Genomic DNA, 57,671 nt, shown 5'->3' with positions numbered 1-57,671 from the left:
CACGAGGGCCCAGAACACCGGCGCCGGCCGATTCGATTGGTGTTGGGACATGCGCAGCCCGTCTTTCAGGTCGTAAAACAAGGCGGGCGGCACGACATGGGCATCGTGCCGCCCGGCTCGGCAAACACGCGCGCGTTTACTGCTTGATCCCGCCCTGGGTGAGCTCGGCCGGATCGAGCAGCCGGTCGAGTTCGGCTTCGGACAGATCGGTCTGTTCCATGGCCAGCTCCTTGACCGGGCGCCCTTCCTTGTATGCCTGCTTGGCGATGGCCGCGCCCTTGTCGTAACCGATCACCGAGTTCAGCGCGGTCACCAGAATCGGGTTTTTCGACAACGCATCGTCGAGGTTGTCCTGGTTGACCGTGAAACCGGCGATCGCCTTGTCGGCCAGCACGCGTGCGGTGTTGGTCAGCAACTCGATGGACTGCAGCAGGTTGTAGGCGACGACCGGCAGCATGACGTTGAGCTGGAAATTACCGGCCTGGCCGGACACCGTGATGGTGGTGTGGTTGCCCATGACCTGGGCGGCGACCATGGTGGCGGCCTCGGGAATCACCGGGTTCACCTTGCCCGGCATGATCGACGAGCCGGGCTGGAGCGCCGGCAGCTGGATCTCGCCGAGGCCGGCCAGCGGGCCGGAGTTCATCCAGCGCAGGTCGTTGGCGATCTTCATGATCGACACGGCGATGGTGTTGAGCTGGCCGGAGAGCTCGACCGCACTGTCCTGCGAGGACAGGCATTCGAAGTAATTCTCACTGGTGGAGAACGGGCAGCGCGCGACCTCGCCGATCGCCTTGGCGATCCGCTCGCCGAACTCCGGATGCGCGTTGATACCGGTGCCCACGGCGGTGCCGCCCTGGGCCAGGCGCCGCATGCGCGTAAGCGCCGATTCCACGCGGGCGATGTTGGAATCGATCTGGGCGGCCCAGCCGCCGAGTTCCTGGTCGAAACGCACCGGCATCGCATCCATCAGGTGCGTACGCCCCGTCTTGACCACCGTGGACAGCTCCTCGCCCTTGGTGTGCAGCGTATCGCGCAGATGACGCAGCGCCGGCAGCAGATGCCGTTCGCACTCGATAACCGAGGCGACCTGGATCGATGTCGGGATGGTGTCGTTGGACGACTGGCCCATGTTGACGTGATCGTTCGGGTGCACCGTCTGGCCTGCCGTCTCGCTGGCAACATGCGCGATCACCTCGTTGGTGTTCATGTTGGTCGAGGTGCCCGAGCCGGTCTGAAAGATATCGACCGGAAAATGGTCGTCATAGTCGCCGGCGGCCACCTTCTTGCCGGCGTCGATGATCGCTTCCGCGATATCGCCGTCGAGCAGGCCGAGATCGCGGTTGACCTGCGCCGCACTGGCCTTGATCAGGCCGAGCGCGTTGATCATGGCACGCGGTGCGCGCAGATCGGAGATCGGAAAATTCTCGATCGCGCGCTGGGACTGGGCGCCCCACAACGCGTCCCGCGGCACACGCAGTTCGCCCATGCTGTCTTTTTCGATGCGGTAGTTCTGATCGGCCATCGCGGACTCCTTCTCGACGCGGTATTCCGGCCCCGGGGCCGGCGACAAACGCAATGCCGGCGACCGCTGGCGACGCCGACACCTGGTATTCGGTAGAATCAGCGATTCTATCACCGCCTTCGTTCAGGGATGTTCCCCATATGCCGACGCGACTGACCGCACTGACCGCGATTTCGCCGATCGACGGCCGCTACGGCGGCAAGACCGCCGACCTGCGCCCCATGTGCAGCGAATACGGGTTGATTCGTTACCGGCTGATCGTCGAGATCCGCTGGTTCCAGGCGCTGGCCGCCGAGCCGGCGATCCCGGAGATCGGCGAAATGTCGCAAGCCGCCAATGACTATCTCGAGTCACTGATCGATGACTTCGATGAAGGCGAGGCCGATGCGGTCAAGACCATCGAGCGCACCACCAATCACGACGTGAAGGCCGTCGAGTACTACCTGCGCGACAAAATCGAGCACTTCGACGAAATCGCCCACGTCAGCCAGTTCATTCACTTCGCCTGTACGTCCGAAGACATCAACAATCTGGCCTACGCCCAGATGCTGCGCGACGCCCGCAGCGACGTGCTGCTGCCGCGGCTGGATCAGGTCATCGAGGCCATCGCCACGATGGCGGATATCTATGCCGATTTCGCCATGCTGTCGCGAACGCACGGCCAGTCGGCGTCGCCGACCACGCTGGGCAAGGAAATGGCCGTTTTCGTCCAGCGTCTGCGCCGTCAACGCGCGGCCCTGGCCGATATCGAGATCCTCGGCAAGATGAACGGGGCCGTGGGCAACTACAACGCGCATCTGGCGGCTTATCCGGAGGCCGACTGGCCAGGTATTGCCGAACGCTTCATCACCGGCATGGGGCTCGCGATCAGCCCGGCGACCACCCAGATCGAGCCGCACGACTACGTGGCCGAATTCTTCCATGCCGTCATGCGCTTGAACACGGTCCTGCTGGATTTCTCGCGCGATATCTGGAGCTATATTTCGCTGGGCTACTTCCGGCAGGCGACGGTCGAAGGCGAGGTCGGCTCGTCGACCATGCCGCACAAGGTCAACCCGATCGATTTCGAGAACGCCGAGGGCAATCTGGGCCTGGCCAACGCGATCATGGATCATCTGGCGGCCAAGCTCCCGATCTCGCGCTGGCAACGCGACCTGACCGATTCCACCGTATTGCGCAATCTCGGCGTTGGTCTGGCGCATTCCACCCTATCCTACGACGCGCTGCTGCGCGGCCTGGGCAAGCTCGAGGCCGACGCCAGACGCCTGGATGCCGACCTCGACGACAACTGGATCGTGCTCGGCGAAGCCATCCAGACCGTGATGCGCGTCCGCGGTATCTCCGGCGCGTACGAAAAGCTCAAGGCGCTCACGCGTGGCAAGAAGCTCGATGCCGAGGCCATGCATGCCTTCATCGACAGCCTCGAGATCACCGCCGAGGACAAGCGTCGGCTCAAGGCCATGCGCCCGCAGGACTACATCGGTAATGCCGTGAGCCAGGCCCAGCGTGCCGCCGACGGCGTTCAGGAATAGTGTCCTGTCCTGGGTATTTTGTCGTATTCAGCGAGGCGGCGCGCGTTCGTGGCAAGGCGCGACGCGCCGGCCAGGGCATCCCCCTGGCCAAGCGGCGCAACGCCGTCCACGGGGGCGCGCCGCCTCGCCCCACACCCGATATTCCGAAGGGAACGCCTGTGCTGGGCCCGCACAGGCATTCTGAATACGGCAAAATACCCAGGACAGGACACTAGCATTGGACGTACTCGAAGCGATCCGCCGGCGGCGCTCGGTGCGCAAGTTCGATCCCGCGCATCGGATGAGCGAGGCCGAAATCCGCCAACTGATGGATCATGTGATCCTCTCGCCCACCGCCTTCAACATCCAGAACTGGCGGTTCGTCGCCGTGCGCGACCGTGCGCTGCGCACCGAGATCCGCAAGGCCGCTTGGGACCAGTTGCAGGTAACCGACGCCTCGCTGCTGCTCGTGTTCTGCATGGATCTAAAAAGCTGGGACAAATCACCCGAGCGCTACTGGGTGAACGCGCCGGCGCATGTCTCGGAGTCGATGGTGCGCGAGATCCGGCACTTCTATCGCGACGACGATACGCTGCAGCGCGACGAAGGCATGCGCTCCTGCGGCATGGCCGCGCAGACGGCGATGCTCGCGGCCAAGGCGATGGGCTACGAGTCGTGCCCGATGGACGGCTTCGACTTCAAGCGCGTCGGGCACTTGATCAACCTACCGCCGGACCATCGCATCTGCATGATGCTGTGTATCGGCAAACCATTGGCCGACGCTCACCCGCGCGCCGGCCAGCTCGACCTGGACGCCGTGTTCATGGACGACGGTTTTCCCGAGCGCGAGACCTGATCCCCCGCCGGGATGGCCGCGCTGGCGCGGCTCATTCCTCCGGCGCGACCTGCTCCAGCCGCCGGATGCGCTCGCGGATCGTCTCGGGAATGCGCATGCTGGTCTGGGCGCCGTAGTCGAACCAGACGATGACGTTGGTGTACACCGCGATCGGCTCGTCGGAATCGACCCCGAACAGGCATTGCTCCAGTTCCAGGCTGGAGCGGCCGAGGCGCCGTACGCGTGTTCCGATCTCGACGTCCGCCGGGAAACGCAGCTGACGCCGGAAACTGCATTGCAGGTCCGCCAGGATCGGCCCGTCGCTGGTCTGGGTATCGCCGCCCTCGGTGATCCGGTGGATGTAATCGATGCGCCCGTCTTCCGAATATCGAAAAAAGACCGTGTTGTTCACATGGCCAAGGCTGTCCATTTCGCCCCATTTCACCTTGATCGGGGTGATGTGGGCATAGTCTGAGCGGTTTGGTTCGCGCATGGCCTCCCTCGCACTGCATCCGTTATTCCATACGCCGCCGTATTGACAGAGCACGGCGACTGCGCAAGATTATACGGAAGTCTTAACGGTGCGAACCCCGAATGCCCAAGAGCCAGAAAAATGCCCTCTCTGCCCAGGACTGGGCCGAAGCCGCGCTTGAAGCCATTGGGCGCCGTGGTGTGGAAGGCGTGGCGGTGGAACCGCTGGCGCGCGAGCTGGGCGTGACCAAGGGCAGTTTCTACTGGCATTTCGCCAATCGCGATGCCCTGCTCACGGCCGCTCTGGCGCGCTGGGAGGCGCGCGAAACCGACGAAGTGCTGGCACGCGTGCAGCAGGAAACCGACCCGCGCGCCCGGATCAAGCGCCTGGTGACGGAAGTGAACACCTCGCGTCGCGCCAGCCGCATCTATACCGCGCTGTCGAGTGCAACCAAACCGTCGTTCGTGCGCGAATACGTCGAACGCGTCTCACACCGGCGCCTGCAATTTCTCATCGACTGCTATGCCGCGCTGGGCCTGGGTCCCGATCGCGCACGGCAATGGGCATTGCAGACCTACTCGGTCTTTCTCGGTTCGCTACAGATTCGGCGCGATCTGCCCGGCGAATGGCCGGCCGCCGACGATCCCGCGTTCGCCGACTACGTCCGCTTTTTGATGGTCAGCCTGCTGCCCCCGGAAGCGCAGGCCGAAGACAACGACGATAACGGCGGCCGGACCGCCGACACGCCGGCGGCAGCTTCGCCGGCCGTGGCCCAGTCACGCTAGATATTTACGGAGGAACCCACCATGAGCATTCTTGTTGCCCTTGTCATCGCCATCGCGGCGGTCTGGGCGCTGGCCTATACCGGCGCCGCGCTGGCCGTCTGGAGCGCGGCTGTGGTCGTGTATTTCGTCGGTCTCGCCGTCACCGGCGTGATCGGTTGGCTCGGCCTGCTGATCGCTGCGATCGTCTTGGTTCCGCCGCTGGTGCTGTTCAACACTCCCGGCCTACGCAAGCGCTACGCGACCAAGCCCATATTCGCCAAGTTCAAATCGGTTCTGCCGCCAATGTCGGACACCGAGCGCGAGGCGCTCGAAGCCGGCAGCACCTGGTGGGAAACGGAAATGTTCCGTGGCAAGCCGGACTGGCAGTATCTGCTGGATTTCCGTCGCACCCAGCTCAGCGAAGACGAACGCTCGTTTCTCGATAACGAGACCGAAACGCTGTGCTCGATGCTTGACGAATGGGAAATCCTCAATGAGCGCCACGATATCCCGCCCGAAGGCTGGGATTACATCCGCAGGAACAAATTCTTTGCCATGCTCATCCCCAAGGAGCACGGCGGGCTGGGTTTCTCGGCCCTGGCCCAGTCGACGGTGGTGGCCAAGATCGCCTCCCGTTCGCTGACCACGGCGGTGACCGTGATGGTGCCGAACTCGCTCGGGCCGGGCGAATTGCTGATTCACTACGGCACCAAGGAGCAGCAGGCCAAATGGCTGCCCGGTCTGGCCGATGGCAGCGAGATCCCCTGCTTCGGCCTGACCGGCCCGGAAGTCGGCTCGGACGCCGGCGCCCTGCCCGACTACGGCATCGTCTGCAAGGGCGAATACCAGGGCGAGGAAGTGCTCGGCATGAAGCTGACCTTCTCCAAGCGCTGGATCACGCTGGCGCCGGTGGCCACGGTCATCGGCCTGGCGTTTCGCCTGCACGATCCCGAGGGGCTGCTGGGCGATCCGGACAAGACCGACTACGGCATCACCTGTGCCCTGATTTCGGCCGATGAGCCGGGCGTGGAGATCGGCAAACGGCATTACCCCGGCGCGTTCATGAACGGCCCGATTTACGGCAAGGACATATTCGTGCCGCTGGACGCCATCATCGGCGGCCCCGAGAAGGCTGGCGGCGGCTGGCGCATGCTGGTCGAGTGCCTGTCCGCCGGGCGCGGCATTTCCCTGCCGGCGCTGTCGTCGGCCGCGGCCAAGATGTCGTATCGCATGACCGGCGCCTGGACGCGCATTCGCCGCCAGTTCAAGTTGCCGGTGGGCAAGTTCGAGGGCGTGCAGGAAGCCACCGCGCGCATCTCGGGCCTGAACTACAAGATGGAAGCCGCGCGCGTGATGACGGCCTCCGGCGTGGACAAGTGCACGCCGTCGGTGGTCACGGCCATGGCCAAATACCACATGACCGAGTGGATGCGCGTGATCGTCAACGACGCGATGGACGTTCACGGCGGTCGCGGCATTCAGCAGGGCCCGCGCAACTATCTGGCCAGTTCCTACCAATCCATCCCGATCGCGATCACGGTCGAGGGCGCCAACATCCTCACCCGCAGCCTGATGATCTTCGGCCAGGGCGCGATCCGTTGTCACCCGTATATCTTCCCGGAGATGGAAGCCGCGCGCGAGGACAACCTCGACGACTTCGACGATCTGCTGTGGTCGCATGTGGGTTACTCGGTCAACCGGGCTGCCCGCGCCTTCACCTTCGGGCTGACCGGCGCGATCACCGCCAAGGCGCCGGTATCCGGCGTGGCCGCGCCCTATTACCGGCAGCTCGAACGCTTCTCCTCCGCCCTGGCCATCAGCTCCGACATCACCATGGGCCTGCTCGGCGGTGAGCTCAAGCGCAAGGAGCTGCTCTCGGCGCGGCTCGGTGATGTGTTGTCCGAGCTGTACTTCGCCTCGGCCACCCTCAAGTACTTCTACGACGAGGGCGAGAAGGAAGAAGACGTCGATCATCTGCATTACGTGATGGCCGAGTCGCTGGCCAAGATCGAAAAGGCCTTCGACGGTTTCTTCCGCAACTTCCCGAACGGCCTCGTCGGCAGCGCCATGCGCTTTCTCGTATTCCCGACCGGCATGGCACACAAGGGTCCAAGCGATCGCCTGATCAACGCGCTCGGCGACGCCATCATGGAGCCCTCGGCGTTCCGCGATCGTCTTTCCGCCGATATCTATGTCGGCCGCGACCCGGAGTCGGCCACCGGCCGCATTGAGGCGACTTTCAACAAACTGATCGAGGTCGAGCCGATCTACGACACCTTCTTCAAGGCGGTTGCCAAGGGCGAGGTGGATGGCCTCGACACCGAAGCACGCCTGCGGTCCGCGGTTGAAAAGCAGATCCTCACCCAGGAACAGGCGGACCACGTCGCAGAATACGATCGCATGCGCTACGACGCCATCCTGACCGACGCCTTTACGAAGGACTATCTGGCCGACATGGCGCACAAACGCCACGAAGACCATCGCAACGAATCGCGCGTGGCATAACGCGACGCCGTACCGCATCATGGCCCGGGTCAATCCCGGGCCTTTTTTTGCGATGCGCCAACGTAGCGAACTGAGCAACGCGTTCCAAAGCACCGACTACTGCGTCGAGTATCGAGGCGAAAACATCGTCCTGAATCTGTATCAGGCAACCCCCGCCACGCTCGCCGACTGGGTGAGCGCCCGCAACGGGGCCGCCGCGGCGTGGCTGATCACCGCCTACAACCCCGGCGCTGAAGCGGCCACCGCGGCCGACAACCGCGCGCGACACCAGGTGCTCGACACCCTGCTCGAGCGTCGCGGTTTCGACCGGCTGGCCGCGGTCAACCGCGATACCGCTGGCGACTGGCCGAACGAACCCGGCTGGCTCGTGGCCGGCATGGAAGAAGGCATGGCACGCAACCTCGCGCGACGCTTCGGCCAGGTCGCGATCGTCGCGGTCGATCGGGCGCGCGTCGATCTGGTCTGGAGCTAAGGGCCCATCCCAACAACGCGTGGGCGGCGGGCGACCCCGTACAACCCCGGATGACACCCAGGCCATCGACGGGCCGCCACCCGACGGGCAAGCGATCTACCCTTCAGAATGCCCGAGGTCGCGACCCGGGTCGATGCGGTCGCGGATCATCTGTTTGATCGGTTTCGTCTCGGGAAACCCGCCAGCCGCGGCGCGATCGTGCAAGCATTCGCCATCGAGCCAGACCTGAAACACCCCGCGCCCGGCCGGCACCAGCGCCACTTCGCCGAGCGCGCTCCCGAACGTGGTGAGGATTTCCTGGCTCATCCAGGCCGCGCGCGCGACCCAACGGCAGGCCGGACAATACAGAATGGCCACCCGCGGCGACCGCGGCACCTCAGACCCGGTCGACTGGCGCATAGGCCTTGGCGAACGAGGGCGGCATACGGCACGGCCGTCCGTTCGACAGACAAATCGTCACGTACTGGGTCCGCGCGCGGAAGATGGTGCGACCGTCGCCGACCCGGCGCATCTGGAAGTAACGCCACATCGAGATCCGACCGTCGTTCTCGCCGATCCAGGTGGCCACCTGCAGTTGATCACCCAGCTTCGCGGCGATCAGGTAATCGAGATTATGGTGCCGCACCACGCACGCGGCATCCAGCGCAACATAGGTATCCCAGTCCAGCCCCAGCGCGAGCGTATGCGCCCAGGCGGCCCGTTCCATATATTGCAGGTACACCGAATTGTTGACGTGATCGAGCCGATCGATGTCACCCGCGCCGACCGCGATCTCGATGTAGAACGGGACATCGATATCCCACCGCCTGTCAAACCCCATATCCGGCTTTCCGTTGTACGCGAACCGCAATCGAAAGAAGCCGGCGGCATGCGCCGGCTTGTCAACGTCAGGGCGCGCGGTGGATCAGCTCGCGGCCAGGGTGTCGCCCGCGTTTGCCGCAGTCATGTCCGGCGGCGTCCCCACCACCTTGTAAAGGCGCGAGAGGAACGCATCGGCACTGGGCTTGCCCGAGAACAATTGGCTATAGTGTGCCTGCACCCGGGATTCGAACGCCGACTTGTTGCGGGCCTGCATCATGTAAGCCAGTGCGTCGAGATCCTCGCCCGAGCCTCGCGCCGCCTCGCTCTTGAGCATGGCATACTGTGAGCGCACGAATTTCTCGCGTGCCTTGTGCGTCTGGGCGAAGCTGTTGCGTGTCGAGTGGGTCGTGGCTTGGCTGGTTTCCCTGACGGCCTCGGTCGTCGCGTCGGCGATGCGCGCGGTCCCGTTGAGCAGCGTGTTGGAAGTCACCGCGACCTGCGAACAACCGGCCGCCAGGAGACCGAAGCCGGTCATCGCACCCAAGCTTACAATCCTGCGCATCACGCTCTCCCTGGACGTATTCATGGCAAACTTCATTAGAGCGCGTCGGGCTCGGGCGACGCAAGCCCGTGTCCGGGCAATGCCTTGAAGGTGTTTAATAGGGCCCCACTATCATCAGTATGGGCACGCGGCGATATTAGCCGGGGCTCATCCGCGTTATACTTTCAGGTCGATAACTGACCTTTCTACCAAGATTCGAGTTGCTATGGCCGCACATGAGGACGACGTCGAAGAACTGGTCGCCACGCGCGAATATGAAGCTGGATTCGTCACGGATCTGGAGTCCGATACGGTAGCGCCGGGTCTGAACGAGGACGTCATTCGGTTCATTTCCAACAAGAAGAACGAACCGGAATGGATGCTGGAATGGCGTCTCGAAGCCTATCGGCAGTGGCAGCAGATGAAGATGCCCCGCTGGCCGCATCTGCACTACCCGCCGATCGATTTTCAGAAGATCTCCTACTACTCGGCGCCCAAGTCCGCCAAGGACAAGCCGAAAAGCCTGGACGACGTCGATCCGAAGCTGCTCGAAACCTACGAAAAGCTCGGCATCCCGCTACGCGAGCAGGAAATGCTGGCCGGTGTGGAGGGGGCCCAGTACCCGACCTCCGGCAGCAACGTCGCGGTGGATGCGGTCTTCGACAGCGTTTCCGTCGCCACGACCTTCAAGCAGAAACTGCATGATGCCGGCGTCATCTTCTGCTCGATTTCCGAAGCCATCCAGGAATATCCGGAACTGGTTCGCCAGCATCTCGGAAGCGTAGTGCCGCGCGGCGACAATTTCTTCGCCGGCCTGAACTCGGCCGTGTTCACCGACGGCTCCTTCGTCTACATCCCCAAGGGGGTGAAATGCCCGATGGAGCTGTCGACGTATTTCCGTATCAACGCCGAAAACACCGGCCAGTTCGAGCGGACGCTGATCGTGGCCGAGGCGGGCAGCGAAGTGTCGTACCTGGAAGGCTGCACGGCGCCCCAGCGCGACGAGAACCAGTTGCATGCGGCAGTGGTCGAGCTGGTGGCGGAGGAAGATGCCCAGATCAAGTACTCGACTGTCCAGAACTGGTACCCGGGTGACGAGAACGGCAAGGGCGGCATCTACAATTTCGTGACCAAGCGCGGCGAATGCCGCGGCGACCGCTCCAAGATCTCCTGGACTCAGGTCGAGACGGGCTCGGCGATTACCTGGAAATATCCGAGTTGCGTACTCACTGGCAACGACTCGGTCGGCGAGTTCTATTCGGTGGCGGTGACACGCGGCATGCAGCAGGCCGATACCGGCACGAAGATGATTCACATCGGCAAGAACACCAAGTCGACCATCATCGCCAAGGGTATTTCGGCGGTGCGCGGCGAGCAGGCCTATCGCGGCCTGGTGAAGGTCCTGCCGAGTGCAACCAATGCGCGCAACTTCACGCAGTGCGACTCGCTGCTCATCGGCGACAAGTGCGGCGCGCATACCTTCCCTTACGTCGAATCCCGGAACAGCACGGCCAAGCTTGAACACGAGGCCACGACCTCGAAGATCGGCGAAGACCAGATGTTCTACTGTCAGCAGCGCGGTCTGTCCGAAGAGGACGCCGTCAATCTGATTGTCAACGGCTTCTGCAAGGATGTGTTCAAGGAGCTGCCGATGGAATTCGCCGTCGAGGCCCAGAAGCTTCTCAACGTCACGCTGGAGAACGCGGTCGGCTAGGACCGCGGCTCGAAGCGCAGTCGTTTTCCGGGCCCGGGCGCCAGTGGTGCCGGGCCTGTCCAGTTTCCATTGTTCGAATAACGCATATGATCTCAATCAAGAACCTGCATGCCGAGGTCGAAGGCAAGCCTATCCTCCGCGGCATCGATCTCGAAGTCCCGGACGGTGAAGTCCATGCCATCATGGGCCCGAACGGTTCCGGCAAGTCCACGCTGGCCAGTATTCTCGCCGGGCGCGAGGAATACGAGGTCACCGAGGGCAGCGTGACGTTCAAGGGCCGGGAACTGCTCGAGCTCGCCCCCGACGAACGCGCCTGCGAAGGCGTGTTCCTCGGCTTCCAGTACCCGGTCGAGATCCCCGGTGTATCCAACCTGTACCTGCTGCGTGCCGCGATCAACGCGCGCCGCAAGTATCACGGCGAGCCCGAGATCGACGCCGTGGAATTCATGCAGATGGTTCAGGAGAAGATCAGCCATGTCGGCATGAGCATGGACATGGTCAAACGCGGTGTGAACGAGGATTTCTCCGGCGGCGAGAAGAAACGTAACGAAATCTTCCAGATGCTGATGCTGGAACCCGCCCTGGCGGTCCTGGATGAAACCGACTCCGGGCTCGATATTGACGCGCTCAAGATCGTCGCGAGTGGAATCAACCGCCTGCGCTCGCCGGAACGCTCCGTCATCCTCGTGACCCACTACAAGCGCCTGCTGGAGCATGTCGTACCCGATCGGGTGCACGTGTTGTACCAGGGCCGGATCGTGCGTTCGGGCGGGCCCGAACTGGCCGATACGCTCGAGGAAGAAGGCTACGCCAACCTGGAAACCGACGAGGCCGCTGCGACGTCATGAGCGCGACGCAACAGATCGAACCCAGCATCGACCACTATCTGGCCGAATACGCCCGGGTCGAGCGCGACCTGCCCGGCAGCGACGACTCCAAGCGCGAGCGCTCAGCCGAGCTGACCCGCTTCTCCGAAGCCGGGTTTCCCTCCACGCGCGAGGAGGACTGGAAGTACACCAGTCTTCAGCCGGTCGAGAAGCGTCGTTTCGAGATCAGCGACGAAGCCGAGCCGGTGGCACTGGACGAACTGCGCGCGTTCATCCCCGCGGACCTGGACGCCCACCGCATCATCTTCGTCGACGGCCGCTTCAACGCAGCACTGTCGGATGTCGACGATCTGCCCGCCGGCGTGACCGTGCGTTCCTTTGCGGACTATCTGTCCGAGAACGCGGGCGCCACCGTCAAGGCACGCGAGATCGAAGAAGAGCCGGGCAGCCTGACCGCCATGAACGCGGCGTTTTTCACCGACGGCGCTTATGTCGAAACCGCGGCCAACGCCGTGCTGGAGAAACCGCTGCACGTGATCAGCGTGACCTCCGGCGTACGCGACGAGCGCATGACCCAGGTCCGCCATCGCTACGTCTTCGGCGAGAACAGCCAGGCCGTCGTCATCGAGCATTCGGTCGGCCTCGGCAGCAAGGCCTACTTCGCCAACCAGGTGACCGAGGCCGTAATGGGGCGCAATGCGCAACTCACCCGGGTGCGCATTCAGCAGGAATCCGAGCGTGGCTACCACGTATCGAGCTTCTTCGCCCAACAGCGCCGCGATAGCCGCGTGTTCAATCACGGCTTTGATCTGGGCGGGCGCCTGGCGCGTATTGATACCAATGCACGACTTGTCGACCACAATGCGGAAGTCCACTTCAACGGTGTCTACACGGCGACCGGGCGCCAGCATGTGGACAATCACACCCGGATCGACCACGCCACCGAGCACAGTCTTTCCCGGGAACGATACAAGGGTGTGCTCGCCGGTCACGCCCGCGGCGTATTCAATGGCAAGATCGTGATTCAAAAGGACGCGCAGAAGACCGACTCGGATCTATCCTCCGATGCCCTGCTACTGTCCGACAACGCCGAAGTCGACGCCAAGCCCGAACTCGAGATCTATGCCGACGATGTGACCGCCGGCCACGGCTCGACCATCGGCCAGCTCGACGAAGACGCGGTGTTCTATCTCAACAGCCGGGGCGTGAGCGAGGAAGGCGCGCGCGCCATCCTGACCTACAGTTTTGCCAACGCACTGGTGCAGAAGATCGGCATCGAGCCGATCGAGCGTTATGTCGAGGCCGCCATCCTGGCCAAGCTGCCGGGCGGTCGCGCATACGTGGATCTGGCCTGAGTTGGCGGGAGAAGCCGTCATGTCCGAAGTGAAGCAGCAGACCGCAACCGTGCCCCCGGCGTTCGACGCCGAGCACGCGCGCGCCGACTTCCCCATCCTGCTCGAGGCCCTGCCCTCGGGACGACGGCTGGTGTATCTCGACAACGCGGCGACCACCCAGAAACCGGTGCGCGTCATTCAGGCCAGCGACGACTACTATCGCCACGCCAACGCCAACGTACACCGCGCGATCCACACGCTGTCGCAACGGGCCACGCAGCAATACGAAGCCTGCCGCGACAAGCTGGCCGAATTCATCGGCGCGCGCTCGCGCGACGAGATCGTCTATACCCGCGGCACCACAGACGGCATCAATCTGGTCGCCCAGTGCTATGCCCGGCCGCGGCTGAAGCCGGGGGACGAGATCCTGCTCACCGAGCTGGAACACCACTCCAACATCGTGCCCTGGCAGATGGTGGCCGAAGCCACCGGCGCACAAATCGTGGTAGCACCGATCGGCGACGACGGCAGTGTATCGATCGAGGACTTCCGCGCGAAGCTGTCGGAACGTACGGTCATTGCCGCGTTCGCGCATATCTCCAATGCCCTGGGCACGGTGCTGCCGGTGGCCGAGATGATCGCCGCGGCGCATGACGCCGGCGCGGTGACCCTGATCGACGGCGCCCAGGCCGTGGCCCACATGCCGGTCGACGTCAGCGCTCTCGACGCCGATTTCTACACGATGTCGGCGCACAAACTGTTCGGCCCCACCGGCTTCGGCGCCCTGTACGCCAAGCGCGAACTGCTGGAAGCCATGCCGCCCTATCAGGGCGGCGGCGACATGATCGAGACGGTGTCGTTCTCGGGTACGACGTACAACGACGTGCCCTACAAGTTCGAGGCTGGCACCCCCAACATCGCCGGCGCGGCCGCCCTCGGGGCCGCCATCGACTACGTCAACGACCTGGATCTGGCCACCGTGTTCGACTACGAGCACGAACTGCTGGCGCGCGCGACGCGCGAGATGGAAACCATCGACGGCCTGCGCATCATTGGCACCGCGCCGGGCAAGGCCGGGATCATCTCCTTCGTGATGGACGGCGTGCACGCGCACGACATCGGCACCCTGCTCGATGAATCGGGCGTCGCGATCCGTACCGGCCATCATTGTGCGATGCCGCTGATGCAGCGCTTCGGTGTACCGGCAACCGCGCGCGTCTCCTTCGCGCTCTACAATACGCAGGCGGATGTCGATGCGTTGATCGGCGGCCTGGAAAGCATTCAACGTATCTTCGGATAAAAGGATTGTCGCGATGACCGATTGGGTGGATGTCTGCAAGGACGGCGAACTCGACGAAGGCCAGTGCCGCATCGTCGACGTGGACGACACGATGATCGCGGTTTTTTGTTACGACAAGGACTACTACGCGATCCACGACATGTGCACGCACGATGGCGGCGAACTGGCCAGCGGCGATGTCGAAGGCTGCGAAGTGATCTGCCCACGCCACGGTGCGCGTTTCTGCATCAAGAACGGCAAGGCGCTCAGCGCGCCCGCCTACGAGGATGTTGCCACCTTTCCGACCCGCGTCGAGAACGGCGTGGTCCAGGTCCGGGACGATCGTTTCGACTGACGCCTGCCCGCAGCGCTATGCAACGCCGCGATCGGCGTACGCCTCGAAAGCCGCGATGCGTCAATGCATCGCGGCTTTTTTTTTTGGTTTGCCCAGGTTTGCGGGACTGAGTTAAGAAGAGTACTCGGCGCCGCCGGGCTGCAGAATGGCCCGGTTTGACGTTCACGCTCTAACGACAAGCGCGGGTCCGACCGCCGCGCCGGCGCGTATGGGCTGCCATGCCCACTCGCAGGCGCCGCCTTCGCCACCCGTCGACCACCTGGATACAGCGCAAACAGTCCGGGCGTCCGTCCAACCCTGAGACGCCGTGTGTGTATTTCGGTGCCGTTTGTACGGCGACACCACGTCTTGCCGTGAACCGGCGAAGCCGTCGCCGTGCGGGGTGCTCTTCTCTTGGTTACTTCTCTTGAGCAAGCAAGAGGAGTGACTCGCGCCGCAGCGCCAAACCGAAGGTCGGCGAAGGCGGAGGGCGTGCGACTTTCACCCGTCCTGGTTCGGCGTTTCCCACCCAGTGCGCCGTGGATCGCGCCCCCTGTCCTGAACCGCCAGGATTCGCAGGGCGTGATTGCGCCGCAAATCCGCGAAGAACCCGTTTCATCGTCCGCTGTGTTCGGCCCGATCGCCGCCGGCAGATGGCCGCCGCCCGATCGAGAAAAGACGCGAGTTCAACCGTCGATGCCAACAGCCGCAGCACTGCCCCGATGCAACACGCGCAATGCCAGCTGCCACCAACGATTGATGGCGTCCCGGCACCAGAACATATATAAAAAGAACTCTTTTCTTTTTGTAATCATTTTATGCCTGACCGGCCGCCGATTCTGTCGTACGGGCATCAGCTGCACACCAAGCCCGGCGGTCGCTGGCTGTTCGCGCGCGATCTGCCGGCGTGCGCCGTATTTCGCGACCATCACGCCGCGCGTGAACCGTGTCGAGCCGAGCTTCTGCGCCGCGGCCCTGGGCAAACGGCGGTGACTGCACAACCATATCGGCACGGTGCACACGATCGCCATGTGTAATCTCACCGAACTGGCCGCCGGCCTCACGGCCGAAGCCACCGTCAAACCGGCGTGGCGCTGGATTCCCCAAGGAATGACCGTCGCCTATCGGGCCAAGGCCGAAACCGACCTGATTGCCCGGGCCCGTCCGGCCGCCACCGCGACACTCGATGACCGCGCGGACTACGACGTGGAGATGTCCATCCGCGATACCGCCGAGGTCGAGGTCATGCACGCCACGATCACCCTATGGATCACCCGCGCCGTCCATCCCGCCTATTCGTGCCCTGCCCCGGCCAAGGATTGCCTTATTTATGACCGCCGCCACCGCGCCCTATCCGCATCTGCTCGCACCGCTCGATCTCGGCTTCACGACCCTGCGCAACCGCGTGCTGATGGGGTCCATGCATACCGGCATGGAGGACTTCTTCTGGCACTACGACAAGCTCGCCGCGTACTTCGCCGAACGCGCGGCCGGCGGCGCGGGGCTGATCGTCACCGGCGGCATCGCCCCCAACATCGCCGGCTGGGTCTCGCCGCTGGCCGGACGCATGAGCCATCGCGGCCATGTGATCCCGCATCGCAAGATCACACGCGCCGTGCACGGCGAAGGCGGCCATATCTGCATGCAGATCCTGCATTCCGGACGCTACGGCTACCACCCGTTCATCGTCGGGGCTTCGCGCCGCAAGTCGCCCATCACCCCGTTCAAGCCGCGCGCGCTGAGTGAACGTGGGGTGCGGCGTACGATCCGGGATTATGTCCGCGCCGCCGAACTCGCACGCGATGCGGGTTACGACGGCGTCGAGGTGATGGGCTCGGAGGGCTATCTCATCAACCAGTTCCTGGTCGAGCACACCAATGACCGGCGCGACAGCTATGGCGGCTCGCTGGCCAACCGACAACGCATGCCGATCGAGATCGTACAAGGCATTCGTGCCGCGCTCGGCCCGGATTTCATCCTCATCTATCGGCTGTCCATGCTCGATCTGGTCGAAAACGGCCAGCGCTGGGACGAAATCGTATCGCTCGCGCGCGCCATCGAAGCCGCCGGGGCGACGCTCATCAACACCGGCATCGGCTGGCACGAATCGCGCGTGCCTACCATCGTCACCCGCGTGCCCCGCGCCGCGTTCGCCTGGGTCACCGCCAAGCTCAAGCGCGAAGTCGGCCTGCCACTGGTCACCACCAATCGGGTGAACACGCCCGAGGTCGCCGAGTCGCTACTGGCCGACGGCGGCGCCGACATGGTGTCCATGGCACGCCCGTTCCTGGCCGACCCCGAGTTCGTGAACAAGGCGCGGGCCCATCTGGCCGCCGATATCAACAGCTGTATCGCGTGCAACCAGGCCTGTCTCGATCACGCTTTCCAGGGCAAGCGCGCCAGTTGTCTGGTCAATCCGCGCGCCGGGCGCGAAACCGAGCTGAATTTCCCTCCGGTCCAACAGCCGCGCCGCATCGCGGTCATCGGCGCCGGGCCGGCCGGGCTCGAGGCGGCCACCCGGTTGGCCGCGCGCGGCCACCGGGTCAGCCTGTATGACGAAGCCGACGAGATCGGCGGGCAGTTCAACATGGCCAAACAGATTCCCGGCAAGGAGGAATTCTTCGAAACGCTGCGCTACTTCCGTCGCCGCGTGGAACAGACCGGGATCGCACTGCATCTGAACACCCGCGCCACCGCTGAGGCGCTGGCCAACAAAGGCTTCGATGAAATCGTGATCGCCACCGGCGTGCGCCCGCGCCGGCCGGCGATCGACGGCATCGACCACCCCTCGGTCGCTTCCTACATCGATATCCTGCGCGGCCATCGCGTGGCCGGACCGCGGGTTGCGGTGATCGGCGCCGGCGGCATCGGCTTCGATGTCAGCGAGTTCCTGACCCATGGCCGGCCGGCCCCCTCGCAGGATCGCGAACTGTTCTTCGCCGAATGGGGCGTGGACCCCACCGCGGCGGCCGCCGGCGGGCTGATCGAAGCCCATCCCTCACCCTCGCCGCGCCAAGTGACTCTGCTTCAGCGCAGCCGCGACAAACCCGGGCGCGGCCTGGGCAAGACCAGCGGCTGGGCGCATCGTGCCTCGCTCAAGCACAAGGGCGTGCAGATGCTGGGCGGCGTGGCCTACGAACGCATCGACGAGGCCGGCCTGCACCTGCGCGTCGACGACAAGGCCCGCGTGCTGGCCGTCGATACCGTCGTGATCTGCGCCGGCCAGGAAACCCGGCGCGATCTCGCCGATGATCTGGAAGCGCGCGGGCTGGCTTGTCACATCATCGGCGGCGCGAAGCTGGCGGCCGAGCTCGATGCCAAGCGCGCGATCCGCGAAGCCGCCGAGCTGGCCGCGTCATTGGATTGATGCGCTTGCAGCGTTCTTTCTTCCCCGGACTATGTATCCGCAGATCTTGATTATGTACGACACGCAGAAGAGAGCTGGCTGAATAAGCCGGGTATTTTGTCCGCCAATGCACGCGAATAAGCGCAAATGAGAAGTACGATCAAGGCACTGCGGCTTCAGCTACACAAGCGATGGCGTCGTTCAAGCCTTCGACTGAGCTTTGTTCATAATGAAGCGAGTGAACGCAGATCGACGCCGGTAACGGGGCATGCCGAGCATCTGCGTGAATCGGCGTTGATCTGCGGAACAATGCCTTGGAAAACAGAAAACGTGCGGGCTCGTGTCCGGTAACGTTGGCGTTACTGAACACCCGCTTCGGCGCGCCGGACCAGCCCGGGCGTGTCCACACAGCAGTACTCGACGATCAGGTTCGCGCTTTGGCGCCCGCGGAACTCGTTGACCTGCAGGCGAAAGACCAGCCGATGCAGCTGGGCGGCATCCAGCGGCACGTCGCGGTTGAAGATCATGGCCTCGATCGGCCCGCCGCCGCGGCTCGACTGTACGGTGAGCTTGAGATGGCCGCTACCGACCACACGCTGGCCGAGCACGTGATAGACACCGTGGAACAGCGGCGCGTCGAAGCCGGCACCCCAGGGCCCGGCCTGCCGCAGCGCGATCGCCGTTTCGAGGCTGTGCTCGGGCCCGTCCAGTTCGCCGTCGGTAACGTACTCGCGCCGGGTCATGGCCGGAGTCAGCCGGGCCGCGACCGCGGCACGCAAGCGCTGCGCGAAGTCGTCCAGCCGTCCGGGCTTCAGCGATAGACCGGCCGCCTGGGCATGGCCGCCGAAGCGCGTGATCAGGCCGGGCGCGTCCGCATCCACGGCGGCCAGGGCATCGCGGATATGCAGCCCGGGAATCGAGCGGGCCGAGCCTTTCAACTCGCCGTGTTCACCGGGCGCAAACGCCACCACCGGGCGATGAATACGCTCGCGCAGGCGCGAGGCGATCAAACCGACAATGCCTTCGTGCCAGTCGCTTTCATGCACCACCAGCGCGGGCATATCCTGGTCCAGCGCCGCCAGGTGCTCCAGCGCGGCCTCGGCCTGGCCCTGCATGCGCTGCTGCACGCGGCGCCGCTGGTGATTGATCGACGACAGCGTCTCGGCCGCCCGGCGGGCCGCGTCGGCGGTGCCCGCACGCAGGCAGGCCACCCCCAGGCGCATGTCCTCCAGCCGCCCGGCGGCGTTGATGCGCGGCCCGATCGCGAAGCCGATATCGTCGGTATCCAGGCGGGCCGGATCGCGGCCGGCGATTTCGGCCAGGGCGACGATCCCCGGCCGGCCGCGCCCGGCCCGGATGCGGCGCAGGCCCTGGCTGACCAGCGTGCGATTGACGTGATCCAGCGGCACCACATCGGCCACGGTGCCCACGGCGACCAGATCCAGAAGATCGCCCAGCCGCGGCAACGCCGTGACGCCACGCTCGGCCATGCGCGAGCGCAGCGCGGCCATGACGTAGAACACCACCCCGACACCGGCCAGATACTTGCAGGCAAAGTCGCAGCCCGGCTGGTTCGGATTCACGATCGCCGCGGCCGCCGGCAGGCGCTTACCGGGCAGGTGATGATCGGTGACCACCACCCGCCAGCCCGCCGCGCTGGCCGCTTCCACGCCGGACAGTGAGGCGATCCCGTTGTCCACGGTAACAATCAGCCCGCCGTCGGCGCCCGCCGGGCCGATCGCCTCGACCACGGACGGGGATAGACCATAGCCGTGCGTCGCCCGCTGCGGCATAAAGAAATCCACATGGGCGCCGAACGCCGCCAGCACCTCAAGCGCCAGCGTGGTGCTGGTGGCGCCATCGGCGTCGAAATCGCCCACGATCCAGATCGGCCGTTTCGAAACGATCGCCGCCTCCAGTTCGTCCACCGCCGCGTCGATACCCTTGAGCGCCGAGAAATCAGGCAATCCGGCCAGGCGATAGTCCAGTTCGGCGGCATGCTGCACGCCGCGCCCGGCGTAGATCCGCTGCAACAGCGGCGAGGCCAGCCCGTCCAAACCCGACGCCCCGGGCACAGACCGCTCGACGATGCGCGGCGCGTCATCGAAACCGTTGCGGGCCGATTGCTGCTCCGCCACCGCGCCCGTCACTGCTTAGCGGCGCTTGGCGGCGACGTAGGCCTGGACCTCGGCCAGTTCGGCGGGAAGTATGTCGAAGCGCTCCTCGATCGACATCAAGTCGGCCATCGCCTCGGGCAGCGGCGCGCCCGGGAAACCGGCCCGGACGATGGCCGCCTCGAACTTGGCCGGATGGGCGGTGGCCAGGGTGATCATGGGCGTGGTGGCATCGGCGCGGCAGCGATTGGCCGCCCGGTAGCCGGTGGCGGTATGCGGATCGAGCAATTCCCCGGTATGCGCATAGGCCTCGCGAATCACCTCGATGATGGTGTCGTCGTCGACGCTGTCGCTCGAGAACAGCCGGCGCAACGCGGCGAGCGGCGCGTCGTCGATCACGGCCCGGCCGTCGGCGAAGCGATCCAGCAGATCGCGCACCGCCGCGCTGTCGCGTCCGTAGGCTTCGAACAACAGGCGTTCGAAATTCGACGATACGACGATGTCCATCGACGGCGCGAGCGTGGCCTGCAGCGCCCGGCGCGAGAAATCGTTATCGGCGATCGTGCGGTGCAGGATGTCGTTGGCATTGGTCGCGATCACGAACTGCTTGACCGGCAACCCCATGCGATAGGCGATGTAGCCGGCAAACAGATTGCCGAAATTCGCCGACGGCACGGTGAACGCCACCGCGCGCTGCGGCGCGCCGAGTGCGACCGCCGAGGCCACGTAATAGACGATCTGGGCCATGATGCGCGCCCAGTTGATGGAATTGACGGCGATCAGGCGCCGACCTTTCAGGAAACCCTGGTCGGCGAAACTGGCCTTGACCATGGCCTGGGCGTCGTCGAAATCGCCCTCGATGGCGATGTTATGCACATTGGACGCATGCACGGTGGTCATCTGCCGGCGCTGGACCGCGGAAACGCGCTCATGCGGGTGCAGGATGAAAATATCGAGCTGATCACAGGCCCGGCAGCCCTCGATAGCGGCCGAGCCGGTATCGCCCGAGGTCGCGCCCATGATCACGCCGCGTTCGCCTCGCTTGGCGAGAAAGTGATCGAGCAGGCGCCCCAGCAGCTGGAGGGCGACATCCTTGAAGGCCAGCGTCGGCCCGTGGAACAACTCCAGCAGATGATGGTTGTGCGACAGCTGCTTGAGCGGCACCACCGCATCATGATTGAAGGTGGCGTAGGTGTCCTGGATGATGCGCCTGAAGTCGGCGTCGGCAATGGCATCGCCCACGAATGGCTTCATCACCCGGAACGCGATCTCGGTGTAGGGTAGCCCCGCCATCGCGGCCAGTTCGTCGCGCGAGAACTGCGGCAAGGTTCCCGGCACGTACAAGCCGCCGTCCGGCGCCAGACCGGTCAGCACCACATCTTCGAAATTCAGCGCCGGCGCTTCGCCGCGCGTGCTGATGTAACGTATCTCGGCCTGTTGGCTCGACATTGTCAGTCCTCGAATTCGGCCACGCGATAATGCACCACGCCGTCACGCGTGGTCGGCAGCGCGCGGATATGATCCAGCGCCTCGGTTAGCGTGCCCTCGCGGGCCGGCTTGGTGATGATGATCACGCGTGCGTCATCCTCGGCGGTCGGCGGATCCTTCTGCAGAATGGCCTCGATGCCGATTTCGAGCTCGGCCAGCAGGCGGGTGATCTCCGCCATCACGCCGGTCCGGTCGGCCACCTGCACACGGAAATAATGCCCGCAGATGAAATCGGGCGACTCCAGGATCGGCTCTTCGGTAATCTGGTCCGGCTGGAAGGCCAGATGCGGCACGCGTCCGCTCGGGTCGACACTCATCATGCGCGCGGTATCGATCAGGTCGGCCACCACCGACGAAGCCGTCGGCCCGGCGCCGGCGCCGGCGCCGTAGTAGGCGGTCGGGCCCACGGCGTCGCCGTAAACCATGATCGCGTTCTTCTCGCCCTCGACATTGGCCAGCAGCGCACGCTCGGGCACGAGTGTCGGATGCACGCGCATCGCCACCCCGGTCGCCTGGCGCTGGGCGATGCCCAGGTGCTTGACCCGGTAGCCCAGTTCCTCGGCGTACTCGATATCGTCGGCGCCGATGCCGCGGATGCCGTCGGTGACGATGCGGTCGAACGACAACGGGATGCCGAAGGCGATGCTGCCGAGAATAGCGAGCTTGTGCGCGGCGTCGATGCCATCGACGTCGAAGGTCGGATCGGCCTCGGCGAAGCCGAGCTTCTGCGCCTCGGCCAGCGCCTGCTCGAAGCTCATGCCTTCGAACTTCATCTGGCTGAGGATGAAGTTGCCGGTGCCGTTGATGATCCCGGCCAACCATTCGATGCGGTTGGCGGCCAGCGATTCGCGGATTGCCTTGATGATCGGAATGCCGCCGGCCACCGCCGCTTCGAACGACACCACCACGCCGGCCGCGTCGGCCGCGGCGAAGATCTCGTTGCCGTGCAGCGCGATCAGGTGCTTGTTGGCGGTGACCACGTGCTTGCCGTTGGCGATCGCGGCCATGACCAGATCGTAGGCCAGACTGTCGCCGCCGATCAGCTCCAGCACCACGTCGATATTCGGATCCTCGACGATGGCGCGGGCCTCGGTGCCCATATCGATGCCTGCGGTATCGCATTCACGCGCGCGCTCGAGGTTCTGCACCGCCGCCCGGGTCACACGAATCTCTCGACCGGCACGCCGCGTGATCTCGTCGCCGTTGCGCGCGAGCAGATTGACCACACCGGCACCCACGGTGCCGAGGCCGAGTACGCCGACCTTGACCGGTTCCATCATCGTGACTGTTCCTCGTTTGCGAGCCGCGCCCGACGCCGGGTGCGGTCATCCTGGTTGATGCACTAAAAACGGGCCTGAAAGCCCTGCGCGCCGCGCACGTGTTCTGGTCAGGCGCGCGGCGGCGCCCGCATTACGCAGATTCGACGCCGTCGCGCCGGAACATGCGCTTGATATTGCGCAGCGCCTGTCGCGTGCGCTGGTCGTTCTCGATCAGGCCGAAACGCACGTGCGTGTCGCCGTATTCACCGAAACCGACCCCCGGGGACACCGCCACATGGGCCTCGGCCAGCAGCTTCTTGGTGAAATCCAGCGACCCCATGTGCTGGTACGCCTCCGGAATGCGCGCCCAGACGAACATGGTCGCCTTGGGGCGCTCGACCGGCCAGCCGATCTCGTTGAGCCCGTCGCAGAGGATATTGCGGCGCTTTTCGTACAGATCCCGGATCTCGGTAACACAATCCTGCGGCCCGTTGAGTGCCGCGATGGCCGCCACCTGCACCGGCGTGAACATGCCGTAGTCCAGGTACGACTTCATGCGCGCGAGCGCGGCGATGAGTTCCTGATTGCCGCACATGAAGCCTACACGCCAGCCCGGCATGTTGTAACTCTTGGACAGCGTGAAGCATTCCACGGCGACGTCCTTCGCCCCCGGCACCTGCAGGATCGACGGCGCTTCGTAACCGTCGAACGTCAGATCGGCATAGGCCAGATCCTGCACGATCCACAGATCGTATTCACGCGCCATGGCGACCATGCGTTCGAAGAATTCCAGCTCGACGCACTGCGTGGTCGGATTGCTGGGAAAGTTCAGCAGCATCATCTTCGGCCGCGGCCAGGATTCCTTGATCGCTCTTTCCAGTTCGGCGAAGAAATCCGTGTCCGGCATCATGCGCACGTGGCGCACATCGGCGCCCGCGATCACCGCGCCATAGGGGTGAATCGGATAGGCCGGATTGGGCACCAGCACCTGATCGCCGTGTTCCAGGATGGCGAGCATCAGATGGGCCAGCCCTTCCTTCGAGCCCATGGTGACGATGGCTTCGCTCTCCGGATCGATGTCGACGTCATAGCGCCGCTTGTACCACGCCGAGATCGCCTGTCTGAGGCGCAGCACGCCGCGCGAGACCGAATAGCGATGCGTATCCGGGCGCTGCACGGCTTCGGTGAGTTTCTCCACGATATGCGGCGGCGTGGGCCGATCGGGATTGCCCATGCCGAAGTCGATGATGTCCTCGCCGCGCGCTCGGGCGGCCTGCTTCAGTTCGTTGATAATCGCGAACACGTACGGCGGTAGGCGATTGATGCGTACGAAGTTGGATTTCGATGAAGCGTCGGACATTTTGGTTCAAGCGGTTGGGTCGCCCGCACGACGGGCGGCGGAGGTATGCCTGGCCGATGCCGGTGGCAATCGGTCAAACGACGGAGTCTGCCAGATTCGCTGGCCCGGCACTACCAGAGTGCGCGGGCCTGTTCAGCGATCGGGCAAGACCTTCTGCGGATCGATCGGATCGCCATCCTTGCGAACCTCGAAGTGCAACATCGGCTTGTTGCCGGGGCCCAGCCCCATGTTCGCGATATGCGCCCCCGCGGCGACGGTCTGGCCCTGCTTGACGAAGCTCTTGTCGACGAAGCCATAGGCCGACAGATAATGCTTGTCGTGCTTGATGATGATCAGTTTGCCGTAGCCCTTCAATCCCGAGCCGTTGTAGACCACGGTGCCACTGGAGGCGGCATGGATCGGCGCCCCGACCTTGCCGCCGATTTCGATGCCGCGTCGCCGCGCCGACGGGTCGTAGGCCCGCAACAACGGGCCGCTGGCCGGCCATTGCCAGCCGTCTGCACTCGGGCCCCCGGCCTTGACCTTCGTATGCCGGGTCGCGGCCGATGAGCTCGCGCTGTCGATCGAGCGCTGTTCCGGCGATTGCGTATGCGACTGCCGGGACGCGCCGTGCGCAGCGCCGCCGGCATTCGACTGCGCCCGCTTGCTCGCGCCGGACGAATGATTCGACGCAGTGGACACCGAATTGCGGGTAACCGTGGGCGCGCCGGGCGTTTTAAGCGGCTGGACGTGGCCATTGGACTGGCTCGACGGCGCCGCAGACGATCGATTCGACGGCGTATTGCGCACACTCGACATATGCGCGTAGTCGAGCCGCGGATAGGGCTTGAGCGTCAGATGCTGCCCCACGTCGAGGCGATACGGCGGCCCGATATGATTCCAGCGCGCCAGCTTGTGCCAGTCGATGTGGTAACGCTGTCCGATCTCGGACAACGTATCGCCGCGCTGCACGGTGTAACTGTCGGGGCGCATCGCCCGGCTGATCGAACAGCCGGCCATCACTATCGAGCCCGCCATCACAACGATGGCCACCGCCGCTAGACGAAGCGATAAGCCAGGTAGGCGGTCACGACCAAGACGACGAATATCCATCCGATCCAGTCCAGATACTTGAGTAGTCGGTCCTCGAACACTGGCCCGAGACAGCGCACGAGCCCGGCGACCAGAAAAAACCGTGCGCCGCGCCCCGCGATCGATGCAAGCACAAAGGCCAGCAGCGGCATGTCGAGCGCACCCGCCGCGATGGTAAAAAGTTTATAGGGCAGCGGGGAAAAGCCGGCAAACAAAACCGTCCAGAAGCCGTACTCGGCGAACCCGCGCCGGACCGTGTCGTAACCCTGTCCATAGCCGACACTATCCAGCCAGGGAAGTATCTGTTCGATGAACAGCGCGCCGATCAGATAGCCGAACACGCCGCCAGCAGCGGAACCGAGCGTGGCGAGCACGGCATAGCGGACAAAGCGTTCGCGCCGGGCCAGCGTCATCGGCATGAGCATGACGTCCGGCGGAATGGGAAAGAACGAACTCTCGGCGAAGGCCAGGGCCACCAGCCCGCCCTGCGCATGCCGGTGCCCCGCGGCGCGGACCACGGCCGCGTAGAGCCGGCGCCACATCAGTCGTGGCCTTCGATCAGGGGCACGAAGCTCACCGGGTCGAGATCCTCGCGCTGGAACGACTGGCCCTGACGGCGCACCACCACCAGGCGCTGGCCGGCGCCGCTGGTATCGCCCACCGGCACGATCATGCGGCCCTGCTCGGCCATCTGCGCACAGAGTGAGGTTGGCAACGCCTCGGCGCCGGCGGTCACCAGGATCACGTCGAAGGGGCCGTACGAGGGCAGCCCGAGCACATCCTCGCGCGCTTCCCGCGCCCGGATATTGCGATAACCGAGCTCGGCAAACCGGCGCCGCGCCTGGTCGTAGAGCGGCTTGATGCGCTCGACGGTATAAACCGTGTCGACCAGTTCGGCCAGCACGGCCGCCTGGTAGCCGCTGCCGGTGCCGATCTCCAACACATGGTCGGGCACCCCGTCGGCCAGCAGCAGACTCGTCATCTGGGCCACGATATAGGGCTGTGAAATCGTCTGGCCATAGCCGATCGGCAGCGCCGTATCGTCATAGGCCCGGCTGGTCATGGCCTCGTCGACGAACATGTGCCGCGGCACGCGATTCATCGCCGCCAGAACGCGTTCGTCGCGGATGCCGAGCTGCTCGAGACGCGCGATCAGGCGCGCCCGGCTGCGCGCCGAGGCCATGCCGAAACCGCGCACGTGGGGATGCTTGTCCGGATCGATCATCACAGCCGATCCAGCCAGTCGGCCAACGGGGCCAGACTGGAATGACGCGTCAAATCGATCTGCAGTGGCGTGATCGATACGAAGCCATCGTTAACGGCCTGGAAATCCGTGCCGGGCCCGGCATCGGCCTGCCCGCCCGCCGGCCCGATCCAGTACACTTTTCGTCCACGCGGATCGCGGTCGGCGATCAGCTTCTCGGCACGATGACGATAACCCAGCCGCGTGGCGCGATAACCGAGTAGCTCGTCGTATGCCACATCCGGGACGTTGACGTTGAGAATGGTGTCGGCCGGCAGCGGATGGGCCAGCAACAGGCGCACCATCGACACCGCGACCCGCGCCGCCGTATCGTAGTGAACGCAGGCGTCGCCCACCAGGGACACCGCTATCGCGGGCAGCCCCAGCGACCGGCCTTCGGTCGCGGCCGCCACGGTGCCGGAATACAGCACATCGTCGCCGAGGTTCGCGCCCGTATTGATGCCCGAGACGACCATATCGGCGTCTTCATCAAACAGCCCCGTGGTCGCCAGATGCACGCAATCGGTCGGCGTCCCGTCGACGGCGAAGACATTGTCGTCGACCTCGCGCACCCGTAGTGGCCGCTCCAGCGTGAGCGAATTGCTTGCGCCGCTGCGATTGCGGTCCGGCGCCACGGTGACGATATCGTCGCAGACCGCGGCCATGGCCGCGCGCAGCGCGCTCAGGCCGGGGGCGTGACATCCATCGTCGTTGCTTAGTAGTAAACGCATGTACTCACAGACTCGAATTGATCCGGGCGCGCGTGCGCGTGCAAGCACGCGCTCAGCCCGATAGCATAGCTCATACAGGCCCGGCTTGACTTTGTGCCGCCGCCCGCGCGGCAGGGATACGCGATCATGAGCGCTTCGCATCGCGACGACGACAAAATCAGTGAGGACGAAGCCGCGCTGTTCCGCAGCGCGGTCGGGCCGGTCACGTATATCCGCCATAACCGGCGCGCCCCGCAGCGCCCCCTGCCCTCGGCTCGCCCGCGCATGCGCGAGGCGGACGAGGCCGCCGTAATGACGGAACTTCTCGTCGACGCCCCGCCCGATCCGGACATCGAAACCGGCGATGATCTGGTGCATCGCCGCGAAGGTGTCCAGCATGCCGTCATCCGGCGCCTGCGCCGCGGGCATTATCGCTGCCAGGCGGAAATCGATCTGCATGGCATGGTGGTCGACGTGGCCCGCCACTGCCTGAGCGAATTCCTGCGTGAGGCGCTGGATCGCGGCTATCGCTGCGTGCGCATCGTCCATGGCAAGGGCTTGCGTTCCGGCAACCGCGGGCCGGTACTCAAGGGCAAGGTGGCCGGTTGGCTGCGGCAACGGGATGAAGTGCTGGCCTATGCCTCAGCCCGGCCGGTCGACGGCGGCACCGGCGCGCTCTATGTCCTGCTGCGCAAGACATGAGCCCCGGTCATGGGCCTCAACCGCGACCGGCCATGTCCTCGGCCCGGACCAGCTCGCGGATCACACTGGTGGCGAAGGCCCCGGCAGACAGCGTGAATGAAAGCCGGATGTCGTCGCCTTCCACCGCGGCCTCGAGCCCTTTCACGGGCAGTCGAAGGGCGCGCCGTTCGGCGTCCACGCCGAATTGCGCCAGACCGTCGCAGAAACCCGGGAAATCGGCCAGAACGGAATTTTCCATCTCGGCCGCGGCCCCGGAAGGCAACACCGCGCCATCCCGCCGACGTCCCGGCATGGGCCCGGTGGGCTCGATATCGCCATGTGCCGCGCGGGCGATGAGTGAATCCCAGGATTCCTCGGTGTCGGCGGCGGCGAACACACTGCGTGATCCGGCCAGCATGAAGACATCCCCGGTCAGCGGGCCGGGCCACACGCCGGCTCGAAGGCGCGCATCCAGCACCGCATTGAAGATCAGCGAACGGGCCGCCGACAGGGCGAAACTGCGCCGCCCGCGCGACAAGCGACGGCCGGAAAACAACGCCTGCGACAGCGCGATGTTGCGGCCGCCGTGGCCGAACCGCTGCGGCCCGAAATAGTTGGGCACACCGTCGCGCCGCACCCGCGCCACACGGGCCGCGAACGCTGTCGCGTCGAGGCCGTCGACCTGGCGCACGACGATATCGAAGCGATTGGCGCGGTGCGTACCGCGCCGAAGCTTGCGCCCGTGGCGGCGCGCCTCGAGTACGCGCAAGTCGTCGTCCGCGGGCCAGGCCGGCAGCGCCTGCTTGATCGGCCAAGTCAGCGACAACCATTGCCGGGTCACGGCATGGCGATCCTTGAGGCCGCTGTAGCCGATGTTGCGCGCCGGCACACCGATGGCAGCCGCCAGTCGTTCGACCGCCTGCGGGGTGGTCAGCCCGGTCTTCTCCACCCAAAGCCAGACATGCTCGCCCTCGCCGGACAGCTCGACATCACAGATTTCCTCGACCCGGAAATCGGCCGGAGACCCGCGCAGCCAACCGCTTGCGCTCGGTCCGGATTCGACATGCGCGAAGGCGGCGACGTCGACCGCGTCGCCGTTGAGATAATCCATCCCGCGATCAGCCGGCGCTGGCGGTCTTGCCGGACGCGGCGTGCGACGCCTTCGTCGGGGCGGATTCGTCGGGCACGGTCAAAAAGAATGTCTCGCCCGGCTTGACCATGCCCATTTCGACCCGCGCCCGGCCCTCGGTCGCGCCCACGCCGGACTTGAGGTCATTGATCCGGGCCTGCATGGCATTGTTGCGCTCGCGGTCGTTCTTGTTCTCCCGGACGATCTTCTGGTGCATCGTTTGCAGATGGTGCACCTGCGCCAGACTGCCGTCACCGATCCATAGCCGGTATTGCAGACCCGCGAGAACGACGACCAGCGCAATGACGGCAACGCGATACATGGCTCGATTGTAGCGCGTCGCCGCCGGCTGTCCAGCGTAGGTTTCGTGGTCGGGAACGTCGTCGCGCAATCGTCAGATTTCGCAGTTGAAGGCTTTCTTGCCCGGATACACTGCACGGCCGCCGAGCTCAGCCTCGATCATCAGCAGGCGGTTGTACTTGGCAATGCGGTCCGAGCGCGACAGCGACCCGGTCTTGATCTGCGTGGCCGCGGTCGCCACGGCCAGATCGGCGATGGTCGAATCCTCGGTTTCGCCGGAACGATGCGACACCACGGCGGTATAGTCGGCGCGGGTCGCCACATCGATCGCGCGCAACGTTTCGGTGAGCGTGCCGATCTGGTTGGGCTTGATCAGAATCGAGTTGGCAATGCCTTCCTCGATGCCCCGCTGCAGAATACGCGTGTTGGTCACGAACAGATCGTCGCCGACGAGCTGGATCTTGTCGCCCAGACGCTCGGTGAGCAATGCCCAGCCGTCCCAGTCGTCCTCGGCCATGCCGTCCTCGATCGTGATGATCGGATAGCGTTCGACCAGGCCGGCCAGGTAATCGACGAAACCCTTGGCGTCGTAGTCCTTGCCTTCGCCGGCCAGCTTGTAGGTGCCGTCCTCGTAGAACTCGGTGCTGGCGGCGTCGACGCCCAGGTAGACCTGTTCGCCCGGCTTGTACCCCGCGCGCTCGATGGCCTCGACCAGCGTCTCCAGCGCGGCTTCATTGGACGGCAGATCCGGCGCGAAGCCGCCCTCGTCGCCGACCGACGTCGACATGCCGCGCTCACCCAGCAGCTGCTTCAGGTTCTGGAAGATTTCCGCACCACAGCGCAGGGCATCGGAAAAGCTCGAAAAGCCGGCCGGGACGATCATGAATTCCTGAATGTCGACATTGTTCGAGGCATGCTCGCCACCGTTGATGACATTCATCATCGGCACCGGCAGCTGGGTGGCCTCATCGTGTCCCAGGAACGCATACAGGCCCTGACCCGCATCGTTGGCGGCGGCGTGGGCCGCGGCCAGGGACACGCCCAGCAGCGCGTTCGCGCCCAGACGGCCCTTGTTGTCGGTGCCGTCAAGTTCGATCAGCACCTTGTCGAGACCGGCCTGGTCGTTGACGTCGAAGCCCTTGATTTTCTTGGCGATCTCGCCGTTGACATTGGCCACGGCGCGGGTCACGCCCTTGCCGAGGAAGCGACTCTTGTCGTTATCGCGCAATTCGACGGCCTCGAGACTGCCGGTCGACGCGCCCGAGGGCACCATGGCCGTGCCGGTCACCCCGGATTCCAACTCGATGCGAACCGCGACCGTAGGATTGCCGCGCGAATCGATGACCTGATAGCCGCGCGTATTGGAAATCTTCGACATAAGCTTTGAATATCGCGTTGGTGTGGAATGAGCCCGAGCCACCGCGTTCAAACCGCGGTCGACCAAGATTACCCGCTGTGCGACGACGGCGCCATGGCGCCGCGACGCTTGGCCACCCCATCGAGCTCGACCAGCGTTTCCAGAAGCTCGCGCATCTGTGCCAGCGGTAACGAGTTCGGCCCGTCGCACAGGGCGTTGTCGGGATCGGGATGGGTTTCCATGAACAGCCCCGACACACCCGCGCCGACCGCGGCCCGTGCCAGCACCGGAATATGCTCGCGTGCGCCGCCCGAAGCATGACCCAGACCGCCCGGCAGCTGTACCGAGTGCGTCGCATCGAACACCACCGGGCAACCGGTATCGCGCATCATGGCCAGGCCGCGCATATCGACCACGAGATTATTGTAGCCGAACGAGAACCCGCGCTCGCAGACCATGAGATCCTGGCCGCCCGCTTCACGGGCCTTGGCGACCACGCCGTTCATCTCCGCCGGCGACAGGAACTGGCCCTTCTTGATGTTCACCGGCTTGCCGGAGGCGGCGACGGCCTGGATGAAATCGGTCTGGCGACACAGAAAGGCCGGCGTCTGCAACATGTCGACCACGACCGACACCGGTTCCACCTGGGCCTCGACATGCACATCGGTCGTCACCGGCACGCCAATCTCGCGCTTGACCGCCGCCAGCGTTTCCAGTCCCTGGTCCAGACCGGGCCCGCGGTAACTGGCATGCGAGCTGCGGTTGGCCTTGTCGAAGGAGCCCTTGAAGACATAACCAATGCCGAGATCGGTGCAGATTTCGGCCACATGGCCGGCGATGTCGATCGACAGCTGCACCGATTCCAGACTGTCCGGCCCGGCGATCAGGAACAGCGGCGCGTCGCCGCCGACTTGGAAGCCGGCCAGATTCATTTTAGACACCGCGCGCGAGCCGCCGAAATGAAGCCCATGAACAACGGGTGGCCGGCCCGCGGCGTCGACGTAAATTCGGGATGGAACTGGCAACCCAGATACCAGGGGTGATCGGGCAATTCGATGATCTCGACCAGATCGTCCTGCACCGAGAAGCCCGAGAACACCAGTCCGTTGTCGGCCAGCGTCTCGCGGTAACGGTTGTTGAATTCGTAGCGATGCCGGTGGCGCTCGAAGATTTCGTCGGCCTCGTAGCACCGATGGGCCAGCGTGTCCGGCACCAGACGACAGCGTTGTTCGCCCAGCCGCATGGTGCCGCCGAGATCGACGTTGGCGTCGCGAGTCTGGCGCGCGCCGCCGGCGTCGGTCCATTCGGTGACCAGCGCGATCACCGGATGCGCCGGATGTGGCTCGAACTCGGTGCTGTGCGCGCCGGCCAGCCCGGCCACATCACGCGCGAATTCGATACAGGCAACCTGCATGCCGAGACAGATGCCGAGGTAGGGCACCTTGTTCAAGCGCGCATGACGCGCGGCCGCAATCTTGCCCTCGATGCCGCGTTCGCCAAAGCCCCCGGGCACCAGGATGGCGTCGCAGTCGGCCAGGGCCTCGGCCGGATCCCTCGCCACCGTTTCCGAATCGACATAGTGGATATCGACACGCGTGGCCGTATGCAGTCCCGCATGCGACAGCGCTTCGTTGACCGACTTGTAGGCGTCGGCCAAATCGACGTACTTGCCGACCATCGCCACCCGCACCGACACATCCTGGGTGGTGCGCGCATCGACCAGCGCGGCCCAGTTCGACAGGTCCGCCTTGGGCGCGGTCATCGAGAAATGATCAATGACCAGATCGTCGAGATGCTGGCTTTGCAGCAGACTCGGCATCTTGTAGATGTCGTCCACGTCCATCGCGGCGATCACCGCACGATCAGAGACGTTGGTGAACAAGCCGATCTTGCGGCGCTCGTTTTCCGGCAGCGGCCGGTCCGTGCGGCAGACCAGGATATCCGGCTGAATGCCGATCGAGCGCAGCTCCTTGACCGAATGCTGCGTCGGCTTGGTCTTGAGCTCGCCGGAGGACGGGATAAAGGGCACGAGCGTCAGATGCATGAACATGACGCGATCGTGGCCGAGCTCCACGCCGAACTGGCGGATCGCCTCGAGGAACGGCAGTGACTCGATGTCGCCGACGGTGCCGCCGATCTCGACCAGGCAGATGTCCGCGCCCTCGCCGCCTTCCAGAATGCAGCGCTTGATCTCGTCGGTGATGTGCGGAATCACCTGCACCGTGCCGCCGAGATAATCGCCGCGCCGTTCCTTGTTGATGACGTTGTTGTAGATCTGGCCGGTGGTGAAGTTCGACAGGCGCGAGGTCCGCGTCTTGAGGAACCGCTCGTAGTGGCCCAGATCCAGGTCGGTCTCCGCGCCGTCGCGCGTGACATACACCTCGCCATGCTGAAAGGGGCTCATGGTCCCCGCATCCACATTCAGATACGGGTCGAGCTTGATCACCGAGACCGACAGGCCCCGGGCTTCAAGCAGCGCGCCGAGCGAGGCCGCGGCGATGCCCTTGCCGAGCGAGGAGACAACCCCGCCCGTGACGAAAATATAACGAGTACCGGTCGCGTGCCCAGCCATGCGCGCTCTTGTAGGGTCGAGGGAAGGTGCGTGCCGCGCATGCTAGCCCAAAGCCGATGCGCGGACAACGCGCGCCCGGTCGCGACATCGTCCGACCGGCGGTATCACACGGCCTGACGTGATATGCCGCGCCGGCTGATCCGCACCGGCGAGCGCTACCTGCTCGTCGTTGCGCAATTCGTGCCGTTCGCCGGCTCCCCGCGCTCAGTCCCGGACGGGGTCGCCGACCAGCTCATGATGCCAGACGAACGCCGGCGCGTATCCGCCGAAACAATCCGCGATCGCGGGGTGCTGCCACCGCCCGGGCAGCGCCACGAGCCGGTCGCCGAGATACAGCCGCGGCATCCGTTCCCGGACCCAGGGCGGCACCCGCGTTCGCCGCAGATATTCCGACAGGACTTCCGTCCCGCCATCGGCGCGGGTCAGACGCGCGCCCGCACCGCCGAACGCCAGCACGAGGCCGCCGGGCCATGCGCAAGATGGCACGCCGTGAACCCGCAATACACCACAGCCCGGGGGCAGCGTGATCGCGTCGCCCGCATGCCAGGCGAGCACGGTCTCGGCGGGCGGCGCTGCCGGCAAGCGGGGCATGGCGAAAAGGCGCGCATCGAAACGACGGACTTCGGTCCCGGCGAACGAAACACGGGGGCCGGCGTGTTCCCGGGCCCCGAGCAGGCGTTCGATTTCGGCCAGATGACGATGATTCGGCCGGTCATGCCCGGCTTCGCTCAGCCAGCGGCGCAAGACTTCGGCGCGCCGGGCCGGCGACAGCGCGGCAAGGGCGTCGATGGACAGCGTATCGTTGTCACTCCGCACGGCTGTGAGATCCAGCGCGGCCAGCGCCCGGACCGCGTCGTTCGCCTGCGCCGCCCATGCCGCGCTGCGCGCCAGGGTTTCGGCCGCGGCCGGCCAGCGCTCGACCAGCGCCGGCCAGACGCGGGTGCGCAGTTGCCCGCGTGCGCGCTGCCGGCTGTGGTTGCTTCGGTCCTCGACCCAGGCCAGGCCGTTCGCTTTCGCATAGGCGGTGATTTCGGCGCGCGGCCGGTCGATCCATGGCCGCCAGAGCCGCCCGGGGCCGAACGACGCGAGGCCCGGCATGCCGGCCAGGCCGGCCACGCCCGCGCCGCGCAGGGCCTGCAGCAGAAACGTTTCGGCCTGGTCGTTGGCGTGGTGCGCCGTGAGCAACACCTCGCCCGGAGCGAGATCGTCGGCCAGTGCGGCATAGCGCGCATCGCGAGCCGCGGCTTCGAGCCCGCCGCCCCCGGCGCCGACGTGAACATCGAGCCGGGCATAGGCCACGCCGAGATCCGCGCATTGCTGCGCGCAGTGAGCGGCCCAGTCTTCGGCCGCGGCCTCGATATGGTGGCACACATGGACCGCGCGAACCGCCGTCGCGCCGCCCGCATGGGTCAGCGCATGCAACAGCGCCGTGGAGTCGCGCCCGCCGCTGTAGGCGACGACCAGACCGGCCGCGTTTTCCGGCGGCGTGCGCAGCAGGTCGGTCAACGTCGGCTGGTGTGTCACACCGCGGCGCGCGGCACGCTCGCGCTCTGGCTGAAGCGGCGCGGCGAAATCACCCCGTCGACTTGTAATCGCCGAAGGCCATCCAGCGCTTGTAGCGCTCATCCAGCAACTCGTCGATGCTCAGGTGCTGAAGCCGGGTCATGTGGGCTAGCAGGCGATCCTTGAGATGCCCCATGAGGCGGGCCGGGTCGCGATGCGCACCGCCCAGCGGCTCATCCACGACTTCGTCGACCAATTCCAGGCGTTTGAGATCGACCGAGGACACGCGCATCGCCTCGGCCGCGTCCTCGGCCTTGGCCGCCGATTTCCACAGAATCGAGGCACAGCCTTCCGGCGAGATCACGGAGTAGATGCTGTACTGAAGCATCATCAGCTGGTCGCCCACGCCGATCGCCAGCGCCCCACCGGAGCCGCCCTCGCCGACCACGGTGCAGATCACCGGCACGCGCAGCCTGGCCATCTCGAACAGATTGCGCGCGATCGCCTCGGACTGGTTCCGCTCTTCGGCGCCGATGCCCGGATAAGCGCCCGGCGTGTCGATGAAGGTCAGCACCGGCAGTTTGAAGCGCTCGGCGGTCTTCATCAGACGCAATGCCTTGCGATAACCCTCCGGCCGCGGCATGCCGAAATTGCGATGAATCTTTTCCTTGGTGTCACGGCCCTTCTGGTGCCCGATCACCATCACCGACTGACCGCCCAGACGCGCAGTGCCGCCGATGATCGCCGGATCGTCCCCATAGGCCCGATCGCCGTGCAGTTCGACGAAGTCGGTCAACATGCCGTCGATGTAATCCTGCGTATAGGGGCGCAGCGGATGACGCGCCATTTGCGCGACCTGCCACGTCGACAGTTTGGAAAAGATCTGCTCGGTCAGGTGCTTGCGCTTGTCCTCGAGCCGGGTGATTTCTTCGGAAAGATTGACCTCGCTGCCATCGGCGACAAAGCGCAACTCCTCGATCTTCTCCTGCAGTTCGGCGATCGGTTGTTCGAAGTCCAGGTAATCGAGGTTTTTTTGCGCCATCGGTTCGTCGTTGCCGGTTGTCGGATCAGCTTACGCTCGTCTGTGCGCGACGATAACGTACTTGTACTTTATCCGCACCCACAAGACTCTTCAGATCGGTCAACAACGCCTCGCACAGGCGCAGCCGGGTATCGCCCAAAGTCAGCACCGCGCGGGCCTGTGCGTTGGCGTAACGCAACACGACATCGCAGCCGGCATCGGCCTTGTAGCGATCCACGCAGCCGGCGAGTGCGCCGACATCCAGCGCGGCCTCGGACTGCAGCTGCAGCAGGATGCGGCTGGCATAGGCCGCGCGCGCGGTCTCCATGTCCATGACCGTGTTGGCATTGAGCCGGAAGCCGTCGGAGAAGTCGTCGTACTGCAGGCTGCCGTCGACGATCACGAGCTTGTCCGAGACCAGCAGATGGCCGAATTCGGCGGCCTTGTCCTCGAACAGGGGGCATTCGATGCGTCCGGAGCCGTCGTCCAGCACGACGATGATCCGCTTGCCCTTCTTCATGCGCCGGACCTCGACCACGAGCCCGGCGACCACCGCGGCCTTGCGCGGGCTGCGGCGGCCCTCGCCGCCCTCTTCCGGCCGGGGCATGGCCGCGACCTGATCGGCGATCTTGCCGTCGGTCATGCGTTCGAGCTCGGCCTCCCAGGCCTTGATCGGATGCCCGGTCAGATACAGGCCCAGCGTATCGCGCTCGGCCTTGAGCCGCTCGTCCTCCGGCCATTCGTCGAGATGATCGAGCGGCGGCCCGGCGGTGTCCGGCGTCTCGGCCAGGCCGAACATGTCGTTCTGGCCGACGCGGCTGGCTGCGCGGTCCTGTTCCGCAGCCGCCAACGCACGCGTGACGCCGTGCATCAGGCTGGCCCGGTTGGGGCCGAGATCATCCAGCGCACCGGCGTTGATCAGGGCCTCGATCGCACGCCGGTTGATCTTCGAGGTATCCACCCGGCGACAGAAGTCGTATAGGTTCACGAAGGCGCCACCTTTGCGCCGCTCGGCGATCACGGCCTCGATCGCGCCCTTACCCAACCCCTTGATCGCGCCCAGGCCATAGCGGATGGTCGTATCGTCGACCACCGAGAAGTTGTATTCGGAGGCGTTGACGTTGGGCGGTGCCACCTCGATGGCGAGCCGGTGGCACTCGTCGATCATGATCACGACCTTGTCGGTGTGATCCATATCCGCCGACAACACCGCCGACATGAAGTCGGCCGGATAATGCGCCTTCAGCCACGCGGTCTGGTAGGACACCAGGGCATAGGCCGCCGAGTGCGATTTATTGAAACCGTAGCCGGCGAATTTCTCGACCAGATCGAAGATATAGGCGGCGGTATCCTCGTCGATATTGTTCGCGACCGCGCCCTTGACGAAACCGTCGCGCTGCTTGGCCATTTCCTCGGGCTTTTTCTTGCCCATGGCACGACGTAACAGGTCGGCGTTGCCCAGGCTGTAGCCCGCCAGCACCTGGGCGATCTGCATCACCTGTTCCTGGTACAGGATGACGCCGTAGGTCGGCTCCAGCACTTCGGCCAGGCTGTTGTGCGGATACACCACCTTGGCCCGGCCATGCTTGCGGTCGATGAAGTCCTCGACCATGCCCGATTCCAGCGGCCCCGGCCGATACAGCGCGACCAGGGCGATGATGTCCTCGAACTCGGCCGGCTGCAGGCGCTTGATCAGGCGCCGCATGCCGGACGATTCCAGCTGGAACACGGCCGTGGTGTCGCCTTTCTGCAGCAGGTCGAACGAGGCCTTGTCGTCCAGCGGGATCTGGCGAACGTCGATCGGCCCCTTGCCGGCTTTTTTCAGGCGGGCGTTGGCGACCTGGACCGCGTTGTCGATGATGGTGAGCGTGCGCAGGCCGAGAAAGTCGAACTTGACCAGGCCGACCGCCTCGACATCGTCCTTGTCGAACTGGGTGACGCGGTTGGTGCCACCCGGCTCGCAGTACAGCGGCGTGAAATCGATCAGGTTGGACGGCGCGATGACCACGCCGCCGGCGTGCTTGCCGGCGTTGCGGCTCAGGCCTTCCAGCGACAGCGCCAGATCGAGCAGATAACCGACCTCTTCATCCTCGCGCGAGGTCCGCAGTTCCTCGGATTCCTCCAGCGCCCGGGTGAGCGTCATGTCCGGGGCGAACGGGATCTGCTTGGCGATGCGGTCGACGAAGCCGTAGGGGTGATTGAGCACGCGCCCGACGTCGCGCACCACCGCCTTGGCCGCCATCGTGCCGTAGGTGATGATCTGGCTGACCTTCTCGTGGCCGTAGGCATCGGCCACGTACTCGATCACCCGATCGCGGCCGTCCATGCAGAAGTCGACGTCGAAGTCGGGCATGGACACGCGTTCGGGATTGAGGAAGCGCTCGAACAGCAGATCGTAGGCGAGTGGGTCCAGATCGGTGATGCCGAGTGCGTAGGCCACCAGCGAGCCGGCACCTGAACCGCGGCCCGGACCCACCGGCACGCCGTTCTCACGCGCCCAACGGATGAAGTCGGCCACGATCAGGAAGTAGCCCGGAAAACCCATGGTCTTGATGACGTCGAGTTCGTGAGTCAGCCGGCTCTCGTATTCCTCGCGCCTGGTCTCGCGCACGTCCGCGTCCGGATACAGGTCTGCGAGGCGTTCATTGAGCCCGGCCTCGGACTCAGCCTTGAGAAACGAATCGGTATCGTGGCCTTCGGGCACCGGAAAGTCCGGCAGCACGTTCTCGCCGAGCGTGAGCTGGAGATTGCAGCGACGCGCGATCTCCACCGAGTTCTCGATCGCCTCGGGCAGGTCGGCGAACAGCTCGACCATCTGCTCGGGCGTCTTGAGATACTGTTCGGCGGTGTAGTGGCGTGGCCGGCGCGGATCGGCCAACGTATAGCCGCCGTGGATGGCCACGCGCGCTTCATGGGCATCGAAATCGTCGGCGCCGGGAAAGCGCACGTCGTTGGTGGCCACGATCGGAATATCGGTGGCCAGGGCCAGGCCGACCGTCTCCGCCAGCCAGGCGGCCTCGCCGCTGCGCTGGCAACGCGTGACCTCCAGATAGTAGCGATCGCCGAAAATCGATTGCCAGTGGCGCGCGTGCTGCTCGGCCAGTTCGGTCTTGCCGGCCAGCAGCGCCTGGCCGGTATCGCCGCTCATGCCGCCGGACACCGCGATCAGCCCGTCCGACTTCTCCACGATCCATTCGCGCCGGGTGAGCACCTGGCCGCCGGTCTGGCCATGCAGGTACGACCGCGTGAGGATTTCGCAGAGGTTGCGATAGCCCTCGCGGTGCTGGGCGATCAGGGTCAGCCGGGAGGCCGGCGCCGCACCTTCGTCCACCAGCAGATCCACGCCCACGATCGGCTTGATACCGGCCCCGAGCGCGGCCTTGTAGAACTTCACCATGCCGAACAGGTTGACGTTGTCGGTCACGCCGACCGCCGGCATGCCGGCCTCGGCCACCTGCTTCATCAAAGGCTTGATGCGCACAATGCCGTCGGACAGCGAATACTCGGTATGAACGCGCAGATGGACGAAGGGCGTCGTCATCGATAATCCTCGAACTCGGGGGCCGCAGCCCTCCTATCCTAACGTGAAATTCAGCGTGGTCTGCCGGGCCGCCGCGGCGCGGGCGACCGGCGCGAAACTATGCCGATGGATCGGCGTCGGGCCCAGTTCCGCGAGCGCGTCGCGGTGTGCGGGCGTACCGTAGCCCTTGTGTGCGGCCAGGCCATAGCCCGGATAGGCCCGATCGAGCTCGACCATCTGACGATCCCGCGCCACCTTGGCGATCACCGACGCCGCACTGATCGCGGGCACACGGCCGTCGCCGCCGACGACCGTGCGCATCGGCAGCGACAGCGCCGGCGCGCGATTGCCGTCGATCCAGGCGGCGAACGGCTGAACCGACAACGCGGCCACCGCGCGCTGCATGGCGAGCAGCGTGGCACCCAGAATATTGTAACGATCGATTTCGGCCACCGAGGCCTCGGCGATGGCCCAGGCGATGGCGCGCTCGCGGATCTTGATATCGAGAGCTTCGCGCGCCTCGGCGGTCAACGCCTTGGAATCGGTCAGCCCTTTCGGCAGCGGTCGGGGCGGCATGATTACCGCCGCTGCCACCACCGGGCCGGCGAGCGGCCCGCGCCCTACCTCGTCGATTCCCGCCACCACCGGACAGGCAAACTTGCGCCCGGCGCGCGGCCTCATGAACGCGCCTCGATCAGACCCGCCACCGCCTCGGCGGCGCGGGTATCGGCGGCGCGCGCCAGACCCGCATGAATCGCCTCGAAGGCATCGATCTGGGCGGCGCGCGCGGCCGGCGAATGCACCAGCCGATACAGCCAGGCGCCGAGCATGGGCACCTGCGCATCGGTTTGCAGCAGTTCAGGCACGAGGCGTCGTCCAGCCAAAAGATTCGGCATGCTCACGAACTCAGTCTTGATGAGATCGAGCCCGCGTGCAATCCAGTAATTGACGGGCGACAGTTCATAGGCCACCACCATCGGTGTCTTGGCGAGCAGCGCTTCCAGCGTTGCCGTGCCCGAGGCCACCAACAGCGCGTCTGCGGCCCGCATGACCTCGCGCGATCGCCCGTCGACGAGTCGTACGTCGAGATCGGGAAAATCCTCGAGATCGGCCTCGAAGCGCTGGCGCGCGCGGGCATTGGCCATCGGCGCGATGAAGCGCAGGCCGGGGTCGCGGCGTCGCAGCCAGCGCGCAACGGCCAGAAAACGGGGCCCGAGCCGGCTGACTTCGGCCCCCCGGCTGCCGGGCAGCAGGCCGACCCAGTGCGCGTCCCGATCCATGTCCAACGCCTGGCGCGCGGCCGCGGCGTCCGGGTGCGCCGGCAGTGCGTCGGCCAATGGATGGCCGACGAAGGTGACGGGAATATCGTGTGCGGCGAAGAATGCCGGCTCGAACGGGAAGATCGCCAGCATCAGATCGACAGCGCGGCGAATGCCGCGCGTACGCCCGGCGCGCCAGGCCCAGGCGGTCGGGCAGACATAATGGACGGTGGCGATGCCGGCACGCCGCACGCGTTGTTCCAGCCGGGTGTTGAAGGCCGGCGCGTCGACGCCGATGAAGACATCGGGCCGGCAGCGCGTGACTTCGCGATACAGGCGCTGGCGAAGCCGCAGCAGGCGCGGGATCTGGCCGATCACCTCGCTCACCCCGAACAACGACAGCGCGTCGATGTCCGCCCGCGATTCACAGCCTTCGGCGACCATGCGCGGCCCGGTCACACCGAGGAACCGTGCCTCCGGATAGCGCCGGCGCAACTCGCGAATGAGTCCCGCAGCCAGCACATCACCCGACACCTCGCCGGCGACGATGAAAAAGACCGGAGCGCGACGTGCCATCGACGCCACCGAGCCGCCGTCGACGGTCAGCGGATGATGCCGCGCTGGGCGTTATCCAGCGACGCGAGCATCGTGGCCACGGCGGGGCTGGTTTCGGCGTATTCGCGAATCGCCTCCTTGGCATCCGCCAGGCCCATCTTGGACCGATACAGGATGCGATAGGCTTTCTTCACGGCCGCGATCTCGTCGTTGGAATACCCCAGACGACGCATACCGATCGAGTTGATGCCGTGCGGCTCTGCCGGGGAGCCGGCCGAGCGTACGAAGGCCGGTACGTCCTGAACCACCCCGCTGCAATAAGCCAGGAAGGCCAGCGTGCCGATATGACGAAACTGGTAGACGAGTGCAAACCCGGCCAGGACGCAGTGGTCGCCGATATGAACATGTCCGGCCAGACTCGCGCCGTTGGCCATGGTGATGCCGTTGCCGAGCACACAATCATGCGCCACATGGGTATACGCCATGAGCAGGTTGTCGTTGCCGATGCGGGTCACACCGTGGTCGAACAACGTGCCGCGATGCACGCTGCAATACTCGCGAAACGTGTTGCCATCGCCGATCACCAGCTCGGTCGGCTCGCCCTTGTAACCGCGATGCTGCGGCTCGGCGCCAAGCGAGACAAACTGGGACACCTTGTTGTTGCGACCGATCGTCGTATGCCCGTCGATCACCGCGTGCGGCCCGATTCGCGAGCCCGCGCCGATCCTGACGTGCGGACCGACCACCGTGAACGGCCCGATATGGACGTCGTCATCGATCTGCGCTTCGGGGTGAACCTGAGCCGAGGCGTCGACCGGCATTATTCGACCTCGTCTGGCGCCGGCTTGCTCGGGATGGCCATGACCTGAGCACGACACGCCAGCTCGTCGCCCACCCAGGCTGCGGCGTCGAAGCGCCATAGCCGTTTCTTCGCGGAATCGATTTCAAGCTTGAGCAGCAGCTGGTCGCCCGGCACCACCTGGCGCTTGAAGCGTGCCTTGTCGATACCCGCGAAATACACGATGGTCCCGTCGTCGGCATCGACCGTGCGCATGCCCAGAATCAGACCGGCCTGGGCCAGCGCCTCGAGGATCAGCACGCCGGGCATCACCGGATGGCCCGGGAAATGCCCGCCGAAGAATGGTTCGTTGACCGTCACGTTCTTCAACGCCGTGATCGACTTGCCCGGCTCGCATTCGAGCACCCGATCAACCAGAAGAAACGGGTACCGGTGCGGCACCCTCTTCATGATTTCTCGGATTCCATCCTGTTCGTTCATCAAGGGTCTCCAGCAATCCCGTTTGTCGTCTCGACGCGCTTGAGCCGGGCCTCGATTCGATCGAGCGCCCGGAACAGCGCCAGCCGTTTGCGCCAGCTTCGTGCCGGCATGGCACGAAAGGTCGACGAGTATACTCCTTCGACCACAATATCCTTGGGCACCTGACTGGCCGCGGTGATGATCACGCCATCGGCAATGGTGACGTGATCGCCGATACCCACGCCGCCGCCGATCATGCAGCGCGCGCCGATCGTGGTCGAACCGGCAATTCCGGTACAGCCGGCGATTACGGTGTGCTCCCCGATCACGCAGTTGTGTGCGACGTGGACCTGGTTGTCGATCTTCGCCCCGGTGCGCACGACCGTATCCTCGATCGCGCCGCGATCGATGGTGCTGTTGGCACCGATCTCGACATCGTCGGCGATGCACACACCGCCCAGCTGCGGAACCGGCTCAAACCCCGCGGGCCCGGGCACCAGCCCGAAGCCACGCTCGCCGAGCACCGCTCCCGAGCCAATGCGTACGCGCGCACCGACTCGCGTATTCGCACAGATCGTCACCCGCGAACCAATCACGGCGTTCTCGCCGAGGCTGACATCCGCGTCGATCACACTGCCGGCGCCGATCACTACCCCGGCGCCGACCACGGCCCGTTCACCGATCACTACATGGGCGCCGATGCTGGCGGAGGCCGCAACCCGCGCGCTGGCCGCCACGACCGCACTGGCGGCCGTACCGGGAGCCGGGGCCGGCCGGTCGAAAACCGTGGCCACGCGCGCATAGCTCAAACGCGGGGTATCGCTGATCAGCAGCGCCGGCCGGTCGATGCCGGCGAGCTCGCGCGGCACGATAATGACGCCGGCACGGCTGGCCTCGACCCGCTGGCGTTGCCGGACCGTCTCGGCAAACCCGAGACCGTATTCATGGCCGGGATCGAGACTGCAGACGCCTGCGACCATGACATCGCCATCGCCGACCATCTCCAGCCCAAACCGTCGCGCCAGATCTGCGGCACGGAATCGTGTCGACGCGGTCGAGTCGGCCACGGCTTTTCCCTCGTTCAATCGGCCTTTTGGGCGCCGGTGGGTGCGTCATTCGTCCGCGCGGCATCGGCCGACTGCTTTTTCAGCCGCTGCAGTATGGCATCGGTGATATCGACCGAGTCGCTGGCGTAAAGCACCGAGTCCCCGACGATCAGGTCGTAGCCATTGTTCTTGGCATAATCATCAATCACCTGCCGCAGATCCGAGCGCATGTGGGCCAGCTCCTTCTGCTCGGCATCGGAGACGTCGTCGTTGTACCGCGACCGCTTGCGCTGGAGCTGGTGCTTGTCGTCACGGATCGCGGCCGACAGCTGATCGCGCCGATCGTCGCTCATGGAATCCGCTTTTTCCTTGAGCCGATCCATCTTGGCCTGGAGCGTATTCGAAGCCTTTTCCAGAGCCTGCTTGCGCTTGGCGAACCGTTCGGCCATGTTCTTTTTGGCCGTCTGCGCCTGCGGCGATTCCCGCACCAGCCGATCGAGATCGACTGCCCCGATCTTGGGGGGCGGACGGGTCGGCTGCGCCGCGACCGAACCGGTCCCGATCGTCGCGGCCAGAACCGCGACGACTAACCAAACCGGGCTGCATGCCAATCTGCGCATCACCACCTATTGGCCCTAGAAATTGGCGCCGAAGGAGAACTGGAACCGATTGACGTTGTCGCTGGGCTGGGCCTTGCTGACATACGGCGCGTAGCTGACCCGCAGCAAGCCGAAGAACGGCGTGAACCAATCGAACGCCACACCGGCCGACTTGCCCATCTTCGAGGCGTTGAAATCGCTCGCATTGGCGTAGACGTTGCCCATGTCATAGAACAGACTGAACCGAGTGGTCTTGTCGTCGGACTTGAGGAACGTCGGAATGACCAGGTCCGTCTGCAATGTGGTCAGGAACTGGCCACCGTAGGGATTGTTGAACGAGTCCTGCGGACCCAGGCCACCGTTTCGGAAACCACGCACCGACTGGGCGCCGCCGCCAAAGAAATTATCGTACGGCGGCACGTCCGTACCCTTGCCCCAGATCGCGGTCTGAGCCACCTTGCCGTCGAGCTGCAACACCACCTTGTCGGACAATTTCGGAATCCACGACCCGACACGCAGATAACGCTCGTGCTCGATGCTCGCCTTGTAATACTCAAGATCAGAGCCCGGGCCCTTGATATTGAACAATACCTTGGTGTCCGAACCGCGCGTGGCGAAATAGCTACGATTACGCGTGTCACGGTCGAAACCGGTACGCAGCTCATAAGTCAGCGCGCTCTTGCCATTATTGCGCACGAACTTGGCAACCTGGTCGGACACCACCTGATTGCCGTTCTTGTTGATGGTCGAGGCGATTTGATTGTCTTCGACCCCCAGACCGGCCCGAATGCTGGAATATTCGGTGATCGGGAAATGGAACGTGACGGCGCCGCCAACGGAGTTGAGGTCGAAACTCGAGCCGGTGCGAACCAGTTGGCTGGTCTTGCGATAGAACCCGGAGATCGTGCGTGAAACGCCTTCCGGGGTGAAGTAAGGATTGGTGAAGCTGCCCGACACACTCTTGGCATACGAGTTGGTCTGGGCATTGAGCTGGATGGTGTCGCCCGTACCGCGGAAGTTTGTTTCCTTCACGCCGCCATTGATCAGGAAGCCTTCCGAGTTGGAATAACCGATACCCGCGTTGATCTGGCCGGCCGCGCGTTCGGTGACGTTATAGTCGACGTCTACCAGGTCATTCGAGCCGGGTACTTTCTTGGTATTGACCTTGACGTCCTGCATGAACGGCAGCCGCGCCAGACGGGTGCGCGAGCGTTGCACGGCACGCCGCGAATACGGCGCGCCCTCGAACTGACGCATCTCGCGCCGCAGCGTCTTGTCGTTGGTCTTCGAATTGCCGCTGAAGATGATGTGGCGGACGTAGGTCCGTTCCCCGGGGTTGACGAAGAAGGTCAGATCGACGGTCTTTTTCTTGTCGTTAATCTTGGTCAGCGGATCGACGTTGGCGAACGCATAGCCGAAATCGGCCATGCCGGAGGTAATCGCCTTGACCGAATCCTGCACCTTCTTGCGCGAGAAAATCTGGCCGTCCTTCACCTTGACCAGCCGTTGCAGCGTGGCCTCCGGCACGATCATGTCGCCGGCGAACTTGTAGTTCTTGATCTTGTACTGCGACCCTTCATCGACATTGATGGTGATGAAGACGTGCTTCTTGTCGGGCGACAACGACACCTGAACCGAGGTGACATTGAAACGGATATAGCCGCGGTCCTGATAATAGGAGTTCAGCGATTCCAGATCGCCCACCAGCTTCTCGCGCGAGTAACGGTCCGGATGCTTCCAGAACGTCAGCGGGTGGGTATAGAACGGCTTGTGCGACTTCAGCTTGAACACGCTCTTGAGCTGCGCATCCGAAAACTGGTGGTTGCCGATGATGTTGATGTCCTTGATGGACGCGATCGGGCCTTCCTTGACCTTGATGTCGATCGCCACCCGGTTGTTGCCAAGGTGTTTGACGTGGGTGTGGATCTTCACACTGTAATAGCCGTTGGCGTAGTACTGGCGCCGCAGCTCCTGCTGCAGCGAGTCCAGCAGCGAACGCTTGTACAGCTCACCCTGCGCCAGCCCCTGCTTCTTGAGGGCCTTCTTGAGCTTCTTGCCGCCAATCGCCTTGTTGCCCTCGATCTTGAAGCTGGCGATCTCCGGCCGCTCGGACACATCCACGATCAGGGTGTTGCCGCGTCGCTTCAGGGCCACGTTCTGGAACAGGCCCGAGTCATAAAGCGCGCGAGTCGACTGCTGCGCGCGCGCCTCGGTCATCTGGTCACCGACCGAGACCGGCAGATAGGTCAGGACCGTGCCCGGCTCCAGCCGCTGCACGCCCTCGACCTTGATATTGCCGATCTGGAAGTCATACGACTGCGCCCACGCGCCTGCCGCATACATGACCAAGAGCGCGCCTGCCGCACGCTTCACCACTCCATTCATAATTGAGCTCCGCTACCCGAGCAAGCGCAGGATATCGTTATAGAAAGCCAAGGCCATCAACATCAGCAACGCGACCATGCCCGCCTGCTGGCCCGCGGCCTGAACGGCCTCAGAGAGGGGCCGCCCCCGAATCCATTCGATCGCATAATACAGAAGATGCCCCCCGTCTAACACCGGGATTGGCAACAGGTTTATGAGCGCCAGGTTGACGCTGATGAAAGCCAGAAAACTAATGAAGGCCACCAGCCCGATTTGGGCCGTCTGGCCGGCGTAGGTGGCAATCTGGATCGGGCCTCCCACGTTGTGCCAGGAAATCTGCCCCATGATCATCCGCCCGATCAGACGCACGGACAGGGCCGAGAGTTCCCAGGTCTTGTGCACCGCCGCAGGGATCGCGGCCAGCGGACCGAGCCGATGCACGGTCTGCATCGATTGCCATGCGGCGGGGTCCACCGTGATGGCGGCACCGAGATGCCCGATCTCGCCGCCCTTTGCGGTCTTGCGCTGGGCCAGCCGGATATGGATCTCCTGCGTATCACCGTCGCGGCGGATCTTCATGCTCACGCGCTGGCCCGGGTGCGCACGTACTGCATTCACCAATGCCTGCGGCGAATCGACCGACTGACCGTCAACCGACAGGACCGCGTCGCCACGGGCCAGGGTTGAGCGCGACGCTGGCGAACCGGGCTGAATCTGGCCGATCCGAGGTGTCGCTGGCGGCTGATACAGTGTTAACCCCACCGCCTTGAACAATTTCTCCGGATCGCTCGGGGCGTGGGTCAGATCAAGCGTGAGTCGACGCGTCGTGCCGTCGGGGGTTTTCACGGTGACCTGAACCGGCTTGCCGTCCAGCCCGCGTTCGATCAGCGCCAAACGCAGCCCCTGCCAGTCGTCGATCGACTGACCGGCCAGTGCGACCACGCGATCCTTGGCGTGGAATCCGGCGCGCGCCGCAGGGGTGCCAGCCTCCGGCGTGCCCAGGATCGGCTTGACGCCGGGCACGCCCAGCAACAGCACCAGCCAATAGGCGGCGATGGCGAACAGGATATTCACACCGGGGCCCGCCGCGACGATTGCGATCCGGCGCCAGGGATGCACCCGATTGAAGGCGTAGCGCTTTTCGGCGTCGGCTACGGGCGCTTCGCGCTCGTCGAGCATCTTCACGTAGCCGCCCAGTGGAATCGCAGCCAGCCAGTACTCGATGCCGGTCTTGCGGCTGGTCCAGCCGACGATCTTGCGACCGAAACCGATCGAATAGCGCAGCACGCGCACGCCAAGACGGCGTGCCACCCAGTAATGACCGAACTCGTGGATCGAAACCAGGATGCCAATAGCGACGGCGAAGGCCGCGGCCGAGATCAACCACTGCGTCATGGGCTAGCACCCCGCCAGCGATTGCGGCCAGGCACACCGGGACAAGCCATACCGTCGGTCTTCGTAACGCATCCTACCCCTGATCAACCGCTGAGACGGTGTGGATAATTGGCTGGCGCCGCGGTCAGGCCGCCAGCAGCACCAAGTGCAGGCCGATGACAAACCACGGGGCAGCCGCAAGCATGCTGTCGAGGCGATCGAGCACCCCGCCATGGCCCGGAAACAGCCGCCCGCTGTCTTTCACGCCGGCCGAGCGCTTGAACATGCTGATGGTCAGATCGCCCACGATCGAAATCGTCGCGATCCACGCCCCGAGCAGCGCCACGCCGAGTGTACGCCAGCCGTCCAGCCCCAGCACTAACGCACCGAGCGCGCCGAGGATCATGGCCGTCGCCAACCCACCGGCGGCGCCCTCGATCGTCTTGCCGGGGCTGACACGCGGCACCAGCTTGTGCCGCCCGAGCGTGCGCCCGGCCACATAAGCGCCGGTGTCGGCGCCCCAGATCATCAAACACAGCAGCAAGACCAGCAACGGCCCCTGATCGGCCTGATCGATGTAGGCGACCGCCACCACCGGCGCGGCCAGCACGATCAGCCCCACCACGAGCGCCACCGGTCGCCGGCCGAGCGTGGCATGCCAGCGCGCCGGAAACCGGATCACGAGCCCGATCGCGCCCACCCAGAAGACAGCCGCGAGCCCGAGGACCACGGCATCCGAGGATACCGGCCCGCCCGACTCGCTCAGACCGAGCGCCAGCGCCATGACAACCCCGGCTGCGGCCACGTACACGACCCGCCCGAGCGTCGCCAGCCCGGCCAGCGCCGCCCACTCGCCGGCGCCGACCAGCATCAGCACGCCGACCGTCACCGCCAGGCCCATGGGCGGCAGAAACAGAATCGCGAGCACCGCCAGCGGCAGTGCCACCGCGGCCGTTAGAACCCGGGTGCCGAGCATGCCTCAGCGCTGGACCGCTGGCGCTGCGAGCGTGCCGAAACGCCGGTCGCGGCCGCTGTACCAGTCGAGTGCGTCGTAGAGTTGCTCCGGGGCAAAGTCGGGCCAGAGCACGTCCGTGAAATAAAGCTCGCTGTAGGCCAGATCCCACAACAGGAAATTACTGATGCGCCGCTCACCGCCGGTGCGGATGAACAGATCCGGTGGACCGAACGGGCCGAGACTCAAGCCCCGGTTGAAATACTCTTCGGTGATCGAGTCGGGGTCGATTTCGCCCCGGGCGCAGGCATGGGCCAGGTCACGGGCCCGCTCGACGATGTCCCAGCGACCGCCATAGTCCACGGCAATCAACAACTGGAGGCCGGTATTGCCGGCCGTCCGCTGTTCGGCCGACTGCATTTCGTTGGCCAGCGCCGCGGAAAACCGCGTGCGATTGCCGATGAAGTGCATGCAGACATTGTTGGCATCCAGCGACGCCAGTTCCTTGCGGATGGTGCGTCGCAGCAGATCCATTAGCAGACGAACCTCGGGCCGCGGGCGCTTCCAGTTCTCGCTGGAAAAAGCGAACAGCGTGAGCGCCCCCACGCCGGCCTTCGACGCCGTCTCCACGATCTCGTGCGCGATCTTGGCGCCGGCCCGGTGCCCGGCCGCGCGCGGCAGCCCGCGCCGGCTGGCCCAGCGGCCGTTGCCGTCCATGACCACGGCCACATGTTCTGGAATGCTCATCTGCCGCGCGCCGATCAGACCGTCATCAGTTCCTGCTCCTTCTCCTGGAGCAGGCTGTCGATATGCTCGATATGCTGATCGGTCAGCTTCTGGATACGGACCTCGCCGTCGTGCTGGTCGTCTTCCGTAATCTCTTTTTCCTTGACCAGCTCCTTCAGGTCCGCATTGGCATCGCGGCGCACGTTGCGCACCGCAACCCGGGCATCCTCGGCCTCCTGCCGAATCACCTTGACCAGGTCACGGCGCCGCTCCTCGGTCAGCGGCGGCAGCACGACCCGGATGACCTGGCCGGCGGTGGACGGATTGAGGCCCAGATCGGCGGTCATGATTGCCTTTTCGATCTTCTGCACCATGCTCTTTTCATAGGGCATGATGGAAAGGGTGCGGGCATCCTCGGTAGCCACGTTGGCAGCCTGATTCAACGGCACTTCGACACCGTAGTAATCGACCGTCACATGATCGAGCAGGCTGGTGCTCGCGCGGCCGGTGCGGATCTTGGAAAAATTGTCACGCATGACGCTGATGGTCTTTGCCATGCGTTTGTTGGCGTCGTCGTGGATATCGTCGATCATCGATTGGCTCTCGTCGTATTGTTATCGACCAGGGTGCCGACATCCTCGGCCCCCCGGGCGATGCGCATCAAGTCGCCCGGCCGGTTGATGTCGAACACCCGCAATGGCATGCCATTGTCACGGCACAACACGATCGCGGTGGTATCCATCACGGCCAGGCGCTGGTCTATGACTTCATCGTAGGTCAAATGGGTATAGCGAAGCGCGTTGTCGTCGGTGAAAGGATCTGCGCTGTAGATACCATCGACCTTGGTCGCCTTCAACATGAGATCGGCATTGATCTCGATCGCACGCAGGCTGGCAGCCGAATCGGTGGTGAAGAACGGGTTGCCGGTACCGGCGGCGAAGATCACCACACGTCCCTTCTCCAGATGGCGGATCGCACGGCGGCGAATATAATCCTCACACACCTGATTGATCCGGACCGCCGACATGACGCGGGCATTCAACCCGGCGTGCTCGACCGCATCCTGCAGCGCAAGCGCGTTGATGACGGTGGCCAGCATACCCATCTGATCACCGGTGACCCGGTCCATCCCGCGCCCGGCCAGGCCGATGCCGCGAAATATATTGCCGCCGCCGACGACCAGAGCCACCTGTACCCTTGCCTCGACCAGTTCGCGAATCTCCATGGCGAGCCGCTCGACCACTTCCGCCGCAATACCGAAATCCGCGCCGCCCATCAAGGCCTCACCACTGAGCTTGAGCAGGATGCGGCGGTAACTCGGCGTCGGCTTGTCGATCATGGGCAGATTGTCCTGGTCGGTCGCATTCAAACGCGCGAATTATGTCACAACGCGGCGAACAACCCGCAGTGACACCGAACAAAAAAAAGCCGGCTGCCCGATGGCAACCGGCTTGTCGGCTGGTGCGATCAGGCCGTCTTTTCGGCCTGTGCGCGAACTTCGGCCGCGAAGTCCTCTTCTTTCTTCTCGATGCCCTCGCCCACTTCCAGGCGGGCGTAGGACTCGATCTTCGCGCCGCGCTGGGAAACCAGCTTCTCAACCGTCAGGTCGGGATCCTTGACGAAGGGCTGCCCCATCAGCGTGATCTCGCCGAGGAACTTCTTCAGCCGCCCCTCGACCATCTTCTCGATGATCTCCTCCGGCTTGCCGGAATCGCGGGCCTGCGCCATGAGCAGTTCCTTCTCGGCATTACGGCGCTGTTCGGGCACGTCCTCGGCCGACAGATGCGCGGGCGCCGAAGCCGCCACGTGCATCGCCAAGTCGCGCAACAACTCGTCGTCGCCGCCGGACACGGCCACCGCGGAGGCGATGCGCGCCCCGTGCGAATACACGTCGATGCGGCCCTCGACAGCGTTGACCCGCTCGAACCGGCGCACCGTAATCTTCTCGCCAAGCTTGGAAATCAGGGCACGCCGCTTGTCCTCGACGGTCTCGCCGCCCAGGTCCATATCACCCAGCGCGTCCACATCCGCGGGCTGTTTTTCGAGCACCAGCTGAGCGACCTGCTCGGCGAATTCGATGAACGCTTCGTTTTTGCCCACGAAGTCGGTTTCGCAGTTCACCTCGACCAACACCGCAGCGGTGTTGTCGGCCGATGTGGCACTTGCAATGCGGCCCTCGGCGGCCACGCGGCCCGCCTTCTTGTCGGCCTTGGCGAGCCCCTCACGGCGCATGTTCTCGGCCGCAGCGTCGATATCGCCGTCGGTCGCCTGCAGCGCCTTCTTGCACTCCATCATGCCGGCGCCGGTACGCTCGCGCAGTTCCTTGACCAGGGAGGCACTGATTGCCATGTCGATTCTCCAGAATTCGGTCGTTGTTAATCCGTCAACGGGGCAGCCGGCCAGGCCGGCTGCCTTGAGTGCCGTGTGGCCGGCCGGTCTTACTGATCGGCCTTTTTCGGATCGGACTGGGCAGGCTCTTCGGCCGGCACCGAGGCGACGTCGCCCAGCGACGCGGTGGCCCGCGGCTCGGCCTCACCCTGCGATTCCTGGATGACCGTGTTCTGGGTCACCTTGCTCGCCTCCTGGGCTTCGGCCGGCTTGCCCGGTTCGTGTGCCTGGCCTTCCGCCTGCGTCTCGACGAGGTTTTCCTCCTCGCCCGAGAAATCGCCCTTGCTGCCACGGCCGGCGAGCACCGCGTCGGCCACCATCTCACTATAGATGCGAATCGCGCGGATGGCATCGTCGTTGCCCGGAATGACGACATCGATGCCTTCGGGCGAGCAGTTGGTATCGACCACGGCCACGACCGGGATACCCAGCTTGCGGGCCTCGTCGATCGCGATCTTCTCGAAGCCGACATCGATGACAAACAACGCATCCGGCAGGCTGGTCATTTCCTTGATACCGCCGATCGAACGTTCGAGCTTGTCACGCTCGCGGTACAGATCCAGGCCTTCGCGCTTGTTGAGCTTGCGAATCGAGCCGTCCTCGATCATCTGCTCGAGATCGTGCAGGCGCTGGATCGAGTTCTTCACCGTCTTGAAGTTGGTCAGCATGCCGCCGAGCCAGCGGTAGTTGACGAACGGCATGCCGGCACGCTGCGCCTGCTTGCCGATCGCCTCGCGCGCAGCGCGCTTGGTGCCGACGAACATGATGCTGCCGCCGTTGGCCGACAGACGGCTGATATAGTTGTAAGCATCCTTGATCAGCGGCAGGGTCTGCTCAAGGTTGATGATGTGAATCTTGTTGCGCTGGCCGAAGATGTAAGGCGACATCTTCGGGTTCCAGTAGCGCGTGCGATGGCCAAAGTGCACGCCTGCTTCCAGCAGCTGACGCATGCTGATTTCGCTCATAGGTTTTCTCCGGGTTGAGCCTCCGCGCATCCCATGGAACAACCCCGGCCCGGAATGGGCAAGAGGCACCCTGAACCATGTGTCGATACGCGTGTGTATTTCGAAAAATTCGGGCGATGAAAACGCCGCCCGAACGCTGCGGATTGCCGCGAACGCGAGCGGTTTATACCATAGCGGCCCTTCACAGGCCACCGTCGCGCCCACGCGACGTTGTCATTCTGCCACCGGCAAGGATCGAACGCGATGAGCGCGACAATCAAGACGCCCGAGGAACAGGACAAGATGCGCGAGGCCGGCCGCCTGGCCGCGCAGGTGCTGGACATGATCGGACCCCACGTCCAACCCGGCGTGACCACGGACGAACTCGACACCATCTGTCACCGATACATGGTGGATGAACTCGGCACCACCCCCGCCCCACTCAATTACAACGGGTTTCCGAAGTCGATCTGCACTTCGATCAACCACGTCGTGTGCCATGGCATCCCGGGCGACAAGAAGCTCAAGAAAGGCGACGCCCTGAATATCGACGTGACGCTGATCAAGGACGGCTTCCACGGCGACAGCTCGCGCATGTATTTCGCTGGCGAGCCGTCGATCAAGGCCCGGCGCTTGTCGGATATCGCCGAGAAGGCCTTGTACATCGGCATCGAACAGGTCAAACCCGGCGCCACGCTCGGCGACATCGGCGCGGCCATCCAGGCCTACGTCGAGTCCGAGCGCTGTTCGGTGGTACGCGAGTACTGCGGGCACGGCATCGGACGCGGCTTTCATGAGGAGCCACAGGTGCTGCATTACGGCAAGCCCGGCAGTGGCATGCGGCTGGAGGCCGGCATGACCTTCACCATCGAGCCCATGGTCAACGCCGGCAAGCGCCACGTGAAGATGCTGCCCGACGGCTGGACCGTGGTGACCAAGGATCACTCCCTGTCCGCCCAATGGGAGCACACACTCCTGGTCACGGACACCGGCGTCGAGATTCTCACGCCGAGCCAGCTCGTCACCGCCTGAGATGACGTCCAACCTGCCCGTTGAAGAACTCGAATCGGTCGGGCTGACCGACTGGGATGGGTTTCTCGATCGTGTCTGGGCACTCGACATCCGCGACGCCAAATCCGTGCGCGCTGCGCTCGACGAGGGTCAGCAATATATCGCCGACGCGTTCCGGCACGGCGAGTCCATCACGCGGCTGGTTCGTGCGCGCTGCGAAGTCGTGGACGCGGTGCTGGTGCACGCCTGGCGCGAGCTGGTCGCGACCGACAGCGCCTGCCTGGTCGCCGTCGGCGGCTATGGCCGCAACGAACTGCTGCCGCAATCCGATATCGACCTGCTGGTGCTATATCAGCATAACCGGCTGGACACGGTGGGCCCGGCGCTCGAAGGCTTTCTGACCTACCTCTGGGACCTGGGCCTGGAAATCGGGCACAGCGTGCGCTCGCCGACCGACTGCGCCGAACTGGCCGCCGACGACATCACTATCATGACGAACCTGATGGAATCGCGCGTGCTGGTGGGCGACCCGGCCCTGTTCGCCCGGATGCGCGCCGCGACGTCGGCCGAATACGTCTGGTCATCGGCCGATTTCTTCAATGCCAAGATCGAGGAACAGGCGGCGCGTCACGCGCGTTACGACGAGACCGCCTACAAGCTCGAACCCAACGTGAAGGAATCTCCCGGCGGGCTGCGCGATATCCAGACCATCGCCTGGGTCGCCAAGCGTCAGTTCGCCGCACATACGCTGGACGGTCTGGTCGACTACGGCTTCCTCAGCCGGCGCGAGTTCTCCGAACTGCATCGCGGCCAGGCCTTTCTCTGGCGGGTGCGCTTCGCGCTGCACATACTCACCGGGCGTAACGAGAACCGCCTGTTGTTCGACCATCAAATCCAGATCGCGGATCTGCTGGGGTATCACGACGCTGAAAATACCCTGGCAGTCGAGCGCTTCATGCAGGTTTACTATCGTAACATCAAGGCGTTATCTGCGCTTAATGATGTTCTGCTTCAGCTTTTTTCCGAGGCGATCCTGCATGCCACCGAGGACGAGCGGCCCAAGCCGATCAATGATCGCTTTCAGGCGCGCCACGGCTTCATTGAGGTCACCCACGACAAGGTCTTTGTGCAGACGCCGAGCGCGCTGCTGGAAATCTTTTACCTCATGCAAACCCGGCCGGGCCTGAACGGCATCCGTGCCCGCACCCTTCGGCTGATGCGTCGGGATCGTCGCCTGATTGACGATAACTTCCGTAATTCAATTCATTGCCGCCGACTCTTCACTGAGATTCTGCGTCAGCGCAGCGGTGTTACCCGCGCCCTGCGCCGCATGAATCGCTATGGCATTCTCGGGCGTTACCTGCCGAAGTTCGGGCAGATTATAGGCCGCATGCAGTACGACCTGTTCCATACGCTGACCGTGGACGAACACACTCTGTTCGTGATCCGCAACATGCGACGGCTTGCGATCCCGCGGTTCAACGACGAAATGCCCTTCGCCAGCGAACTGATGCAGGCACTCAACAAGCCGCAGATTCTCTACATTGCCGGCCTGATGCACGACATCGCCAAGGGCCGCGGCGGCGATCATTCGGAGCTGGGCGCCGAGGATGCGCGCGAGTTCTGCAACGCCCATGGTATTTCCTCCGACGACACGGATCTGGTCTGCTGGCTGGTGCGCCGCCATTTGCTGATGTCGATGACCGCCCAGCGCCGGGACATCAACGATGTGCAGGTGGTCAACGAATTCGCGCGTGAAGTCCGCTCGCGCGAACGCCTGGACCGTCTGTTTTTGCTCACCATCTGCGATATCCGAGCGACCAATCCGGACCTTTGGAATTCGTGGAAGGAAAGCCTGCTCACCGATCTGTACAACAACACGCGACGGGCACTCGAGCGCGGCCTGGACGACCCACTCGACCGCGACGAATTGATTGCGGAAACCCGCAGCGCCGCGGCCGCGATGCTCACCCGAGCCGGCGTCAACACGCCCCATTTCAAGAACCTCTGGTCGCGTTTCGACCCGGAATACTTCCTGCGTCACAGCGCCGACGAGATCGCCCGCCAGACCCGGGCGATCATCACCCACGGCGATGACCAAACCCCGCTGGTGTCGATTTCGGAGATTCCCGAGCAGGGCACGACATTGTTCGTCTACACCCGCGATCGCGATTATCTGTTCGGCGTGACCACCGGCGTACTGGCCCAGCTCGGCCTATCGGTCATGGATGCACGGATCAACACCACCAGCGACGATTACACGCTGGATACCTACGTGATTGCCGAAAACGACGGCCACCCCGTCGAGGATGCCTACCGCCGCGGCGAGGTCGAAGCCGCGCTGGTTCAGGCCATCGCCGACCCCATGGTCGAGAGCATCGACGTGACCCGCCGCCAGGGACGGCGCAACCAGTATTTCAACGTGCCCACGCAGATCTACTTCACGCAGGCGACCGAGCGCGACTGCACCGTGATGGAGATCATGACCGCTGACCGCCCGGGTTTGCTGTCGATCATCGGCGATGTCTTCCACCGCTGCGGCATCCTGCTGGAAACCGCCAAGATCGCGACCATCGGCGAGCGTGCCGAGGACGTATTCTTCATCACCGACCGCCAGCAGACCGCCATTCGCGACGACGACATATTGCGGGAACTGCGCACCGTGATGACGGCCGAACTCGACCAGTCCGACAACTGAGCGGCGCCGACGGCCGTGAGGCAACGGGTTGCCGGCGGGCCGCGAAGCGCGTCGTGCCCGCCGGCGAGCGCCCGCCTCAGGTCTGGATGTACGCCACATGCGTGCGGGTGTACTCATACAGCCCGTGCTTGCCGTCGGCGCCGCCGATACCGGACTTGCCGGCGCCGGCGTGGAAGCCCTGCATGGCCTCGAAGTTCTCGCGGTTGACGTAGGTTTCGCCGTATTCGAGTTCGCGGCAGGCCTTGAGTGCCGCGTTGAGGTCGCGAGTGTAGATCGACGAGGTCAGCCCATAATCCGAGTTATTGGCCAGGGCGATCGCCTCGTCGAGATCGTCGACCACCTGAATCGGCAGCACCGGCCCGAAGATCTCGTCCCGCATCACGTCCATCTCGGGCGTGCAGGCCGCGAGCACGGTCGGCTCGTAGTGGAAGCCCTGGCCGAGATCCGCGACCTGTCCGCCGGTGAGCACTTCGGCGCCGGATTGCCGGGCAGATTCGACCATCGCCGCGACCTTGTCGAGGCCTTTCCGGTTGATCAGCGGCCCCATGTCCACGGATGAATCCGCACCCGGATCACCGTAGGTGGTCGCCTGCATCGCCTCGGCTATCCGCTGCTGGAAGGCCGCCGCCACGCCGCGCTGGACATAGACCCGTTCTGCACAGTTGCAGACCTGGCCGTTATTGATCACCCGCGAATCCTTGATCGCTTTTACCGCCAGATCGAGATCGGCGTCGTCGAGCACGATCGCCGGCGCCTTGCCACCGAGCTCGAGGTTGACCTTGGTGATGTGGTCCGCGGCGTTGTGCATGATTGCCGAGCCGGTGGCGACACTGCCGGTGAAACTGATCATGTCGATGTCGCGATGGGCGCTCAGCGCGTTGCCGGTGGTCGCCCCGCCGCCGGAGATCA

Annotated in this window: 51 protein-coding genes and 1 pseudogene (2 of these 52 running past the window's edge); 15 read left to right on the top strand and 37 right to left on the bottom strand. The window is 64.6% G+C overall.

Features of this window, described 5'->3' with window-relative positions; genetic code table 11:
* Positions 1 to 51, bottom strand: the beginning of a protein-coding gene (locus SALB1_RS14180; protein WP_145961329.1) for a hypothetical protein. Its footprint begins 351 nt before the window's first position; the window shows 51 of its 402 coding nt (coding positions 1-51); the start codon lies at positions 49 to 51; its stop codon lies beyond the left edge, outside the window.
* A gap of 85 nt (positions 52 to 136) precedes the next feature.
* The gene (locus tag SALB1_RS14175; RefSeq protein WP_109995460.1) at positions 137 to 1,525 is read right to left on the bottom strand and encodes an aspartate ammonia-lyase; all 1,389 of its coding nucleotides are present in this window, start codon (positions 1,523 to 1,525) and stop codon (positions 137 to 139) included.
* Between the two features lie 140 nt (positions 1,526 to 1,665).
* Between SALB1_RS14175 and purB the strand changes: the two genes are divergently transcribed.
* Entirely contained in the window at positions 1,666 to 3,057 is a 1,392-nt protein-coding gene (purB, locus tag SALB1_RS14170; RefSeq protein ID WP_109994444.1) for an adenylosuccinate lyase, read from the top strand.
* A 217-nt stretch (positions 3,058 to 3,274) separates the two neighbouring features.
* Positions 3,275 to 3,892 (top strand): nitroreductase family protein, encoded by a 618-nt coding sequence (locus SALB1_RS14165; protein WP_109994443.1) that lies wholly within the window; start codon positions 3,275 to 3,277, stop codon positions 3,890 to 3,892.
* Between the two features lie 31 nt (positions 3,893 to 3,923).
* Here the strand turns inward: SALB1_RS14165 and SALB1_RS14160 are convergent, their stop codons facing one another.
* Entirely contained in the window at positions 3,924 to 4,364 is a 441-nt protein-coding gene (locus tag SALB1_RS14160; RefSeq protein ID WP_109994442.1) for a thioesterase family protein, read from the bottom strand.
* A gap of 101 nt (positions 4,365 to 4,465) precedes the next feature.
* Between SALB1_RS14160 and SALB1_RS14155 the strand changes: the two genes are divergently transcribed.
* Genes SALB1_RS14155 through SALB1_RS14145 form a run of 3 tightly spaced genes read left to right on the top strand, consistent with a single transcriptional unit; the run spans position 4,466 to position 8,084 of the window.
* Positions 4,466 to 5,128 carry a TetR/AcrR family transcriptional regulator gene (locus tag SALB1_RS14155; protein ID WP_109994441.1) on the top strand — a complete coding sequence of 221 codons (663 nt, stop codon included), beginning with the start codon at positions 4,466 to 4,468 and terminating at the stop codon, positions 5,126 to 5,128.
* Between the two features lie 21 nt (positions 5,129 to 5,149).
* On the top strand, positions 5,150 to 7,612 hold the full coding sequence (locus SALB1_RS14150; RefSeq protein WP_109994440.1) for an acyl-CoA dehydrogenase: 2,463 nt from the start codon (positions 5,150 to 5,152) through the stop codon (positions 7,610 to 7,612).
* A gap of 52 nt (positions 7,613 to 7,664) precedes the next feature.
* Entirely contained in the window at positions 7,665 to 8,084 is a 420-nt protein-coding gene (locus tag SALB1_RS14145) for a DUF3293 domain-containing protein (protein WP_158590750.1), read from the top strand.
* Between the two features lie 96 nt (positions 8,085 to 8,180).
* Here SALB1_RS14145 and SALB1_RS14140 read toward each other — a convergent pair whose 3' ends face one another.
* From SALB1_RS14140 to SALB1_RS14130, 3 genes are all read right to left on the bottom strand, one after another.
* Entirely contained in the window at positions 8,181 to 8,483 is a 303-nt protein-coding gene (locus SALB1_RS14140; RefSeq protein WP_109994438.1) for a SelT/SelW/SelH family protein, read from the bottom strand.
* Positions 8,461 to 8,904, bottom strand: a complete 444-nt coding sequence (locus tag SALB1_RS14135; RefSeq protein WP_109994437.1) for a thioesterase family protein — start codon at positions 8,902 to 8,904, stop codon at positions 8,461 to 8,463. The genes SALB1_RS14140 and SALB1_RS14135 overlap by 23 nt, the downstream gene beginning before the upstream one ends.
* Before the next feature lie 84 nt (positions 8,905 to 8,988).
* Positions 8,989 to 9,447 carry a DUF3015 family protein gene (locus SALB1_RS14130; RefSeq protein ID WP_158590749.1) on the bottom strand — a complete coding sequence of 153 codons (459 nt, stop codon included), beginning with the start codon at positions 9,445 to 9,447 and terminating at the stop codon, positions 8,989 to 8,991.
* Between the two features lie 205 nt (positions 9,448 to 9,652).
* Between SALB1_RS14130 and sufB the strand changes: the two genes are divergently transcribed.
* The 7 genes and pseudogenes from sufB (at position 9,653) to SALB1_RS14095 (ending at position 18,281) form a co-directional block, all read left to right on the top strand.
* The gene (sufB, locus tag SALB1_RS14125) at positions 9,653 to 11,140 is read left to right on the top strand and encodes a Fe-S cluster assembly protein SufB (protein WP_109994435.1); all 1,488 of its coding nucleotides are present in this window, start codon (positions 9,653 to 9,655) and stop codon (positions 11,138 to 11,140) included.
* Between the two features lie 86 nt (positions 11,141 to 11,226).
* Complete coding sequence (gene sufC / locus SALB1_RS14120) at positions 11,227 to 11,988, top strand: Fe-S cluster assembly ATPase SufC (RefSeq protein WP_109994434.1); 762 nt, start codon at positions 11,227 to 11,229, stop codon at positions 11,986 to 11,988.
* Positions 11,985 to 13,322: a Fe-S cluster assembly protein SufD gene (gene sufD / locus SALB1_RS14115; RefSeq protein WP_109994433.1), complete on the top strand. Its 1,338-nt coding sequence runs from the start codon at positions 11,985 to 11,987 to the stop codon at positions 13,320 to 13,322. The genes sufC and sufD overlap by 4 nt, the downstream gene beginning before the upstream one ends.
* A gap of 19 nt (positions 13,323 to 13,341) precedes the next feature.
* Positions 13,342 to 14,601, top strand: coding sequence for a cysteine desulfurase (locus SALB1_RS14110; RefSeq protein WP_109994432.1), 1,260 nt, complete (start codon positions 13,342 to 13,344; stop codon positions 14,599 to 14,601).
* Between the two features lie 13 nt (positions 14,602 to 14,614).
* Positions 14,615 to 14,935, top strand: a complete 321-nt coding sequence (locus SALB1_RS14105) for a non-heme iron oxygenase ferredoxin subunit (RefSeq protein ID WP_109994431.1) — start codon at positions 14,615 to 14,617, stop codon at positions 14,933 to 14,935.
* Between the two features lie 675 nt (positions 14,936 to 15,610).
* Positions 15,611 to 16,126 (top strand): annotated as a pseudogene (locus SALB1_RS19980) (hotdog fold domain-containing protein); the annotation flags it as partial.
* Between the two features lie 118 nt (positions 16,127 to 16,244).
* Positions 16,245 to 18,281, top strand: a complete 2,037-nt coding sequence (locus SALB1_RS14095; protein ID WP_109994430.1) for an NADPH-dependent 2,4-dienoyl-CoA reductase — start codon at positions 16,245 to 16,247, stop codon at positions 18,279 to 18,281.
* 338 nt (positions 18,282 to 18,619) lie between these two features.
* Here the strand turns inward: SALB1_RS14095 and recJ are convergent, their stop codons facing one another.
* From recJ to surE, 8 genes are all read right to left on the bottom strand, one after another.
* Positions 18,620 to 20,398, bottom strand: coding sequence for a single-stranded-DNA-specific exonuclease RecJ (gene recJ, locus SALB1_RS14090; protein WP_199678928.1), 1,779 nt, complete (start codon positions 20,396 to 20,398; stop codon positions 18,620 to 18,622).
* 15 nt (positions 20,399 to 20,413) lie between these two features.
* Positions 20,414 to 21,802: a threonine synthase gene (gene thrC / locus SALB1_RS14085; RefSeq protein WP_109995458.1), complete on the bottom strand. Its 1,389-nt coding sequence runs from the start codon at positions 21,800 to 21,802 to the stop codon at positions 20,414 to 20,416.
* A gap of 23 nt (positions 21,803 to 21,825) precedes the next feature.
* The gene (locus SALB1_RS14080; RefSeq protein ID WP_109994429.1) at positions 21,826 to 23,139 is read right to left on the bottom strand and encodes a homoserine dehydrogenase; all 1,314 of its coding nucleotides are present in this window, start codon (positions 23,137 to 23,139) and stop codon (positions 21,826 to 21,828) included.
* Positions 23,140 to 23,272: 133 nt separating this feature from the next.
* A complete protein-coding gene (gene alaC / locus SALB1_RS14075) occupies positions 23,273 to 24,481 on the bottom strand; it encodes an alanine transaminase (protein WP_109994428.1) in 1,209 nt (402 codons plus the stop codon).
* A 132-nt stretch (positions 24,482 to 24,613) separates the two neighbouring features.
* Positions 24,614 to 25,480 carry a peptidoglycan DD-metalloendopeptidase family protein gene (locus SALB1_RS14070; RefSeq protein WP_222843035.1) on the bottom strand — a complete coding sequence of 289 codons (867 nt, stop codon included), beginning with the start codon at positions 25,478 to 25,480 and terminating at the stop codon, positions 24,614 to 24,616.
* Between the two features lie 38 nt (positions 25,481 to 25,518).
* Positions 25,519 to 26,094, bottom strand: coding sequence for a YqaA family protein (locus SALB1_RS14065; RefSeq protein ID WP_109995457.1), 576 nt, complete (start codon positions 26,092 to 26,094; stop codon positions 25,519 to 25,521).
* On the bottom strand, positions 26,094 to 26,777 hold the full coding sequence (locus SALB1_RS14060; protein ID WP_109994426.1) for a protein-L-isoaspartate(D-aspartate) O-methyltransferase: 684 nt from the start codon (positions 26,775 to 26,777) through the stop codon (positions 26,094 to 26,096). The genes SALB1_RS14065 and SALB1_RS14060 overlap by 1 nt, the downstream gene beginning before the upstream one ends.
* Positions 26,777 to 27,526: a 5'/3'-nucleotidase SurE gene (surE, locus tag SALB1_RS14055; RefSeq protein WP_109994425.1), complete on the bottom strand. Its 750-nt coding sequence runs from the start codon at positions 27,524 to 27,526 to the stop codon at positions 26,777 to 26,779. Before surE ends, SALB1_RS14060 begins: the two co-directional genes overlap by 1 nt.
* Before the next feature lie 126 nt (positions 27,527 to 27,652).
* On the opposite strand from surE, the gene SALB1_RS14050 reads away from it, so the two are divergent.
* On the top strand, positions 27,653 to 28,207 hold the full coding sequence (locus tag SALB1_RS14050; RefSeq protein ID WP_109994424.1) for a Smr/MutS family protein: 555 nt from the start codon (positions 27,653 to 27,655) through the stop codon (positions 28,205 to 28,207).
* Between the two features lie 16 nt (positions 28,208 to 28,223).
* Here the strand turns inward: SALB1_RS14050 and truD are convergent, their stop codons facing one another.
* From truD to rpsB, 22 genes are all read right to left on the bottom strand, one after another.
* Positions 28,224 to 29,297: a tRNA pseudouridine(13) synthase TruD gene (gene truD / locus SALB1_RS14045; RefSeq protein WP_109994423.1), complete on the bottom strand. Its 1,074-nt coding sequence runs from the start codon at positions 29,295 to 29,297 to the stop codon at positions 28,224 to 28,226.
* 7 nt (positions 29,298 to 29,304) lie between these two features.
* A complete protein-coding gene (locus SALB1_RS14040; RefSeq protein WP_109995456.1) occupies positions 29,305 to 29,637 on the bottom strand; it encodes a septum formation initiator family protein in 333 nt (110 codons plus the stop codon).
* A 72-nt stretch (positions 29,638 to 29,709) separates the two neighbouring features.
* On the bottom strand, positions 29,710 to 30,993 hold the full coding sequence (gene eno / locus SALB1_RS14035; protein ID WP_109994422.1) for a phosphopyruvate hydratase: 1,284 nt from the start codon (positions 30,991 to 30,993) through the stop codon (positions 29,710 to 29,712).
* 68 nt (positions 30,994 to 31,061) lie between these two features.
* Positions 31,062 to 31,904: a 3-deoxy-8-phosphooctulonate synthase gene (gene kdsA / locus SALB1_RS14030; protein ID WP_109994421.1), complete on the bottom strand. Its 843-nt coding sequence runs from the start codon at positions 31,902 to 31,904 to the stop codon at positions 31,062 to 31,064.
* Positions 31,901 to 33,544, bottom strand: a complete 1,644-nt coding sequence (locus tag SALB1_RS14025; RefSeq protein ID WP_109994420.1) for a CTP synthase — start codon at positions 33,542 to 33,544, stop codon at positions 31,901 to 31,903. The genes kdsA and SALB1_RS14025 overlap by 4 nt, the downstream gene beginning before the upstream one ends.
* Before the next feature lie 204 nt (positions 33,545 to 33,748).
* Complete coding sequence (tilS, locus tag SALB1_RS14020) at positions 33,749 to 35,068, bottom strand: tRNA lysidine(34) synthetase TilS (protein WP_158590748.1); 1,320 nt, start codon at positions 35,066 to 35,068, stop codon at positions 33,749 to 33,751.
* Between the two features lie 49 nt (positions 35,069 to 35,117).
* Positions 35,118 to 36,089 carry an acetyl-CoA carboxylase carboxyltransferase subunit alpha gene (locus tag SALB1_RS14015; protein ID WP_109994418.1) on the bottom strand — a complete coding sequence of 324 codons (972 nt, stop codon included), beginning with the start codon at positions 36,087 to 36,089 and terminating at the stop codon, positions 35,118 to 35,120.
* Between the two features lie 25 nt (positions 36,090 to 36,114).
* Positions 36,115 to 39,609 (bottom strand): DNA polymerase III subunit alpha, encoded by a 3,495-nt coding sequence (dnaE, locus tag SALB1_RS14010; RefSeq protein ID WP_109994417.1) that lies wholly within the window; start codon positions 39,607 to 39,609, stop codon positions 36,115 to 36,117.
* A gap of 33 nt (positions 39,610 to 39,642) precedes the next feature.
* Positions 39,643 to 40,269: a ribonuclease HII gene (gene rnhB, locus SALB1_RS14005; RefSeq protein ID WP_109994416.1), complete on the bottom strand. Its 627-nt coding sequence runs from the start codon at positions 40,267 to 40,269 to the stop codon at positions 39,643 to 39,645.
* The gene (lpxB, locus tag SALB1_RS14000; protein ID WP_109994415.1) at positions 40,266 to 41,423 is read right to left on the bottom strand and encodes a lipid-A-disaccharide synthase; all 1,158 of its coding nucleotides are present in this window, start codon (positions 41,421 to 41,423) and stop codon (positions 40,266 to 40,268) included. The genes rnhB and lpxB overlap by 4 nt, the downstream gene beginning before the upstream one ends.
* Before the next feature lie 26 nt (positions 41,424 to 41,449).
* The gene (gene lpxA, locus SALB1_RS13995) at positions 41,450 to 42,223 is read right to left on the bottom strand and encodes an acyl-ACP--UDP-N-acetylglucosamine O-acyltransferase (protein WP_109994414.1); all 774 of its coding nucleotides are present in this window, start codon (positions 42,221 to 42,223) and stop codon (positions 41,450 to 41,452) included.
* The gene (gene fabZ, locus SALB1_RS13990) at positions 42,223 to 42,681 is read right to left on the bottom strand and encodes a 3-hydroxyacyl-ACP dehydratase FabZ (RefSeq protein WP_109994413.1); all 459 of its coding nucleotides are present in this window, start codon (positions 42,679 to 42,681) and stop codon (positions 42,223 to 42,225) included. Before fabZ ends, lpxA begins: the two co-directional genes overlap by 1 nt.
* Positions 42,681 to 43,727, bottom strand: a complete 1,047-nt coding sequence (lpxD, locus tag SALB1_RS13985; RefSeq protein WP_109994412.1) for a UDP-3-O-(3-hydroxymyristoyl)glucosamine N-acyltransferase — start codon at positions 43,725 to 43,727, stop codon at positions 42,681 to 42,683. Before lpxD ends, fabZ begins: the two co-directional genes overlap by 1 nt.
* A gap of 14 nt (positions 43,728 to 43,741) precedes the next feature.
* Positions 43,742 to 44,326 (bottom strand): OmpH family outer membrane protein, encoded by a 585-nt coding sequence (locus tag SALB1_RS13980; protein ID WP_109994411.1) that lies wholly within the window; start codon positions 44,324 to 44,326, stop codon positions 43,742 to 43,744.
* Positions 44,327 to 44,341: 15 nt separating this feature from the next.
* Entirely contained in the window at positions 44,342 to 46,690 is a 2,349-nt protein-coding gene (bamA, locus tag SALB1_RS13975; protein WP_109994410.1) for an outer membrane protein assembly factor BamA, read from the bottom strand.
* 12 nt (positions 46,691 to 46,702) lie between these two features.
* Entirely contained in the window at positions 46,703 to 48,064 is a 1,362-nt protein-coding gene (rseP, locus tag SALB1_RS13970; protein ID WP_109994409.1) for an RIP metalloprotease RseP, read from the bottom strand.
* A 124-nt stretch (positions 48,065 to 48,188) separates the two neighbouring features.
* The gene (locus tag SALB1_RS13965; RefSeq protein ID WP_109994408.1) at positions 48,189 to 49,019 is read right to left on the bottom strand and encodes a phosphatidate cytidylyltransferase; all 831 of its coding nucleotides are present in this window, start codon (positions 49,017 to 49,019) and stop codon (positions 48,189 to 48,191) included.
* Between the two features lie 3 nt (positions 49,020 to 49,022).
* Entirely contained in the window at positions 49,023 to 49,742 is a 720-nt protein-coding gene (gene uppS / locus SALB1_RS13960) for a polyprenyl diphosphate synthase (protein ID WP_109994407.1), read from the bottom strand.
* 14 nt (positions 49,743 to 49,756) lie between these two features.
* A complete protein-coding gene (gene frr / locus SALB1_RS13955) occupies positions 49,757 to 50,314 on the bottom strand; it encodes a ribosome recycling factor (protein ID WP_109994406.1) in 558 nt (185 codons plus the stop codon).
* Positions 50,311 to 51,060, bottom strand: coding sequence for a UMP kinase (pyrH, locus tag SALB1_RS13950; protein ID WP_109995455.1), 750 nt, complete (start codon positions 51,058 to 51,060; stop codon positions 50,311 to 50,313). Before pyrH ends, frr begins: the two co-directional genes overlap by 4 nt.
* A 128-nt stretch (positions 51,061 to 51,188) precedes the next feature.
* Positions 51,189 to 52,070 carry a translation elongation factor Ts gene (tsf, locus tag SALB1_RS13945; protein WP_109994405.1) on the bottom strand — a complete coding sequence of 294 codons (882 nt, stop codon included), beginning with the start codon at positions 52,068 to 52,070 and terminating at the stop codon, positions 51,189 to 51,191.
* A gap of 89 nt (positions 52,071 to 52,159) precedes the next feature.
* On the bottom strand, positions 52,160 to 53,074 hold the full coding sequence (rpsB, locus tag SALB1_RS13940) for a 30S ribosomal protein S2 (RefSeq protein ID WP_109994404.1): 915 nt from the start codon (positions 53,072 to 53,074) through the stop codon (positions 52,160 to 52,162).
* Between the two features lie 243 nt (positions 53,075 to 53,317).
* Between rpsB and map the strand changes: the two genes are divergently transcribed.
* A complete protein-coding gene (gene map / locus SALB1_RS13935; RefSeq protein ID WP_109994403.1) occupies positions 53,318 to 54,085 on the top strand; it encodes a type I methionyl aminopeptidase in 768 nt (255 codons plus the stop codon).
* Between the two features lies 1 nt (position 54,086).
* Positions 54,087 to 56,762 (top strand): [protein-PII] uridylyltransferase, encoded by a 2,676-nt coding sequence (gene glnD, locus SALB1_RS13930; protein WP_109994402.1) that lies wholly within the window; start codon positions 54,087 to 54,089, stop codon positions 56,760 to 56,762.
* Between the two features lie 76 nt (positions 56,763 to 56,838).
* On the opposite strand, the gene aldA is transcribed toward glnD, so the two are convergent.
* Positions 56,839 to 57,671, bottom strand: the 3' portion of a protein-coding gene (gene aldA / locus SALB1_RS13925) for an aldehyde dehydrogenase (RefSeq protein ID WP_109995454.1). The gene runs 610 nt beyond the window's last position; only the last 833 of its 1,443 coding nucleotides appear in the window; its start codon lies off the right edge, out of view — the gene reads right to left on this strand; the stop codon is at positions 56,839 to 56,841.

Source organism: Salinisphaera sp. LB1 (assembly GCF_003177035.1).
Lineage (GTDB): Bacteria > Pseudomonadota > Gammaproteobacteria > Nevskiales > Salinisphaeraceae > Salinisphaera.
Note: the sequence above shows the minus strand (reverse complement) of the source record. Positions and strands in the feature narration are given on the sequence as shown.

Coding starts and splice junctions, on each gene's coding strand:
- rseP (WP_109994409.1), bottom strand. CDS start 48,064: ATGACGCAGTGGTTGATCTCGGCCGCGGCCTTCGCCGTCGCTATTGGC.
- SALB1_RS14015 (WP_109994418.1), bottom strand. CDS start 36,089: ATGGCGCAAAAAAACCTCGATTACCTGGACTTCGAACAACCGATCGCC.
- bamA (WP_109994410.1), bottom strand. CDS start 46,690: ATGAATGGAGTGGTGAAGCGTGCGGCAGGCGCGCTCTTGGTCATGTAT.
- SALB1_RS14140 (WP_109994438.1), bottom strand. CDS start 8,483: ATGCGCCAGTCGACCGGGTCTGAGGTGCCGCGGTCGCCGCGGGTGGCC.
- tsf (WP_109994405.1), bottom strand. CDS start 52,070: ATGGCAATCAGTGCCTCCCTGGTCAAGGAACTGCGCGAGCGTACCGGC.
- SALB1_RS14060 (WP_109994426.1), bottom strand. CDS start 26,777: ATGATCGATCCGGACAAGCATCCCCACGTGCGCGGTTTCGGCATGGCC.
- pyrH (WP_109995455.1), bottom strand. CDS start 51,060: ATGATCGACAAGCCGACGCCGAGTTACCGCCGCATCCTGCTCAAGCTC.
- SALB1_RS14160 (WP_109994442.1), bottom strand. CDS start 4,364: ATGCGCGAACCAAACCGCTCAGACTATGCCCACATCACCCCGATCAAG.
- SALB1_RS14040 (WP_109995456.1), bottom strand. CDS start 29,637: ATGTATCGCGTTGCCGTCATTGCGCTGGTCGTCGTTCTCGCGGGTCTG.
- SALB1_RS14050 (WP_109994424.1), top strand. CDS start 27,653: ATGAGCGCTTCGCATCGCGACGACGACAAAATCAGTGAGGACGAAGCC.
- eno (WP_109994422.1), bottom strand. CDS start 30,993: ATGTCGAAGATTTCCAATACGCGCGGCTATCAGGTCATCGATTCGCGC.
- SALB1_RS14150 (WP_109994440.1), top strand. CDS start 5,150: ATGAGCATTCTTGTTGCCCTTGTCATCGCCATCGCGGCGGTCTGGGCG.
- surE (WP_109994425.1), bottom strand. CDS start 27,526: ATGCGTTTACTACTAAGCAACGACGATGGATGTCACGCCCCCGGCCTG.
- purB (WP_109994444.1), top strand. CDS start 1,666: ATGCCGACGCGACTGACCGCACTGACCGCGATTTCGCCGATCGACGGC.
- SALB1_RS14155 (WP_109994441.1), top strand. CDS start 4,466: ATGCCCAAGAGCCAGAAAAATGCCCTCTCTGCCCAGGACTGGGCCGAA.
- SALB1_RS14175 (WP_109995460.1), bottom strand. CDS start 1,525: ATGGCCGATCAGAACTACCGCATCGAAAAAGACAGCATGGGCGAACTG.
- glnD (WP_109994402.1), top strand. CDS start 54,087: ATGACGTCCAACCTGCCCGTTGAAGAACTCGAATCGGTCGGGCTGACC.
- uppS (WP_109994407.1), bottom strand. CDS start 49,742: ATGAGCATTCCAGAACATGTGGCCGTGGTCATGGACGGCAACGGCCGC.
- SALB1_RS13980 (WP_109994411.1), bottom strand. CDS start 44,326: ATGCGCAGATTGGCATGCAGCCCGGTTTGGTTAGTCGTCGCGGTTCTG.
- SALB1_RS14130 (WP_158590749.1), bottom strand. CDS start 9,447: ATGCGCAGGATTGTAAGCTTGGGTGCGATGACCGGCTTCGGTCTCCTG.
- SALB1_RS14110 (WP_109994432.1), top strand. CDS start 13,342: ATGTCCGAAGTGAAGCAGCAGACCGCAACCGTGCCCCCGGCGTTCGAC.
- alaC (WP_109994428.1), bottom strand. CDS start 24,481: ATGTCCGACGCTTCATCGAAATCCAACTTCGTACGCATCAATCGCCTA.
- sufC (WP_109994434.1), top strand. CDS start 11,227: ATGATCTCAATCAAGAACCTGCATGCCGAGGTCGAAGGCAAGCCTATC.
- rpsB (WP_109994404.1), bottom strand. CDS start 53,074: ATGAGCGAAATCAGCATGCGTCAGCTGCTGGAAGCAGGCGTGCACTTT.
- truD (WP_109994423.1), bottom strand. CDS start 29,297: ATGGATTATCTCAACGGCGACGCGGTCGACGTCGCCGCCTTCGCGCAT.
- SALB1_RS14065 (WP_109995457.1), bottom strand. CDS start 26,094: ATGTGGCGCCGGCTCTACGCGGCCGTGGTCCGCGCCGCGGGGCACCGG.
- SALB1_RS14145 (WP_158590750.1), top strand. CDS start 7,665: ATGCGCCAACGTAGCGAACTGAGCAACGCGTTCCAAAGCACCGACTAC.
- SALB1_RS14025 (WP_109994420.1), bottom strand. CDS start 33,544: ATGGCTGGGCACGCGACCGGTACTCGTTATATTTTCGTCACGGGCGGG.
- map (WP_109994403.1), top strand. CDS start 53,318: ATGAGCGCGACAATCAAGACGCCCGAGGAACAGGACAAGATGCGCGAG.
- lpxB (WP_109994415.1), bottom strand. CDS start 41,423: ATGGCACGTCGCGCTCCGGTCTTTTTCATCGTCGCCGGCGAGGTGTCG.
- fabZ (WP_109994413.1), bottom strand. CDS start 42,681: ATGAACGAACAGGATGGAATCCGAGAAATCATGAAGAGGGTGCCGCAC.
- dnaE (WP_109994417.1), bottom strand. CDS start 39,609: ATGACGACGCCCTTCGTCCATCTGCGCGTTCATACCGAGTATTCGCTG.
- SALB1_RS14095 (WP_109994430.1), top strand. CDS start 16,245: ATGACCGCCGCCACCGCGCCCTATCCGCATCTGCTCGCACCGCTCGAT.
- SALB1_RS14080 (WP_109994429.1), bottom strand. CDS start 23,139: ATGGAACCGGTCAAGGTCGGCGTACTCGGCCTCGGCACCGTGGGTGCC.
- rnhB (WP_109994416.1), bottom strand. CDS start 40,269: ATGAGGCCGCGCGCCGGGCGCAAGTTTGCCTGTCCGGTGGTGGCGGGA.
- SALB1_RS14135 (WP_109994437.1), bottom strand. CDS start 8,904: ATGGGGTTTGACAGGCGGTGGGATATCGATGTCCCGTTCTACATCGAG.
- SALB1_RS13965 (WP_109994408.1), bottom strand. CDS start 49,019: ATGCTCGGCACCCGGGTTCTAACGGCCGCGGTGGCACTGCCGCTGGCG.
- frr (WP_109994406.1), bottom strand. CDS start 50,314: ATGATCGACGATATCCACGACGACGCCAACAAACGCATGGCAAAGACC.
- kdsA (WP_109994421.1), bottom strand. CDS start 31,904: ATGAATCTGGCCGGCTTCCAAGTCGGCGGCGACGCGCCGCTGTTCCTG.
- SALB1_RS14105 (WP_109994431.1), top strand. CDS start 14,615: ATGACCGATTGGGTGGATGTCTGCAAGGACGGCGAACTCGACGAAGGC.
- sufB (WP_109994435.1), top strand. CDS start 9,653: ATGGCCGCACATGAGGACGACGTCGAAGAACTGGTCGCCACGCGCGAA.
- SALB1_RS14070 (WP_222843035.1), bottom strand. CDS start 25,480: ATGGCCGGCTGTTCGATCAGCCGGGCGATGCGCCCCGACAGTTACACC.
- sufD (WP_109994433.1), top strand. CDS start 11,985: ATGAGCGCGACGCAACAGATCGAACCCAGCATCGACCACTATCTGGCC.
- lpxA (WP_109994414.1), bottom strand. CDS start 42,223: ATGCCGGTCGACGCCTCGGCTCAGGTTCACCCCGAAGCGCAGATCGAT.